The sequence below is a fragment of the Pseudoclavibacter sp. Z016 genome (assembly GCF_002931215.1).
Taxonomy (GTDB): domain Bacteria; phylum Actinomycetota; class Actinomycetes; order Actinomycetales; family Microbacteriaceae; genus Pseudoclavibacter.
Genome location: NZ_PSTU01000015.1, coordinates 57,672 through 114,242, shown reverse-complemented (window position 1 = coordinate 114,242; position 56,571 = coordinate 57,672). Strand labels below are relative to the sequence as shown.

48 protein-coding genes (2 of these 48 running past the window's edge) are annotated in these 56,571 nt (G+C 68.5%); 23 read left to right on the top strand and 25 right to left on the bottom strand.

What is annotated here, in order from left to right:
• The 3 genes from C5B99_RS13960 to C5B99_RS13950 form a co-directional block, all read right to left on the bottom strand.
• Positions 1–974, bottom strand: the 5' portion of a protein-coding gene (locus C5B99_RS13960) for a RuBisCO large subunit C-terminal-like domain-containing protein (protein WP_104243102.1). The gene continues 298 nt to the left of window position 1, outside the view; 974 of the gene's 1,272 nt are visible here — the first part of the coding sequence; it begins with the start codon at positions 972–974; its stop codon lies off the left edge, out of view.
• Positions 974–1,843: an HAD family hydrolase gene (locus C5B99_RS13955; protein WP_104341834.1), complete on the bottom strand. Its 870-nt coding sequence runs from the start codon at positions 1,841–1,843 to the stop codon at positions 974–976. Before C5B99_RS13955 ends, C5B99_RS13960 begins: the two co-directional genes overlap by 1 nt.
• 100 nt (positions 1,844–1,943) lie before the next feature.
• A complete protein-coding gene (locus C5B99_RS13950) occupies positions 1,944–2,888 on the bottom strand; it encodes a hypothetical protein (RefSeq protein ID WP_104243097.1) in 945 nt (314 codons plus the stop codon).
• A gap of 158 nt (positions 2,889–3,046) precedes the next feature.
• Between C5B99_RS13950 and C5B99_RS13945 the strand changes: the two genes are divergently transcribed.
• Together C5B99_RS13945 and C5B99_RS13940 are read left to right on the top strand one after the other, a co-directional pair.
• Positions 3,047–4,540 (top strand): glycerol kinase GlpK, encoded by a 1,494-nt coding sequence (locus C5B99_RS13945; RefSeq protein ID WP_104243095.1) that lies wholly within the window; start codon positions 3,047–3,049, stop codon positions 4,538–4,540.
• 333 nt (positions 4,541–4,873) lie between these two features.
• Positions 4,874–5,560, top strand: coding sequence for a hypothetical protein (locus C5B99_RS13940; RefSeq protein WP_146082013.1), 687 nt, complete (start codon positions 4,874–4,876; stop codon positions 5,558–5,560).
• Between the two features lie 69 nt (positions 5,561–5,629).
• On the opposite strand, the gene C5B99_RS13935 is transcribed toward C5B99_RS13940, so the two are convergent.
• The 3 genes from C5B99_RS13935 to C5B99_RS13925 form a co-directional block, all read right to left on the bottom strand.
• The gene (locus tag C5B99_RS13935) at positions 5,630–6,139 is read right to left on the bottom strand and encodes a hypothetical protein (protein WP_104243091.1); all 510 of its coding nucleotides are present in this window, start codon (positions 6,137–6,139) and stop codon (positions 5,630–5,632) included.
• 180 nt (positions 6,140–6,319) lie between these two features.
• Positions 6,320–7,261: a helix-turn-helix domain-containing protein gene (locus C5B99_RS13930; RefSeq protein ID WP_104243089.1), complete on the bottom strand. Its 942-nt coding sequence runs from the start codon at positions 7,259–7,261 to the stop codon at positions 6,320–6,322.
• Between the two features lie 181 nt (positions 7,262–7,442).
• The gene (locus tag C5B99_RS13925; protein ID WP_181065025.1) at positions 7,443–8,474 is read right to left on the bottom strand and encodes a zinc-binding dehydrogenase; all 1,032 of its coding nucleotides are present in this window, start codon (positions 8,472–8,474) and stop codon (positions 7,443–7,445) included.
• Positions 8,475–8,609: 135 nt separating this feature from the next.
• Here C5B99_RS13925 and C5B99_RS13920 point away from each other — a divergent pair, with 135 nt between their 5' ends.
• The 3 genes from C5B99_RS13920 to C5B99_RS13910 are packed head-to-tail and all read left to right on the top strand — an operon-like array spanning position 8,610 to position 12,345.
• The gene (locus tag C5B99_RS13920) at positions 8,610–10,154 is read left to right on the top strand and encodes an FGGY-family carbohydrate kinase (protein WP_104341829.1); all 1,545 of its coding nucleotides are present in this window, start codon (positions 8,610–8,612) and stop codon (positions 10,152–10,154) included.
• Positions 10,151–11,014, top strand: a complete 864-nt coding sequence (locus C5B99_RS13915; RefSeq protein WP_104243083.1) for an HAD-IIA family hydrolase — start codon at positions 10,151–10,153, stop codon at positions 11,012–11,014. The genes C5B99_RS13920 and C5B99_RS13915 overlap by 4 nt, the downstream gene beginning before the upstream one ends.
• Positions 11,011–12,345, top strand: a complete 1,335-nt coding sequence (locus C5B99_RS13910; RefSeq protein ID WP_104243081.1) for an iron-containing alcohol dehydrogenase — start codon at positions 11,011–11,013, stop codon at positions 12,343–12,345. The genes C5B99_RS13915 and C5B99_RS13910 overlap by 4 nt, the downstream gene beginning before the upstream one ends.
• Positions 12,346–12,763: 418 nt before the next feature.
• Here C5B99_RS13910 and C5B99_RS13905 read toward each other — a convergent pair whose 3' ends face one another.
• On the bottom strand, positions 12,764–14,152 hold the full coding sequence (locus C5B99_RS13905; protein WP_104243079.1) for a dihydrolipoamide acetyltransferase family protein: 1,389 nt from the start codon (positions 14,150–14,152) through the stop codon (positions 12,764–12,766).
• A 19-nt stretch (positions 14,153–14,171) separates the two neighbouring features.
• Entirely contained in the window at positions 14,172–16,340 is a 2,169-nt protein-coding gene (locus C5B99_RS13900) for a thiamine pyrophosphate-dependent enzyme (protein WP_104243077.1), read from the bottom strand.
• A gap of 194 nt (positions 16,341–16,534) precedes the next feature.
• Between C5B99_RS13900 and C5B99_RS13895 the strand changes: the two genes are divergently transcribed.
• Entirely contained in the window at positions 16,535–17,287 is a 753-nt protein-coding gene (locus C5B99_RS13895; RefSeq protein ID WP_219819519.1) for a GntR family transcriptional regulator, read from the top strand.
• Positions 17,288–17,433: 146 nt separating this feature from the next.
• On the opposite strand, the gene C5B99_RS13890 is transcribed toward C5B99_RS13895, so the two are convergent.
• From C5B99_RS13890 to C5B99_RS13845, 10 genes are all read right to left on the bottom strand, one after another.
• Positions 17,434–18,198, bottom strand: coding sequence for an HAD-IA family hydrolase (locus C5B99_RS13890; protein WP_104243072.1), 765 nt, complete (start codon positions 18,196–18,198; stop codon positions 17,434–17,436).
• On the bottom strand, positions 18,195–19,067 hold the full coding sequence (locus tag C5B99_RS13885; RefSeq protein WP_104243070.1) for a class II fructose-bisphosphate aldolase: 873 nt from the start codon (positions 19,065–19,067) through the stop codon (positions 18,195–18,197). Before C5B99_RS13885 ends, C5B99_RS13890 begins: the two co-directional genes overlap by 4 nt.
• A 108-nt stretch (positions 19,068–19,175) precedes the next feature.
• A complete protein-coding gene (gene dhaL / locus C5B99_RS13880) occupies positions 19,176–19,814 on the bottom strand; it encodes a dihydroxyacetone kinase subunit DhaL (protein ID WP_104243383.1) in 639 nt (212 codons plus the stop codon).
• Positions 19,811–20,812, bottom strand: a complete 1,002-nt coding sequence (dhaK, locus tag C5B99_RS13875; protein ID WP_104243068.1) for a dihydroxyacetone kinase subunit DhaK — start codon at positions 20,810–20,812, stop codon at positions 19,811–19,813. The genes dhaL and dhaK overlap by 4 nt, the downstream gene beginning before the upstream one ends.
• Before the next feature lie 178 nt (positions 20,813–20,990).
• Positions 20,991–22,052: a YihY/virulence factor BrkB family protein gene (locus C5B99_RS13870; RefSeq protein WP_104243066.1), complete on the bottom strand. Its 1,062-nt coding sequence runs from the start codon at positions 22,050–22,052 to the stop codon at positions 20,991–20,993.
• Positions 22,053–22,174: 122 nt separating this feature from the next.
• On the bottom strand, positions 22,175–22,936 hold the full coding sequence (locus C5B99_RS13865; RefSeq protein WP_104243064.1) for a succinate dehydrogenase iron-sulfur subunit: 762 nt from the start codon (positions 22,934–22,936) through the stop codon (positions 22,175–22,177).
• A gap of 15 nt (positions 22,937–22,951) precedes the next feature.
• Positions 22,952–24,754, bottom strand: a complete 1,803-nt coding sequence (gene sdhA, locus C5B99_RS13860) for a succinate dehydrogenase flavoprotein subunit (RefSeq protein ID WP_104243062.1) — start codon at positions 24,752–24,754, stop codon at positions 22,952–22,954.
• Between the two features lie 55 nt (positions 24,755–24,809).
• Positions 24,810–25,253 (bottom strand): succinate dehydrogenase, hydrophobic membrane anchor protein, encoded by a 444-nt coding sequence (gene sdhD / locus C5B99_RS13855; RefSeq protein ID WP_181058009.1) that lies wholly within the window; start codon positions 25,251–25,253, stop codon positions 24,810–24,812.
• Positions 25,254–25,265: 12 nt separating this feature from the next.
• A complete protein-coding gene (sdhC, locus tag C5B99_RS13850) occupies positions 25,266–25,598 on the bottom strand; it encodes a succinate dehydrogenase, cytochrome b556 subunit (protein ID WP_104252310.1) in 333 nt (110 codons plus the stop codon).
• A gap of 303 nt (positions 25,599–25,901) precedes the next feature.
• Positions 25,902–27,047 carry a glycosyltransferase family 1 protein gene (locus tag C5B99_RS13845; RefSeq protein WP_104243057.1) on the bottom strand — a complete coding sequence of 382 codons (1,146 nt, stop codon included), beginning with the start codon at positions 27,045–27,047 and terminating at the stop codon, positions 25,902–25,904.
• Positions 27,048–27,171: 124 nt separating this feature from the next.
• Here C5B99_RS13845 and C5B99_RS13840 point away from each other — a divergent pair, with 124 nt between their 5' ends.
• The 12 genes from C5B99_RS13840 to C5B99_RS13785 all read left to right on the top strand — a co-directional run bounded on the left by C5B99_RS13840 (position 27,172) and on the right by C5B99_RS13785 (position 40,874).
• Positions 27,172–28,284: a mannose-1-phosphate guanylyltransferase gene (locus C5B99_RS13840; protein ID WP_104243055.1), complete on the top strand. Its 1,113-nt coding sequence runs from the start codon at positions 27,172–27,174 to the stop codon at positions 28,282–28,284.
• A 91-nt stretch (positions 28,285–28,375) separates the two neighbouring features.
• Complete coding sequence (locus C5B99_RS13835; RefSeq protein ID WP_104243053.1) at positions 28,376–29,461, top strand: BMP family protein; 1,086 nt, start codon at positions 28,376–28,378, stop codon at positions 29,459–29,461.
• Between the two features lie 240 nt (positions 29,462–29,701).
• Positions 29,702–30,787 carry a BMP family protein gene (locus C5B99_RS13830; protein ID WP_258063371.1) on the top strand — a complete coding sequence of 362 codons (1,086 nt, stop codon included), beginning with the start codon at positions 29,702–29,704 and terminating at the stop codon, positions 30,785–30,787.
• Positions 30,788–30,972: 185 nt separating this feature from the next.
• A complete protein-coding gene (locus tag C5B99_RS13825) occupies positions 30,973–32,472 on the top strand; it encodes an ABC transporter ATP-binding protein (RefSeq protein ID WP_104243049.1) in 1,500 nt (499 codons plus the stop codon).
• Positions 32,469–33,773 carry an ABC transporter permease gene (locus C5B99_RS13820; protein ID WP_104243047.1) on the top strand — a complete coding sequence of 435 codons (1,305 nt, stop codon included), beginning with the start codon at positions 32,469–32,471 and terminating at the stop codon, positions 33,771–33,773. The genes C5B99_RS13825 and C5B99_RS13820 overlap by 4 nt, the downstream gene beginning before the upstream one ends.
• Entirely contained in the window at positions 33,770–35,080 is a 1,311-nt protein-coding gene (locus tag C5B99_RS13815) for an ABC transporter permease (RefSeq protein ID WP_104243044.1), read from the top strand. The genes C5B99_RS13820 and C5B99_RS13815 overlap by 4 nt, the downstream gene beginning before the upstream one ends.
• A 2-nt stretch (positions 35,081–35,082) precedes the next feature.
• Positions 35,083–35,502, top strand: coding sequence for a cytidine deaminase (locus C5B99_RS13810; RefSeq protein WP_104243042.1), 420 nt, complete (start codon positions 35,083–35,085; stop codon positions 35,500–35,502).
• On the top strand, positions 35,499–36,821 hold the full coding sequence (locus C5B99_RS13805) for a thymidine phosphorylase (RefSeq protein WP_104243040.1): 1,323 nt from the start codon (positions 35,499–35,501) through the stop codon (positions 36,819–36,821). Before C5B99_RS13810 ends, C5B99_RS13805 begins: the two co-directional genes overlap by 4 nt.
• A gap of 139 nt (positions 36,822–36,960) precedes the next feature.
• Positions 36,961–38,103, top strand: a complete 1,143-nt coding sequence (locus C5B99_RS13800) for an adenosine deaminase (RefSeq protein ID WP_258063370.1) — start codon at positions 36,961–36,963, stop codon at positions 38,101–38,103.
• On the top strand, positions 38,100–38,585 hold the full coding sequence (locus C5B99_RS13795) for a PTS sugar transporter subunit IIA (protein WP_104243038.1): 486 nt from the start codon (positions 38,100–38,102) through the stop codon (positions 38,583–38,585). Before C5B99_RS13800 ends, C5B99_RS13795 begins: the two co-directional genes overlap by 4 nt.
• Before the next feature lie 145 nt (positions 38,586–38,730).
• The gene (locus C5B99_RS13790; protein ID WP_104243036.1) at positions 38,731–40,350 is read left to right on the top strand and encodes a DNA-3-methyladenine glycosylase 2 family protein; all 1,620 of its coding nucleotides are present in this window, start codon (positions 38,731–38,733) and stop codon (positions 40,348–40,350) included.
• On the top strand, positions 40,347–40,874 hold the full coding sequence (locus tag C5B99_RS13785; RefSeq protein WP_104243034.1) for a methylated-DNA--[protein]-cysteine S-methyltransferase: 528 nt from the start codon (positions 40,347–40,349) through the stop codon (positions 40,872–40,874). The genes C5B99_RS13790 and C5B99_RS13785 overlap by 4 nt, the downstream gene beginning before the upstream one ends.
• Positions 40,875–41,628: 754 nt before the next feature.
• Here C5B99_RS13785 and C5B99_RS13780 read toward each other — a convergent pair.
• A complete protein-coding gene (locus C5B99_RS13780) occupies positions 41,629–43,350 on the bottom strand; it encodes a phospho-sugar mutase (RefSeq protein ID WP_104243032.1) in 1,722 nt (573 codons plus the stop codon).
• On the bottom strand, positions 43,350–44,180 hold the full coding sequence (locus tag C5B99_RS13775) for a purine-nucleoside phosphorylase (protein WP_104243030.1): 831 nt from the start codon (positions 44,178–44,180) through the stop codon (positions 43,350–43,352). Before C5B99_RS13775 ends, C5B99_RS13780 begins: the two co-directional genes overlap by 1 nt.
• Positions 44,181–44,309: 129 nt before the next feature.
• Between C5B99_RS13775 and C5B99_RS13770 the strand changes: the two genes are divergently transcribed.
• Positions 44,310–45,758 (top strand): NAD(P)H-quinone dehydrogenase, encoded by a 1,449-nt coding sequence (locus C5B99_RS13770; protein WP_104243028.1) that lies wholly within the window; start codon positions 44,310–44,312, stop codon positions 45,756–45,758.
• A gap of 218 nt (positions 45,759–45,976) precedes the next feature.
• Here C5B99_RS13770 and C5B99_RS13765 read toward each other — a convergent pair whose 3' ends face one another.
• Both C5B99_RS13765 and C5B99_RS13760 read right to left on the bottom strand, forming a co-directional pair.
• Positions 45,977–46,741, bottom strand: coding sequence for a TSUP family transporter (locus tag C5B99_RS13765; protein ID WP_104243377.1), 765 nt, complete (start codon positions 46,739–46,741; stop codon positions 45,977–45,979).
• A gap of 129 nt (positions 46,742–46,870) precedes the next feature.
• Positions 46,871–48,655, bottom strand: a complete 1,785-nt coding sequence (locus tag C5B99_RS13760; protein WP_104243026.1) for a biotin carboxylase N-terminal domain-containing protein — start codon at positions 48,653–48,655, stop codon at positions 46,871–46,873.
• Positions 48,656–49,038: 383 nt separating this feature from the next.
• Between C5B99_RS13760 and C5B99_RS13755 the strand changes: the two genes are divergently transcribed.
• Positions 49,039–50,772, top strand: coding sequence for an ABC transporter ATP-binding protein (locus C5B99_RS13755; protein WP_104243025.1), 1,734 nt, complete (start codon positions 49,039–49,041; stop codon positions 50,770–50,772).
• Positions 50,769–52,841, top strand: coding sequence for an ABC transporter ATP-binding protein (locus C5B99_RS13750; protein WP_104243023.1), 2,073 nt, complete (start codon positions 50,769–50,771; stop codon positions 52,839–52,841). The genes C5B99_RS13755 and C5B99_RS13750 overlap by 4 nt, the downstream gene beginning before the upstream one ends.
• 391 nt (positions 52,842–53,232) lie before the next feature.
• Here the strand turns inward: C5B99_RS13750 and C5B99_RS13745 are convergent, their stop codons facing one another.
• Positions 53,233–54,294, bottom strand: a complete 1,062-nt coding sequence (locus tag C5B99_RS13745) for an SDR family NAD(P)-dependent oxidoreductase (protein ID WP_104243021.1) — start codon at positions 54,292–54,294, stop codon at positions 53,233–53,235.
• A 118-nt stretch (positions 54,295–54,412) separates the two neighbouring features.
• Here C5B99_RS13745 and C5B99_RS13740 point away from each other — a divergent pair, with 118 nt between their 5' ends.
• On the top strand, positions 54,413–54,967 hold the full coding sequence (locus tag C5B99_RS13740; protein ID WP_181058006.1) for a TetR/AcrR family transcriptional regulator: 555 nt from the start codon (positions 54,413–54,415) through the stop codon (positions 54,965–54,967).
• A gap of 4 nt (positions 54,968–54,971) precedes the next feature.
• Here C5B99_RS13740 and C5B99_RS13735 read toward each other — a convergent pair whose 3' ends face one another.
• Entirely contained in the window at positions 54,972–55,427 is a 456-nt protein-coding gene (locus C5B99_RS13735; RefSeq protein WP_104243019.1) for a MarR family winged helix-turn-helix transcriptional regulator, read from the bottom strand.
• Positions 55,428–55,533: 106 nt separating this feature from the next.
• Between C5B99_RS13735 and C5B99_RS13730 the strand changes: the two genes are divergently transcribed.
• A complete protein-coding gene (locus C5B99_RS13730) occupies positions 55,534–56,109 on the top strand; it encodes a hypothetical protein (RefSeq protein ID WP_104243017.1) in 576 nt (191 codons plus the stop codon).
• 61 nt (positions 56,110–56,170) lie between these two features.
• Here C5B99_RS13730 and C5B99_RS13725 read toward each other — a convergent pair whose 3' ends face one another.
• Positions 56,171–56,571 carry the final stretch of a glucose PTS transporter subunit IIA gene (locus C5B99_RS13725; RefSeq protein ID WP_104243015.1) on the bottom strand. 1,660 nt of this gene lie beyond the right edge of the window, so only the last 401 of its 2,061 coding nucleotides appear in the window; its start codon lies beyond the right edge, outside the window; it ends in the stop codon at positions 56,171–56,173.

The window sequence follows — 56,571 nt, the reverse complement described above, 5'->3', positions numbered from 1 at the left end:
TGCAGCCGCGTGATCGGGTACCCGCCGTACGGAGTGTTCACGAGCGCGAGGTCGGCTCCCGCGAGGCGGGGGAGCAGGCCGCTCGCGATGGGCGAGGTCATGCCCGTCGTGGCGTTCTCGAAGTAGGGGGCTGAGCCGGCGAAGTGCCCGAGGATAGGCACGTCGACCGCGTCGGCGAGCGCCTCGACCGAGCCGTAGCCCACGTTGGCGTAGCAGACCATGACGGCGCGAGCTCCCGCATCCACGGCTCGTCTGGCAGTGTCGAGCATGCGGTCCGGCCGGTCGGAGACGTTCGGGATGTACATGGTGCGCCGGCCGGTGACCTGCGCGGCGCGGTCGAGCGCCTCGTTGTAGGCGATGACACGGTCGACGACGGGCGAGAAGGCGGTGTTGCCGAGCAGCTCGTCGTCTTTGATCATGTCGATGCCGCCGAGTGCCGTCTCGTATGCGATCGCGGCGCCCTCGTCGGGGGTCAGGCCCGTGCATGGCTTCAGCATGTTGAGCAGCAGGGGGCGCGACTCGACGTCGAGCACCCGCCGGAGCCCCTCGATGCCGAAGCGGGGGCCAGCGAACGCGTCGAGGCGCGCTCGCGGGAACTCGAGGTCGACGAGCTTCGCCTCGAGCGACGTGGAGGCGTCGTTGCCGATGAGCGTCGTGAGCAGCTGCGGGATCGAATCCCCGATGTTCACTGCCGGCACGCCGATCGTGGCGAAGTACCAGCTCGCGTCGTCTGGCGCCGAGGTCGTCGTGTCGGCGGCCGGGATGGGCTGGATGCGCACGATGCGCGCCTCGTGCCTGTCGCGCAGCTCGCGCGTGAGGCCGGGGACGGGAAGCCAGGTGCCGGTGGTCTGGCCGACTGCGAAGCGCTGGACGACGGCGTGCGCGTCCTGGCTCGCCGGCAGCGTGAAGACGTAGCTCGCGAGGATCAGGTCGCGCTCGAGGGCGAGGTCGGCGGGGACGAATTCGATGTCCATCAGTGGTCCTCCTGCTGCTCGGCGAGCTCCTGCTGCTTGGCGGTCGGTGCCGGGGCATCGGCGCCGATGCTCCTGGCCAGCTCCTCGAGGATCTCGGCGGCGCCGTCGTGGGCGTGGTGGCCGACGACGCCGATCGCGATGTCCTTGACCTCCTGGCGGGCGTTCTCCATCGCGAAGGGGAAGCCGATCTGGGTGAGCCAGGCGAGGTCGTTGCCGCCGTCGCCGAGGCCGAGGGTGTGCGCTGGGTCGACGCCGTGCTCCTCGAGCATGGTCTCGAGCGCATGCCACTTCGTCGCATCCGGCGCCACGAACTCGAAGAAGCAGTACATGGAGCGGGTGCCGGACGGCGCGGCGTCGAAGATGCGGTCGGCGACCTCGTCGAGTTCCGCCTCGCTGCCGAAGAGCATCACCTTGGTGATGTCGTCAGGCAGCTCGTCGGGATCGCCGACGATGATGTCCCGCTCGTTGAGCTCCCGCAGCATCCGCGAGCACTCGCCGTCCCGGTCGACGTAGATGTCGGTGACCGACCACCAGGTGCGTTCGAGCCCGAGGCGCGCGCCGAGGTCCAGGATGCGCCTGGCCTCGGCGTGCGTCATCGGCGTGATCGTCGTGTTGGTGTCCTCCACCGGGTCGAAGATGACCGCCCCGTTGTTGCTTGCGACCGTGTTGCGGATGCCCGCCTCCCGCGCCAGCTCGAGCACGTTCTGTCTCGCCCGTCCGGTGAGGAGGATCACCGGGATGCCGTGCTCGACGAGCGAGCGGAGGGCTGCTGTCGTGCGCGGGGTGAGCTGGTGGTCGGCTCCGGCGATGGTCCCGTCGACATCGAGCGCGACTGCGCGCACGGTGTCGAGGTTCACGGATGCTGGCACGAGGGGTGCTCCTTCGGGTCGGGTCGGGTCGGGTCGGATCGAGGTCAGGCGGTCGGGCGTCGAGCGGCTGCGTGGTGCGGCGGGTGCTTGGAGCTCGTCGTCAGCCGGCGGCTCCGAGGACGGCGCCGAGGCCGAGCACGATCGTCGTCGCCGGCCAGATGGCTGCTGCCGGCGGGTCGATGTGCGTGTCGCCGTGAGACTGCCACAGGCGGGCGAAGAGTTCCCCGAACCAGGCTCCCAGCACGCCGGCCGCGGCGCCGATGATGATCGCGAGGGCGGCGTTCTCGCCGACCAGGGGGTAGAAGGTCGCGGCCGCGATGGAGGCCGGCAGCGTGATGTGGTGCGTGACCGGCACTGGCTGGCCTGCGGAGAGGAGGATCAGGGAGAGCGCAGAGATGCCGAACACGAAGGTCGACGCGTTGGCGGCTTCCGGGAAGGCCTGCAGCAGCGTGATGGAGATGAAGGAGGCGAAGAGCCCCGCTCCGACGCCGAGCGCCGTGTTGATGCCGAAGCTCTCCTGGGCGCGGATCCAGGAGCCGGCGTCGTTGGGCTCGAAGGAGTCGAAGCCGCTCTTGCCTGAGTTGTTCCGGGCGAAGACCTTGGTGCGCCCGAAGAGGACGCGGGCGAGGATGGCGCTGATGACGACGGTCAGGGCGACGGAGTCGGTGATGGCGCCGAAGCCGGGGATGATCGCGATGAGCTTCTGCACGAAGTAGCCGAAGAGCCCGAAGACGGCTCCGACGGCGAGCACGTCCGGCTTGGCGAGTGCGGCGAGGGGCAGGACGATGTCCTTGCCGTTCTCCATGTAGCCGCGGCGTGCCGCGTACGCGGTCGCGGCGACACCGCCGGCGAACGCGATGTGGGGGCCGAAAGCGGGACCGAACGCGAGGCTGCTGATGATGGGTGCATCCGGGACCGCGACTTGTGCGACGAACCCGACGATGACGAGCACACCGGTGAAGACGAAGGCGTGCAGACTTCCGATCGCTGCTCCGAAGAAGCCACCTGCCAGTGCGGCGAGGATGGAGAACAGGTCGATTTCCATGGGCGAGGCCTTTCTCGACACGCGTCACCGTTGACGCGAACTCCCATGAGCATATACAAGTCTATACATGCATGTGCAAGCATTGACATGTTCGTACACCGATCGTACGCTCGGCTCTGGCGGAACACCGCCCCGTGATCACAAAGAAGTGGGACGAAATGGCAAAGTACATTCTCGGCATCGACGAGGGCACGACGAGTGCCCGCGCGTTCATCATCGATGAGGACTGCAACGTCGTGGGCTTCGCCCAGGCGGAGCTCACGCAGCTCTACCCTCGACCCGGCCTCATCGAGCACAACCCTCGCGAGATCCTCAACACCCAGCTCGAGGTGATTCGTGCCGCTCTGCGCGACGCGAACCTCGAGCCGAGCGACCTCAGCGCGGTCGGCATGACCAACCAGCGCGAGACCGGAGTGGTGTGGGACAAGGAGACGGGCGCGCCGATCTACAACGCCATCGTGTGGGCGTCCAGGCACTCGGTGGAAGTCGTCGAAGGCTGGGTCGAGCAGGGCATCGGCCCGCTCATCCAGGAGCGCACGGGCCTGATCCCGGATGCGTACTACACGGCCTCCAAGATCCGCTGGATCCTCGACCAGGTGCCGGGCGCCCAGGCCAGAGCTGAGGCGGGCGAGCTGCTCGCCGGAACGATCGACACGTGGCTCATCTGGAACCTGACGGGCCGCAAGGCCTTCGTGACCGATACCTCCAACGCCTCCCGCACCATGATGATGAACCTCGAGACGCTCCAGTGGGATGAAGAGCTGCTCGGTCACTACGGGATCCCTCGCAAGATGCTCGCCGACATCGTGCCGAGCGGCGAGATCGTCGGCGACCTCAGCGCGACGTTCGGGGCCCCAGTGCCGATCGGCGGCAACCTGGGCGACCAGCAGGCTGGCCTCTTCGGGCAGGCCGCCTTCAGGAAGGGGCTGAGCAAGATGACGTACGGCACCGCTGGCGTGCTGAACATCAACTCCGGTGACAAGCCGCAGCGCATCGAAGGGCTCACCCCGAGCGTGGCCTGGACTGTCGAGGGCAAGACCTCGTACGAGATCGAGGGCGTGCTCTTCGCCATGGGCAAGACCATGCAGTGGCTGCGCGACGACCTGCAGCTCATCCACGCCGCCCCCGACAGCGAGTGGTACGCCGGTCAGGTGGCCAGCACCGAGGGGGTGTACCTCATTCCCGCCTTCACTGGTCTCGCGGCACCGACATGGGACCCCCACGCTCGCGCGGCCATCATCGGCATGAGCAACGCGACCACCCGACTGCACATCATCCGCGCCGCCGTGGAATCGATGGTGTTCCAGACCCGCGACGTCGTCGAGGCCGCGACGCAGAGTGGCGAGATCTCCATCTCTGAGCTGCGCGTCGACGGCGGCGCCGTCAAGAACAACCTGCTCTGCCAGTTGCAGGCCGATGTGCTCGGCATTCCCGTCGTGCGTCCCAAGATCGCGGAGGCCACCATCTTCGGTGCCATGCTGCTCGGCGGGATGTCGGCCGGCATCTTCGCCGACCTCGAGGAGGTCGAGAGCAAGTGGAAGGTCGACCGGGTCTTCGAGCCGCAGCGCTCGCGGGATGAGGCCGACTCGATGTACGCCGGCTGGCGCGCTGCTCGGGAGCTCACCATGGGGTGGGCCAAGAAGGTGGCGTAGCGGCTCCCTTTCCGCGAGATCGGAGGTGCCCTCTGGAACATCCAGAGGGTACCTTTGTGCTTGATCGGAGAGGTTTTGGCGACGATTACACGGCTTCGGACCATCCAAGTCCCAGGCGGTCCCGCATAGTCTGCTGGTTGGCAGTGCCGGGCACGTGCGCCGATCAGGCGCAGTGGTGGTCATTTGGGCAAGTTTTCACGGTTCTCGAGGAGACGCCGTGCTGCAGAAGAATGCAGGGAGTTCCAGCCCGCACCCCACCCTGGGCGGCGCTGAACCCTCGCCCTCTTCGAGCGTTCGCGCGCCATCACAACCGTCAATGAAAGCGTTCCACCGTTGCCTGCATCGAATACCGGCCCTCGCGCCGGGGAAGAACTGCCCCCGAAGCTCCGGCGAGCCCTGCAGCGCAGGCCCTCTTCGTCGACGTCGCCCGTCAGCCTGGTGTCCTGGCGTCGCTACCGTGTCGGCGCGCCCGTCGGCACGGTCCTCACCTCCACGTCCAACGGTCCGCTCGATCTTCAGTTCGACGCCACAACCGACTCCAGCGTCGGTGTTCAGCAGCGGGCGACGATCACCGCGCTGAAGGGGGTCGGGAGGCATCTTGCTGTGCCGCCGGCTCGGGGGAGCAGGGCGACGCAGTTGAGTATCGCCTTCAGCCGAGCGGTGCAGGGCGTCTCGTTCTCCCTGCTGAAGATCCCGGGCGTCGATGACGAGGATGCGCGGATCGTCGTCACCTCCTCCGGTCTGACCTTCGAGCGCGAACGCGGCCTCGGGGGTGATGGCTCGGAAGCCGATCCGTTCCGCAACCTGGGGTCGCGCCAGCGCAGTCTCCGCCTCTCATGGAGGGGGCCCGTGTCGAGGCTCGTGGTGCAGCTCATCCACGGCCAGCAGGACGATGATGCCCGTGTGCTCCTCCGGCTGAGCGACCTCGTGCTGCTCGACGCCGTGGCCTCGAGCTCGGACCCAGACCCGGAAGCGGAATCGGGGCCCAGGCCGACGGCGTGGGGAAAGAGCGAGGACTGAACTCCTCGTCGAGTTCGGTCCCTCCGTCGCTCGTTCGCGGAGGGACCGAATCTCCAGGGGTGGTTCGAATCAGGTCCCGCTGCAGAGGATGAGCGTCGAGCTGACCGCGCCGCTCGGCTTCGCGGTGGACCCGGCCGTGAAGCCGGTCGGGAGCGTCGCGGTGGCGTTGAGCGTGAACGCGACGGAAATCGACAGCGTGGTGCGCAGCTCGAGCGCCGCGTTCGCGGGCAGTGCCGACGTGAGCGTGATCCGGCGCGTGTTTCCGCTGAGGACGTTGACGTTGGCGGTGGCGCCCGTGACGGAGAAGACGCCGATGTTGGCGATACCCGAGCCGACGATGTCGATCTGGGTGCCGATCGGCAGGGGCTGCGCACCCGCCGTGACCACGAACCCGGGGCCGATGAGGGCGAGGACTCCGCAGTCGCCGACCACGCGGAAGTTGCCGACGTTGACGAGCTGGGACGAGGAGGCGAAGGGTGCGGCGGTCGCCAGCGCGATGACGGGAACCGACCACGCGGCACCCTTCACGAGGTTGCGGCGATCGATGGTCTTCGGTGCTTTGGGGGAAGATTCGGTCATGGGGGGAGACCTCTCGCGAGTGACGACGTTGTTCGAGCAAGTGCTCCCCGCTATTGAATGAAGAATCGCTTTTGCGCACGGAATGAGCGCTTATCCCGTCGCGTTCTGCCGGATAGACGGCGCGAATCGTTCAGCCTGCCCGGGTCGAGGGCGAGAGTATGCAGAATGCAGCGAGAAGGGCTACGCGCTCTGGGGCGAAGCGGATACTGCGTTGAATTGATACCGCTTCAGAACGCGGTGCATGACCTGCGATGAGGAGAATCCGGAGAGCTCCGCGAGCTGGGTGACCGGCACCTGCGCGTAGCGCTCGTCGTTGAGCAGCTGGTGCGCCAGCTCGGCTCGAGCGCGTCGCAGCGCGGAGGCCGGAGCGTCCCCGTGCGTGTGGAACTCCCTCTGGAGCTGCCGCAGGGAGACACTCAGATCCCGGGCGATGGTCGACGGCGAGACGTCGGGGTCCGCGCGCCGCACGATCATGAGCTCCAGTGCGCGAGGGTAGAGGCCCTGGGTGCCGACCTGCACGTCGGCGTGGAAGCCCTCGCTGCTCAGCAGAAGAGCACCCGACTGCTCGTGGAGCAGCTGCTGGAGGAAGTAGGAGGACAGGACCGTCGGATCCTCGTCCAGCCGCGCGAGCACCTCGAGGAACGAGGTCACAGGGCGTGCGAGCGCCGTATCGGAGCGCAACACGCCGCTGTGGTTCGAGACCCGCACGCCGAGGTCGGCCGCGACCTGGGCGGGAACCGACGCGAGGATCACGGCGGAGGCTTCCTCGAATCTCATCGAGGACTGCGCTCCCGGCCCCAGGAAGAAGCCCCCGCTGGCCGTGATCGTGTGCGACGCACCCGTGGGGTCGATGGTGAGTCGTCCTTGGCGGACCAGCCCGAGGACGATGCGCTGTCGCGCTGACTCGTTCTCGATCCGCACCGGTCCCGTGCGGACCTCGGCCCGGAACACGCAGCCGTTCTCGAAGACCACGCCGGCGGCGGACAGGTGCCAGTTGCGGTCGTCGCTCGAGAACCGACCAACCCCCGTCTCCACATCCGCGCTCGCCGAGACCCCATCCACGACGGAACGTTGAGAGCTCAGGATCAGCGAGGATCGGTGAGCGCCGGGGGGAGCGGCCATGCAACAAGTGTTCTGAATCCAGAGGTTTATTGCAAGATAGGTCGCCTTCGGTGGCGTGTCGCGGGCTTCATAATGAGACTTTTTTGTGGGTGATTGCAGCTTTCAGAGGATGCAATTCAATTCACCGAATTCCCCGGGTCGATTGTCGGAGAATTCCCCAAGCTTGGTGAATGGCGTTCACTTAGTCGTGGATGCGGAAGACGACCTTGACGCCTTTCGCGACGAGATCCATCCCTGCCCGCCAGTCCTCCAGAGCGAGCTCGCGCCCGATCACGGCTTCCGTGTCGATGCGCCCCTGGCCCATGAGCCGAAGTGCCGTGCGGTAGCTTGACGGGCGCTTCCCTCGTGATCCCTTGAGGGTCAGCTCTCGGTTCACGACGGCGCCGATGTCGAAGTCCGGATTGCGCGTGTAGAACGCCACCATGATGAGCTCACCGCCCTTCGCGAGCAGCTCGAGTGCGCTCTCTGCAACCTCCGGGCTGCCGGAGCATTCGAACACGGCGGCCGCGCCGAGTCCGCCCGTGAGCGACCTCACGAGCTCGACGACCGATTCGCGCTCGCTGTCCACGACGTACGGGATCCCCATCTCCAGTGCGCGGTCGAGCGTCTCCCGGTGTCGGCTGCGCCCCACGAGGATGGGCGTCGCACCCACGGCGAGGGCGACAAGTGCTGTCAGCTGCCCGACCGCCCCAGGCCCGGTCACGACGACGACCTCGCCGGCGAGTGGTGCGGAGCGCTCGACGACGGCGTGCACGGACACGGCGAGGGGCTCTGTCAGCGCGGCCGCTCGGAGGCCCACCCCCGGTGGCAGTGCGTGCACGGCGCGTTCGGGCATCGCGATGCGGTCCGCCAGTGCGCCGTCGGTCGTCGTGCCGATGCCCGTGCGCTTCGAGCAGCGGTTGTACTGCTCGGACCTGCAGTAGGTGCACTGCATGCAGAGCACGGCATCCGTCTCGAAGGTGACCGGAGTGCCGATCTGCAGGTCGGCACGCACGACCCCGTCGCCGAGGGCGGCGATGGTGCCGGATGCTTCATGGCCCAGGATGCGCGGGGTGTGCTGGTCGCCGACGCTGTCGATCGCGTGCCGGTCGGTGCCGCAGACGGCGCCGTAGGCCACGTCGATGAGCACGGCATCGTCGGCGATGCTCGGCTCCTTCACGTCGCGCAGTTCGACAGCCCCGGCTGCTGGCGAGAACTTGAGGAGAGCTTTCATGCTCCGATCCTGGCAAGGACCGGAGCAAAGTACAAGCATGTACAAGACTGTGCATGGCTAGACAAGTTCGGTCAGGTGTATTACTGTCACGAGCGATAAGCCAGCACTGGCACCTCAATGGAGAGGAACACCCCAATGACCTCGTACCTTCTCGGCATCGACGCGGGAACATCCGTCATCAAGGCCGCCGTCTTCGACGAACGCGGCACGGAGCTCAGCAGAGGTGCCGCGAACGTGCCCATCTCGAACCCGAAGTCCTACGAGGCCGAAGAGGACATGGAGACCGTCTGGATCGCCGCCACCACGGCCATCCGCGACGCCATCACCGGCAGCGCGGTGCGGCCCCGCGAGATCATCGCGATCTCCGTCACCGGCCAAGGCGACGGCAGCTGGCTCATCGACAAGAACGGCAAGCCGGCCGGTCCCGCCATCCTCTGGACGGACGGCCGCACGGGCAGCATCATCGACGAGTGGTACACCGACGGCACCGTCACGAAGCAGTTCGACATCAGCGGCACCGGCCCATACGCCGGCACCGCCTCCGCCATCCTCCGCTGGCGCCGCGACAACCAGCGCGAGCTCCTCGAAGGCGCCACGCAGCTGTGGTGCAAGGACTGGATCGAGTACCGCCTCACCGGCGACATCTCCACCGATGCCTCCGACGCCAGCCTCTCCGGCATCGACGCACGCACCCGCCAATGGTCGGACGAGGTCCTGCGCACGTGGGGCATCGAAGACATCAAGCACGTCCTGCCCAAGATCAAGTCCTCCACCGACCTCGCTGGCGAGATCACCGAGGAGGCTGCTGGCGTCACCGGACTCATCGCGGGTACCCCCGTCTACAAGGGCCAGATGGACATCACCGCGTCCTCGCTCGGCGTCGGCGTCGCCCGCCCAGGCGACTGCATGGCCGTGATCGGCACCGCCGGCATCGTCACCGTCGCGACCGACACGCTCGAGCACGGCTTCGAGCCCGCAGACTCCGGCTGGGTCATCCCGCACAGCCCCGACACGTGGATTCGCGCCATGGGCATGAACTTCTGCACGCCCAACCTCGACTGGTTCCTCGCCGAGCTCGGCGCCGCCTTCTCGCTCGAAGCCCGCGGCAAGAACATCGACATCTTCGATTACCTCGACGAGGTCGTCACCGAGACCCCCGTCGGAGCCGAGGGCGTGCTGTACCACGGCTACCTCGCGCCGGGCGGCGAACGCGCGCCCTTCGTGAAGCCCAGCGCCCGCGGCTCCTTCAATGGCATCACTGGCTCCCACACGCGCCGCCACATGCTGCGCGCCGTCTACGAGGGTGTCGCCTACGGCATCCGCGACTGCCTCGACTCCATCCCGACCGAGGTCAAGACCGTGCGCATGGCCGGGGGCGGTGCGAACAGCGCCGTCTGGTGCCAGATCTTCGCGGACGTGCTCGGTCGGACGATCATCGTCCCGGCGGGCACCGAGTTCGGCGCCAAGGGCGCCGCCATCGTCGCGGGCGTCGGAGCCGGCGTCTTCGCGTCCTACGCCCAGGGCGCCGACGCGACCGTCAACATCGTCCGCACGTACGAGCCCAACCGCGACAACACGAAGATCTACGACCGCTTCTTCCCCGTCTACCGCAGCATCCGCACCGCGATGCTGCCCATCTGGGACGAGCTGCAGGCGGCGACCAGGGCCGACGAGCAGTGAGAGCCGACGTCCCAGACGCGTACCTCTTCGACCTCGATGGCACGATCTACCTCGGCGGTGGTCTGCTCCCCGGGGCCCGAGACACCGTCATCGAGCTCCGGGAGGCGGGAGCCACGGTGCTGTTCTGCAGCAACAACCCCACCAAGACGCCGGGCGACTACGCAGAGAAGCTCACCGCCCTCGGCATCCCCACCGACGAGCGCGACGTGTACACGAGCCTCGTGGCCACCGTCGAATGGATCACCCGTCACCGGCCGGGCGCGACGGTGTTCCCCATCGGCGAGCAGCCGCTCCTCGGCGCGCTCATCGCTGCGGGCATCACCGTGAGCGAGGACCCGGAGGCGATCGACCTCGTCGTCGCCTCCTACGATCGCCACTTCGACTACCGAAAGCTGCAGATCGCGTTCGACGCCATCTGGATGCACAAGCGCGCGGAGCTCGTGGCCACCAACCCCGACCGGTACTGCCCGTTCCCGGGCGGCAGAGGGGAGCCGGACGCGGCCTGCGTGACGGCGGCCATCGAGGCCGGCACGGGCACCCGCTGCGTCGCGGTCTTCGGGAAGCCGAGCGTCGACTTCTTCGACGTCATCGCGGGCGCTCGTGGGCTCGACCCGCAGCGCACCGTGATGGTCGGCGACCGACTCGCGACCGACATGGCGTTCGGCAGGGCTTGGGGTGCCGGCACGGCGCTCGTGCTCACCGGGGAGGCGCAGCCCGGCGATGCCGAGCTCGCGCCGGGAGCCGAACGGCCGCACGTGGTGCTGTCCGGCATCGACCAACTCGTGGACCTGCACCGCTCAGGTGCCTGGAGCAGGCTCGAGCGCGACCTGACCACAACCGAACGGGAGGCCGCCGCATGACGGCAGCACTGCAGGCATACGCATTCGAGGCCTCCGGCGGCAAGCTCCGGGTGCTGCGCTACGAAGCGGATGTGCGCCTCGCGGTCGGTCGCGTGCTGCGAGACCTCGGCGTGCCCGACGGTGCCGACGTCGCGCTGCTCGCGGACGGCGCGCAGAAGCTCACCTCGACGGGCGAGCTCGGGGAGGAGGTCACGGCCGCGCTCGCCGCGGGGGGATACCTCGTGCGCCGCCCGGCGCTGGAGATCGGCGGGCACGGGCTGGTCCTCGATGAGGCGACCGTCGCGAGCGCAGCGTCCGCAGTCGATGGAGCGCGGGCGGTGGTTACCGTCGGCTCCGGCACCGTCACCGATCTCGGCAAGGCGGTCGCCCCGGCTGGGGTGCTGCTCGTCGCAGTGCAGAGCGCGCCCTCCGTCAACGGCTTCGCCGACTCGCTCAGCGTGCTCGTGCGCGGCGGGGCGAAGTCCACGACGCCCACGAGGTGGCCGGACGCGCTCCTCATCGACGCGGATGCCCTCGACCGTTCACCGGCCCGCCTCGTGGCCGCCGGTGTCGGCGACGCGGTTGCCATCGGCTGCTCCGGCGCCGACTGGCTGCTCGCGTCCGCCCTGCAGGGCACGCGGGCAGACGCGGCGGCGCTCGTGCCGATCCGTGACGCCGTCGCTCGCCTCGCCGCTGGGGCGCACGCCCCCGGCGCCATGCCCGCGCTGGTCGACGCGCTCACCGTCGGCGGCCTCATCATCGGCGCACTCGGCACGACCGCGCCGCTCTCGGGCAACGAGCATCTCCTCAGCCACATCCTCGACATGTCCGCCATGGCACAGGACCAGCCGCACGACCTGCACGGCGCGCAGGTCGGGGTCGCGACGGTGCTCAGCGCGGCACTGTGGGATGTCGCGCTGAGCGAGGGGCTCGTGCGCCTCGCACCCGGCTCCGTGTATCCCGACGACCTCGAGGAGCGGGTGAGCGAGGTCTGGTCGCGGGTCGATGCGAGCGGCCGCCTGGGCGCCACGTGCGCCGCCAACGTCGAGCGCAAGCGCGCGCTCTGGCAGGGCGGCGACGGGCTCGCACCAGGCGTGCTCGCCGAGGTGCGGGCGCAGCTCGTCACGCCGGAGGCGGTCGTCGGCACGCTGCGCGCATGGGGTGCGCCGACTCGACTCCGCGAGCTGACGCCGCCCGTCGACGCCGAGACGGCGAGGTGGGCGCTGTCCGCGCTGCCGTTCATGCGCGATCGGCTGACGCTGGCAGACCTCCTCGTCGTCGGCGGAGCCTGGACCGACGAGTTCCTGGACAAGGTCATCGACAGGGCAGACGCGGCCGGCGGCGGGCTGTAGAGACTCCGCGCCGACTTTCTCGAGGGAAAGGGCCACGCGGCGCGTAGGGACGAAGGGCCGGACATCCCACGGTGTCCGGCCCTTCTTCGCGCCCCGGTGGCACATCCCGGGCATCAGCCTGCCGCTCGGGTGAGGTCCAGGGTGAGCTCGATCAACACTGGCCAACATCAGTGCAGGAACCCGGCGTCGGGCGCGGCGGAGGCTCGGCAGGCACGATTCCTGCACTCATGTTGGTCAGAAGATCGCTGGGGGCTGGCCAGGGGCGCTGAGCGTGGAAGGCGGCGGGGCGGGTCGACAGGACCCGTCGCCCACGAGGGTGCGCGCACAGCAGGAGGGGCGGACACCGCGTGGTGTCCGCCCCTCCTGTTCGGCCGGTTCCCTGGCGGGGTGTGGCCTCGCCCGGGGAAGGAGCCCCGGGCTAGATGAGGAGACCCAGCGGCTTCTCGATGAGCTCGCGGAGCCTGGCCAGCCACCTGGCCGCGATGATGCCGTCGACGGGCCTGTGGTCGACGGACAGCGTCACGGTGACGACGGTGCCGACTCCGAGCGTGTCGTCGTCGAGCACAACCGGCACCTTGCGCGCCGCGCCCACGGCGAGGATCGCGGAGTGCGGCGGATTGATGATGGCCGAGAACGCGTCGACGCCGTACATGCCGAGGTTGGTCACCGAGATGGCGCCGCCCTGCAGCTCGCTCTGCTGGAGCCGGCCCTCGTTGGCGCGCGCCACCGCGTCCTTCACCTTCGCCGCGAGGGCCCCGATGCTGAGCGCCCCGGCGTTCGCGATGACGGGCGTCACGAGGCCGCGCTCGCTGGCCACCGCGACCGCCACATCCTGGGTCGCGAAGGACACCACGGCGTCCGGCGTCCAGATCACGTTGAGCTCGGGCACGTCCCGGAGTGCGAGGGCGGCGGCCTTCACGAAGAGGTCGTTGACGGAGATTCGGACCTCGCTCGCCTCGTTGAGCTGTGTGCGCAGGGCAAGCAGCTCGTCGACGCGCAGCGTCGCCTCGAGGTAGAAGTGCGGGGCGTCGCGCTTCGAGGTCTGGAGGCGGTTCGCGATGAGCCTGCGCAGCTTGCTGTGCGGCGTCGCCTCCCCTCCCTCCGGGAGGTCGACGTCGGCAGCCGGGGTGGGTGCCGGCTGTGCGGCAGCGGGCTGGAGTGCGGGAGCGGCTGCGGCCGGGGTGGCGGCGGACGCGCGTGCCCGTTCGACGTCGTCGCGCACGATCCGCCCGTTCGGCCCCGTGCCGTCGAGGTCCTCGATCGACAGCCCGTACTCCTTCGCGAGGCGACGAGCGAGGGGGCTCGCGAAGATGCGACCGCCCTTCGGCCCCGGGTCGCACGACCTGCCGGTCGAGCCGGTGGCGCACGACGCGTCGGCGGTTGAGCCCGTGGAGGCATCGTCCTGCGCCGCCTCGGCCGACACCGGCTCCGGGTTCACGGGGGCGGCCTCGTCTTCGGCGACGGACGCAGACGCTGCGGTTGCAGCCGGCGCGCTCGGCACGACCTCGGCGCTGGCCGGGGTTCCGCTGAGCTGGGCGGCGAGCTCGGCGGCTGCCGAGGGGTCTTCGCCGACGGCGAGCACGATCGCGATGGGGTCCCCGACGGGAACCATGTCGCCGACCTCGGCGAGGAGCGTGTGCACGACGCCGTCGAGCTCTGCGACGATGTCGACGACCGCCTTCTCCGTCTCCACGGCGGCGACGGCTTCGCCCTTCTTGACCGAGGCGCCGGCTGCGACGAGCCAGTTCTCGAGTGCGGCCTCATCGGAGTCGGCGGAGACTCCGGGCATCCTGAGGAATGTTGCCATGTCAGGTTCTCTCTCTCGCTCAGAAGGCTTTGAGGGCCGCGACGATGTCGGCCGTCGTGGCGTTCGCGGCCTCTTCGAGCGCCTTGGAAATGCTCGGGGATGCCTCGCCGCCGTGGACTCGCGCGACGGGGGCGTCGAGCCAGTCGAAGAGGCGCTGCTGGATGGCGTCTGCGAGCCAAGCGCCGTAGGAGGTGCCCTGCGCGCCCTGCTCGACGATGACGACGCGGTTCGTCTTCTTGATGGAGGCCTCGAGCGTGTCCCAGTCGATGCTGGCGCGGTCGAGCCAGCGGAGGTCGATGACCTCGCCGTCGACGCCGGACTCCTCGACGGCGTCCAGCGCGCGCTTCACCATCGAGAGGTACGAGATGACCGTCACGCCGGAGCCCTCGCGCCGCACAGCGGCCTTGCCGAGGGGGAGCTCGTAGTCGAGATCCTTCGGCGCGAGGCCCTCCGTCTTGTACAGGTCGGCGTCGTGCTCGAGCACGGCGACCGGGTCCTTCGTGCGCATGGCCGTGTTCAGGAGGCCGACGTAGTCGACGGCCGTGGATGGGGCGATGATGCGCCAGCCGACGGAAGTGGCGAGGATGCCCGCCGGGTCCATGGAGTGCTGCGAGCCGTATCCGGTCGACGTGCCGATCTTGATGCGCAGGATGAGCGGCATGTCGTGCTCGCCGCCGAACATGTGGCGGGCCTTGCCGATCTGGTTGAAGAGCTGGTCTGCGGCCACCCAGAGGAAGTCGGCGTACATGAGCTCGATGACGGGGTAGTAGCGGCCGTCGAGCGCGATGCCCCCGCCGAGGCCAGTGAACGCGGCCTCGCTGATCGGGGTGCCGAGCACGCGGCCCGGGTACTTCTCCGCGAGCCCCTTCGTAGCGCCGCGGGAACCGCCGCTGAGCTTGTGCACGTCCTCGCCGAGCACGATGACGCTGTCGTCCGTCTCCATGCGGCGATCCATGACGGCCGCGACGACGTCGACGAACTTGCGCTTCTCGAGCTCGTCATCGGCGAAGTCGCCCCACTCCTTGACGTCGCCCGTGAACTCCGGGGCCTCGCCGCGGATGCCGATGTCGATGAAGTCCGTCGACGGCCACAGGCTCTGCTTGATCTGCAGCTTGCCCGGGCGCCCGGAGGCGTCGGGTTCGACGATGCGCGAGCCCACCTCGGTCATGACCTCCTTGATGCGGCCGGCCAGGTTGTCGAGCTGTTCACGCGTCGCGATGCCCCGCCGCTCGAGGTGCGCCTCGACGAGCGCGATGGGGTCGCGGTCGCGCCAGCCCTGCTCCTCGTCTTTCGAGCGGTAGCCGAACGCGCTGCCCGGGAATGGGCCGTTCTGGTGGAAGTACCGGTAGGTGTCCGCTTCGATGATCGCGGGGCCCTCGCCTGCTCGCATGTGCTCGAGGGCCTGCTGCGTGGCGAGGTAGACGGCGAGCGTGTCCTGTCCGTCGACGCGCCAGCTGCGGATGCCGAACCCCTGGCCGCGGCCGGAGAGTCTGGATTCGCCTGTCGCTTCCTCGACGGTCGTCGAGACCGCGTACTGGTTGTTCTCGATGAAGAAGAGCGTCGGCAGCTTCCAGGCGGCGGCGAGGTTGAACGCCTCCAGCACTGAGCCGATGTTCGCCGCGCCGTCGCCGAAGTACGTGACGGCGGCCGCGTCGGTTCCGGCGTGCTTGTCGGCCCACGCGAAGCCGGTCGCGAAGGGCACCGCGCCGCCGACGATGGCGTTCGTGCCCATAGCGCCGGCTTCCTTCCACTGCAGGTGCATGGAGCCACCGCGGCCCTTGCAGTAGCCGTCCTTGAGGCCGGCGATCTCCGCGAGGCTGCGGTAGAGCACGTCGACCACTTCGGGGCTCAGCTCGTCGTCGACGGAGAAGCCCGTCGGCTGCACGTACCCGAAGACCTTGGCGAGGAACTGGTGGTGGCCTCGGTGCGAGCCGTTGACCTGGTCGGCGGGGGTGAGGGGGACGCAGGAGCCGACGGCGCCGCCTTCCTGGCCGATCGAGGAGTGGGCGGGGCCGTTGATGAGCTTCTGGCCGGCGAGGTTGAGGACTTCCTCCTCGAAGGCCCGCACGAGGTGCAGCTGCACCGCGAAGTTCTGCAGGAGCTCCGGGGCTGCGTCGTCCCAGTCCTCCTGGGTGGTCTCCAGCTGGACCCAACTCACGTTCGGCTTGAGGTTCTTGATGGTAGACATCGAGTGTGTGATCCTCCGCTCGTGAGCTCCCTGGTGGGGAGCTCATCTGTCTGGGCGACAGCGCTGCACTGCGCTTCCCAGTTGTCTGTACATGCACGGTCCTGGCTTCACATAGGATTGGCCGGGCGAGCCATGAACAGAGCCTACTGTACATGGCTAGACATGTATATGCATCTAAGGACGTTGGTGAAACCGTGGCCGATCAAGGACTCAGCGGAGAGACGCTCGACAGAAATGCGGCAGTCCCGCTCTACGTGCAGCTCGCTGACGTGCTGCGCTCGAAGATCCAGAGCGGAGAATGGAAGCCTGATCAGCGCATTCCCTCCGAGAACGAGCTGAACCAGATCTACGGCATCAGCCGGATGACGGCGCGCAACGTGCTCTCCAAGCTCGTCGACGAGGGGCTCCTGTTCAGGGTCCACGGCAAGGGCACGTTCGTCGCCCACCAGAAGATCAGCACGAAGTCGCCGTCGTATCAGGGCATCCGCGAGCAGCTCGAGCAGCAGGGATTCGCGACCCGCACCGAGATGCTCGAGCTCGAGCGCATCGCTGGGGGAGGCCGCATCGGCCAGATCCTCGGCATCGGCGAGACCGAGAGCCTCTTCATGGTCCGCAGGCTCCGCTACGCGGAAGACGAGCCCATCAGCATCCACGAGTCATACGTGCCAGAGCGACTCGCGCCCAAGCTGCTCGAAGCCGACCTCGTCACCCGCCAGCTGTGCACGGTGCTGGAGGAGAATCACCAGCTGCGGATGGCGAACGTCATCGAGACCCTCGAGTCGTCGGTGCCGTCGAAGTCCACACTCACGACCCTCAAGGCGCGAACCGGCACCCCGGTGCTCCTGCTTGAGCAGCGCATCTCGAACGACGACGGCACGCCCTTCGAATTCACGCGCATCCTGTTCCGCGGCGACAAGGTCCGGCTGGAGTTCTCCTACTCGCTCTGACGCAGCGGATACGGCAGCCGCGAGCGACACGAACGGGCCCCGACCGGGGAGGAGCATCCATCCTCGGTCGGGGCCCGTTCTTCTTCGTGCGGGTCTCTGCGGGCACCGCCTGTCGGAGAGTCAGGTCTCGTGCACCTCGCACGGCATCACGCCGCCAGCGCTGCCTCCAGCGAGGCGACGGTGATGGTTCCATCAGCGCGAGTGAGGTCAGCGCCGCGCAGCGTGGTCGACGGGGCGCCGGCCTCGCCGAGATGGGAGACGACGCTCGTCGCGGCGGGGAAGTCGTCGTCCGCCGTGAAGTGGCTGACCGTGACGATGTGCGCCAGGCCCGCAGCGGCGGCAGCCTGCGCGCCGCCCCACGAGTCCTCGATGACGACCGCCTCGTCCTTCGCGAGCCCGAGCGTGTCGAGCGTGAGGAGGTAGATGTCCGGGGCCGGCTTCTTTGCGGGCACGACGTCGCCGGCGAAGACTCCGGCAAGACGGGACCGCAGGTCCGCACCGATCACGGTGTCGAGCACGGCCTCCACGCTGCCGAGTGCCGACGTGGACGCGACGGCGACGACCCAGCCGGCGTCCAGCGCCTCCGCGATGAGGCGGCGAACGCCGGGGCGGCCAGGCACCCTGCCTGAGCCCATGATCTCCACGTACGCCGCCGACTTCCGCTGGTGCACGTCCGCGACGAGTGCGTCCAGCTCGGCCGAATCAGCGGGGGCGAACTCGGGATGCTCACCCAGGTAGGCCTTGAAGCGCTCCTTGCCCCCACCCACCCGCAGCAGCTCGCCGTACTCGTCGGCGCTCCACTGGAAGCCCAGCCCGAGCTCGTCGAAGACCCGGTTGAAGGCGACGAGGTGACCGTCGAGCTCCGTGTCGGCCAGGACTCCATCGCAGTCGAGGATCAGTGCGCGCGTCATGCCGCTGCCCCGTTCGCAGTGTCGCGGCTTCCGAAGAGGTCGATGTGCTCGGTGACGGTCGCCGTGACTGCCTCGACCTGTTCCGCGAAGAGCTTCACCGGCTCCCATTTCCCGCTTGCCTCTGCGGCGACGAGGTGGCGGTGCGCCGAGTGCAGGTAGGCGAGCTTGAGCGCCGTGGAGATGTTGATCTTCGAGGTGCCGGAGGCGATGAAGCGCGCGAAGTCCTCTGCCGAGAGGCCGGTGCCGCCGTGCAGGACGATCGGGATATCGGTGCGGCTCGAGAACTCGGCCGCCCGGTCGAAGAGCAGCGTCGGGTTCGCGGTGTAGAGGCCGTGCGCCGTGCCCAGCTGCGGGGCCAACAGGTCCGTGCCCGTGTCGTTCGCCACCTCGAGCAGGGTGTCGACCGAGTAGGCGTGCGTGGCCTCGTCCGAGCCGACGCCGTCTTCCACGCCGACGATGTTCTCGATCTCCGACTCGACGTCGACTCCTGCTGCGTGCGCCTCCTGGACGACCTCGCGGGTCTCTGCCCACGCCTGGTCGAGACCCCGGTCGGAGGCGTCGAAGAGCACGGAGCTCCAGCCCTGCGCGATCGCCTCGGTGATGACGGCACGGTCGGGGCAGTGGTCGAGGTGCAGTGCGACCGGCACGTCGACGGCATCAGCGGCGATGCGCGCGGCGGCGGCGAGCTGCGCGGCGCCGACGACCTTGAGGGTCTTGACGGACGTCTGCAGGATGATCGGCGAGTTCGCGGCCTGCGCCGCGGCGACGGTGGCCTGCAGCGACAGCTGGTCGACGATGTTGACGGCGGGGATCGCATACCCGCCAGCCCGGGCGGCGGCAGCGAGCCGCCGCGTGCTTGCGAAGGTCATGGTGTTCTCCTACGTGGTTGGGTCGGCGCGTGAAGCCGCTGGGTTCGGTCGTGGAGCGGGTGGATGCGGAAGGTCACGGGTGAGGGGCCTGCGTTGGTCCGTCACTCGTCAGCTCCTGGATGCCGCCGTGCTGGCGGCGGTCGCGAGGATGATCGCCGTGGACTGGGCGCCGGGGTCTCGGTGCCCTCGCGAGCGCTCGCCCAGGTAGCTGGCACGCCCCTTCGTCGCGATGAGCGGCTCCGTGGCGACCGCGCCTGCTGCGGCTGCCTCCGCGGCGGCCGCCAGCGTCTCCGCCGGGCCCGCACCTGCGGCGGCGGCCGCCTTCGCCGCCTCGACCGCCGGGGTCCAGGCGTCGACCATCGTCTTCTCGCCGGCGTGCGCCTTGCCGCGTTTCATGAGGCTCTCGAGCGCGCTCTCGAGCATCGTCGCGACCCCGGCGCCGTCGAGTGGGAGCGTCGAGCACTTCGCCGCTCCGATGAAGACCGAGCCGTACAGGGGGCCGGATGCGCCGCCGACCGTCGACATGAGCGTCTTGGCGGTGACGGCGAACACCTCCTTGACGCTGATGGGGGTGCCTTCCCCGACGGCTGTCGCCGCGGCTGCGAGACCCCGACTCAGATTCTCGCCGTGGTCGCCGTCGCCGATGGCCCTGTCGAGCTCGATGAGCTCCGTGCGTGCCGTCAGGACGTCGGCGGCCGCTGCCTGCACCCAGGCGATCGCCCAGCCGGTGTCGAGTTCGTCGGTCATGCGCCCGCCCGCCATCCGCTCGTGTGGACGGGGGCATCGAACAGCTCGGTGAGTTCGTCGTCGAGGCGCAGGAGGGTGATGGAGGCGCCCTTCATCTCGAGCGAGGTGAAGTAGTTGCCCACCAGGCTGCGCTCGATGGTCACCCCAAGGTCGTCGAGGACATCGGCGGCGTGGTTGAAGAGGATGAACTGCTCTGAGAGGGGGGTCCCGCCGAGGCCGTTCACGAACAGCAGGACCCGGTCTCCCGAGGTGATCTCGAGGTCGCCGATCACACGCTCGAGGAGGATGTCGGTGATCTCGTCGGCCGTCGTCATCTCGCCGCGTCGAACCCCGGGCTCACCGTGCACGCCGATGCCGATCTCGATCTCGTTGGGCCCGAGATCGAACGAAGGCCTGCCGACGGTGGGGACGGTGCACGCTTCGAGCGCGAGGCCCATCGTGCCCATGTTCGTGTTGGCCTTCTTGGCGATGCGGACCACATCGGCGAGGTCGTCACCGCGTTCGGCTGCGGCACCGGCCAGCTTCATCGTGACGATCGTGCCAGCGACGCCGCGGCGCCCTGCCGTGTAGGTCGAGTCCTCGACCGCGACGTCATCGTCGAGCACGACCGTCTCGACCTCGATGCCCTCGAGGTCGGCGAGCTCTGCCGCGGCCTCGAAGTTGAGGATGTCACCCGTGTAGTTGAGGACGAGGTGGACGACGCCGCGGGCCTGATCGGCGGAGCTCGTCGCCGCGAGGATCTGGTCGGGGGTGGGGGAGCTGAAGAACGCTCCGGGTGCGGCTGCGTCGAGCATCCCGGCGCCGACGTAGCCTCCGCCGAGCGGCTCGTGCCCGGAACCGCCGCCCGAGATGACGCCCACCTTGGGGGAGGCGGCGGGCGCCGCCCTCGAGAAGTGCACGGGATCGGTGTGCAGCGTGACGAGCGACGAGTTGGCACGCGCGAACCCGCGCATGAACTCGTCGAGGACGGTCGCGGGTGTGTTGATCAGTTTCTTCACCGAATGCTCCTTTGCATCGTGGCGTACAGCTCGATCGTGACTACAAGTACATACAAGCATATTCAAGTATGTACATGTTGTTGATCTCGCCGGATCACGAGCTCAGCATACATGTCTATACAAGTATGTCCAACTCATGCCCGGAAGTACGCGCACGCGGTGCGCCGGAGGGTGTCGGCTACTCTGCGCGATGCCTCAGCTCGCGCCCCCGAACGACGTCCTTCTCGATCTGCTCCAGGCGCTTGGCGCTGGCCTTGGTGTCGCGCGGAGGCAGCTGGATGCTCTGCTCCGCCGCGATGCCGCCCCGCAGCTGCCGGACACGCTCGATCTCCGCATCGCACTGCGCACCGAAGAGCAGGGCGAGGTTCACGATCCACAGCCACAGGAGCCCGACGATGACACCGGCAACGCTGCCGTAGAGGCGCTCGTAGCTGCTGAAGTTCGCCACGTAGAAGAAGAAGCCAGCGCTCGCGATGCCAGTCACGAAGAGTGCGATGAACGCGCCGAGCGTCATCCACTTGAACTTCGGCAGCTTGACGTTCGGCGTGCCGTAGAACAGGACGGCGATCATCACGATCACCACGAGCAGCACGATCGGCCACCTCGCGAAGCTCCATACGGTCAGCGACGCGTCGCCCAGACCGATGATGCCGCCGATGGCCGAGGCCACCGGTCCCGAGAGGGCGAGGATGGCGAAGATCACCAGCATGAGCAGCAGGAGCACGATCGTCCACAGCATCATGGTGGGGCGCAGCTTCCAGAACGGCCGCCCCTCGTCGATCTCGTACACCGTGTTCATCGCGTGCGAGAAGCAGTTCACGTAGCCCGACGCAGACCACAGTGCGCCGAGCAGACCGACGATGAACGCCGTGCCTGCGCCCTGCGACTCGCCCAGCTGCAGCACCGTGCTCCGCAGCGTCTCCGCGAACGTCGGGTCGGCGAGGTGCGTCGACATCTCGTCGATGAAGGACACCGCCGTGTCGGTCAGCCCGAACAGGCCGATGACCGACATCAGCGCCAGGAGCGCGGGGAACAGACCGAGCAGCATGAAGAAGGTGAGCGCCGCGGCCAGGACCGTGCAGCGGTCGCGGAGGAACTCCCGGATGGCGCGCATGAGGATGTACCGCCAGGCCGGGCCGACCACGTTCCTCAGCCCGTCTGGCTTACGGGGGTCTCGCGCATCCGGAGCCGTCCGTTCCTTGACGACGCTGGTCTCATGGGCTGCCCCGGGGGTGGTCATAGAGGCAGGCTAGGCGCGCGCGATGCCCTCGGCGGGGAGGGCGCGCGCTCGGCCACCACCTCCACGCGAGAAAGGGAGCAGCCGAGTACGGCTGCTCCCTTTCGCTGGTGCTGACGTCGTGGCTAGACGCGGCCCTTCAGCATTGCCTGCTTGACCTCGGCGATCGCCTTCGTCACCTGGATGCCACGCGGGCAGGCCTCGGTGCAGTTGAAGGTCGTGCGGCAGCGCCAGACGCCCTCGCGGTCGTTGAGGATGTCGAGGCGGACCTTCGCGTCCTCGTCACGGGAGTCGAAGATGAAGCGGTGCGCGTTCACGATGGCGGCCGGGCCGAAGTACTGGCCGTCGGTCCAGAACACGGGGCACGACGTGGTGCACGCGGCGCACAGGATGCACTTGGTGGTGTCGTCGAAGCGCTCGCGGTCGGCGATCGACTGGAAGCGCTCCTTGCCCTTCTCCGGCTCGGCCTGAGCCTTCAGGAAGGGCTGCACCTCGCGGTACGCCTCGAAGAACGGCTCCATGTCGACGATGAGGTCCTTCTCGAGGGGGAGCCCCTTGATGGCCTCGACGTAGATGGGCTTCGAGATGTCGAGGTCCTTGACCAGCGTCTTGCATGCGAGGCGGTTGCGGCCGTTGATGCGCATCGCATCGGAGCCGCAGATGCCGTGTGCACAGGAGCGACGGAACGCGAGCGAGCCGTCCTGGTCCCACTTGATGCGGTGCAGGGCGTCGAGGATGCGGTCGGTCGGGTACATCTCGACATCGAACGCCTCCCAGTACGGCTCGGTGTCCGTCTCGGGGCTGTAGCGGCGCACGTTGAGCGTCACCGTGAACGGCTTGGGAGCCTCGATGGGCGCCTCGGGTGCTTCAGTCGTTGCAGCAGTCATTCTGTGAAGCCCTTCCTAGTACTTGCGCTCGGTCGGCTCGTAGCGCGTCACGCGCACGGGCTTCTTGTCGAGACGGATGTGGTCTGCGGGGTCGGGAGACTTCCGGTCGCCCGTGAGGTACGCCATGGTGTGGTGCATCCAGTTGACGTCGTCGCGCTTCGGGAAGTCGTCGCGCATGTGGCCGCCGCGGCTCTCCTCGCGGTTGAGGGCGCAGTACACGAGCACCTCGGCGAGGTCGAGCAGGAAGCCGAGCTCGATGCCCTCGAGCAGTTCCGTGTTGTAGCGCTTGCCCTTGTCGAAGACCGAGATCTCGGTGTACCGCTCGCGGAGGGAGTGGATGACCTTCGTCGCCTCGGTCAGCGTCTCCGAGGTGCGGAAGACCTGGGCGTTCTTGTCCATCGTCTCCTGGAGCTCACGACGCAGGCCGGCGACCGACTCGGTGCCGGTCGATGCCTGCAGGTCGTCGACCATGCCCTTGACGAACGCCGCTGCGTCGTCGGGCAGGGGAGCGAACTCGGCGGTCTTGACGTACTCGACGGCGTTGCGGCCGCTGCGCTTGCCGAAGACGTTGATGTCGAGCAGCGAGTTGGTGCCGAGACGGTTCGAGCCGTGCACCGAGACGCAGGCGCACTCGCCGGCCGCGTAGAGGCCGGGGATGACGGTCTCGTTGTCGGAGAGCACCTCGCCGGCGTTGTTCGTCGGGATGCCGCCCATCGCGTAGTGCGCGGTCGGGTACACGGGCACCGGCTCGGTGACGGGGTCGACGCCGAGGTAGGTGCGCGCGAACTCGGTGATGTCGGGCAGCTTCGTCTCGAGCACCTCGGCACCGAGGTGGGTGCAGTCGAGGTACACGTAGTCCTTGTGCGGGCCGGCGCCGCGGCCGTCGAGCACTTCCTGCACCATGGAACGAGCCACGATGTCGCGGGGCGCGAGGTCCTTGATGGTCGGCGCGTAGCGCTCCATGAAGCGCTCGCCCGAGGCGTTGCGGAGGATGGCGCCCTCGCCGCGCGCACCCTCGGTGAGGAGGATGCCGAGGCCGGCCAGGCCGGTGGGGTGGAACTGGTAGAACTCCATGTCCTCGAGCGGGAGGCCACGGCGCCAGACGATGCCCATGCCGTCACCCGTGAGGGTGTGCGCGTTCGAGGTTGTCTTGAAGACCTTGCCGAAGCCGCCGGTCGCGAAGATGAAGGCCTTGCCCTGGAAGACGTGCAGCTCGCCCGTCTTGAGCTCGAGTGCCACGATGGCCGCGGGGACCTCCTGGCCGTCGACCTCGGTCATGACGATGTCGAGCGCGTAGAACTCGTTGAAGAACTTGACGTTGTGCTTGACGCAGTTCTGGTAGAGCGTCTGGAGGATCATGTGACCCGTGCGGTCAGCCGCGTAGCAGGCGCGGCGAACCGGCGCCTTGCCGTGGTCGCGCGTGTGGCCGCCGAAGCGACGCTGGTCGATCTTGCCCTCCGGGGTGCGGTTGAAGGGCAGGCCCATGTTCTCGAGGTCGATGACCGCCTCGATGGCCTCCTTCGCGAGGATCTCGGCAGAGTCCTGGTCGACGATGTAGTCGCCGCCCTTGACGGTGTCGTACGTGTGCCACTCCCAGTTGTCGTCCTCGACGTTCGCGAGAGCCGCCGCCATGCCGCCCTGCGCCGCACCGGTGTGCGAGCGAGTCGGGTAGAGCTTCGTGACGACAGCCGTGTCAGCGCCCTGCGCGGCCTCGATGGCCGCGCGCATCCCGGCGCCGCCGGCGCCCACGATGACGATCTCGTGCTGGTGGTAGTGGACGCCGTCGACGGTGCGCGTCGGAGCGAGCTTCTCTGCCATATGTCTGTGGCTCTTCTTTCTGAGGTGGTGGAAGTCGTGTGGCCGAGCGGGTCGGCTAGGCCGGGCAGAAGCTCGGCAGGTTCTCGGCTGCGCCGTTCGCGGGGCACGGGTCGAACGTGTAGATCACGAGGAGGCCGAGGACGATGAGCACCGTCGTGACGAGGAACAGCGTGACCTGCAGTGCGCGACGCGTGCTCGCCTTCGACACGTAGTCGTTGATGATCGTGCGCATGCCGTTGGCGCCGTGGATGAACGCGAGGACCAGCATGAGCGTGTCCCAGACCACCCAGAAGGGGTCTGCCATCTTGCCGGCGACGAACGCGAAGTCGATGGCGGCGACGCCCTGGCCGACCATGAGGTTCGTGAAGAGGTGGCCGAAGATGAGGATGACCAGCAGCACACCGGACACGCGCATGAACGCCCAGCCGATGCGCTCCCAGTTGGTGCTGTTCTTGGCGGCAGCTGCTGAACGGGGGTACTCGATGGTTTCGATAGTCATGGCAGCTCCCTCCTAGTGGCTGAACACGTTGATGAGGTGGCGGGGCGTGAAGCCGATCATCGTGACGACGCAGAGGCCGATGACGATCCAGAACATGAGCTTCTGGTACTTCGCGCCGCCGGGCAGGAAGTCGATGAGGATGATGCGGATTCCGTTGAACGCGTGGTAGCAGATGGCTGCCACGAGTCCGACCTCGCCGATGCCCATGATGGGCGTCTGGTAGGTGTGGATGGCCGCGTTGTAGGCCTCAGGACTGACGCGCACGAGCGACGTGTCGAGCACGTGCACGATCAGGAAGAAGAAGATGGAGACGCCGGTGATGCGGTGGAGGACCCAGGACCACATGCCCTCGTTCCCCCGGTACAGCGTGCCGCCGCGTCGCGGCTTCTTCGCTGTGTTCTTTGGGGCTGTCGAGCCCGCCGGAGCTGGTGTCTGTACGGCTGACACGGGATTGCCCTTCTGTCGCGTTGCGTTCTTCCGCTCAGGACTCTTGCGCCGAGAAGGTGAAGACTGAGCGGCAGCTCCCAACCACACTGCGTTGGGCATGTTGATACCCGCCTAGACTACGCCTCCCGCCGTTTCCGGCTGGCAAGGTTAACCTTCCTTGGCGGCCTTGTCTGCGTGAGGCCGAGGCATGGACCGGGCCGTTCAGGCGAGCGGCAGCGTGACGGGGCGCCGCGCCTCGGCCAACACGTCGGCATAGTGGCTGAGCAGCTCGTCGCAGACGCTCTCCCACGAGCGCGAGAGCACTCGGCGGCGGCCGGCCTCGCCCATCCTGGCACGCAGCTCGGGAGCGTCGACGAGCTTCTCGAGCATGACCCGCAGATCGAGGTCGCCTGCTCGGTCGGGGTCGAAGTGGAATCCGTCGACGCCGTGTTCGATGAGGTCGATGGGCCCGCCCGCGTAGGGGGCGACGACGGGCAGGCCACTGGCGTGGGCCTCCTGGATCGTCTGCCCGAAGGTCTCCTCCGTCCCCGTGTGCACGAAGACGTCGAAGCTCGCGTAGGCCATGGCCAGGTCTCGGCCGCCGAGTCGCCCGGCGAAATGAACCGGGACCCCCTTGAGGGCCTTCCGGATGCTCGGCTCCGACGGCCCATCGCCCACGACGACCAGCTGCACGTCGTCGAGCCCCCTGAGCGAGGCGAGGCGCTCGACCTGCTTCTCGGGCGCGAGCCTGCCCACGTAGCCGATGATGGTGCGCGAGTCGGCGCCCAGGCGCTTGCGGCTGCTGCGCACGCTCTGCTCCTGCTTGTTGCGCGGATGGTAGGTCTCGAGGTCGACGCCTCGGCCCCAGCGGGTGGCGTTCGTGATCTTGGCGCGCCGCAGGTCGCCGAGCGCCGCGCTCGACGGCGCCAGCGTCAGGTCTGCGTTGTTGTGCAGCCAGCGGATGAACCACCAGGCGAAGCCCTCCATGGCGCTCAGCTTGTTGCGCTTCGTGTACCCGGCGACGTCGGTCTGGAAGACGGCCACGCTCGGTATGCCGCGTCGTTTCGCGGCTGCGATCGCCTGCGATCCCAGAAAGAGTGGACTCGCGGCGTGTACGACGTCTGGCGCGAACTCGGCGAGGAGCCGATCGACCCTGGGGGAGGGGAGTCCGACGGGGAACTGGCGGTAGTCGAGAGCAGGCACCTCGACGACGCGGAACCCCCTGTAGTCCTTCGGCGAGCCGGCTGCCGGAGTGACGACGATGGCCTCGTGTCCGCGCAGTGCGAGGTGGTCGAGCACCTTGCAGACGCTGTTCGTCACGCCGTTGACGGTGGGGAGGAAGCTCTCGGTGACGACCGCGATGCGCATAGGGCGAACGTAGGTGCTGGGAGTGGCACGGAGGTGAACTCGCGGCGACGCCCGCACGACGACTTCTCCACAGCTTCGTCCCGCCGAAACCAGCGCGTGACAGTGTTCCCCTAGGGTGTTGCGCATGGCAGATGCGATCGATCGGTTCTATGGCGTGATTCCAGCGGGAGGCGTCGGCTCCCGACTGTGGCCCCTCTCGCGGGCCGAAGCCCCGAAATTCCTCCACGACGTCGTCGGGAACGGCTCGACCCTCCTGCGGGCGACCTGGGACCGCCTCGCGCCGCTGTGCGCGGAGGACCGGCTCCTCGTCGTGACGGGAGAGGCGCACGCCAAGGAGGTGCGCGCGCAGCTCCCAGAGCTCATCGAGGAGAACATCGTCCTCGAGAGCGAGGGTCGCGAGTCGACGGCGGCCATCGGCCTCGCCGCGGCCATCCTGCAGCGGCGTGTGCCCGACGCCATCATCGGCTCGTTCGCCGCTGACCACCTCATCGGTGCGACCGACCGCTTCGCAGCGGCGGTGCGCGAAGCCGTCGAGGCGGCCGACGCCGGAGCCATCGTCACGATCGGCATCCAGCCCATCGAGCCGTCCACCGCCTTCGGCTACATCCGAGCGGGCAAGCCGCTGAAGATCCCCGCCGCCCCGAGTGCGCGGAAGGTCGACGCGTTCGTCGAGAAGCCCAAGGAGGCGACAGCTCGCCGCTACCTCGCCTCCGGCGAGTACCTCTGGAACGCCGGCATGTTCTTCGCCCGCGTCGACCGCCTCATGGAGGCGCTGGCCGAGTCGAACCCGCCACTGGCCGCTGGCATCAACGAGATCGCGGATGCCTGGGGCACCGATCAGCAGGCGGAGGTCACCGCTCGCGTCTGGCCGAACCTCGAGAAGATCGCCATCGACTACACCGTCGCCGAGCCGGCGGCCGCCCGCGGCGAGCTGGCCGTCATCCCCGGCTACTTCCAGTGGGACGACGTGGGGGACTTCGCGGCCGTGAGCCGGCTCCGAAAGAGCACCAACGGGAACGGCGTGACCGTGCACGGCGATGAGAGCAACGTCGTGGTCGTCGACGGCTCCGGCCTCATCGTCAACCACACCGACCGCGTCGTCGCGATCGCCGGCATCAAGGACATCGTCGTGGTCGACACCCCGGATGCGCTGCTCGTCACGACCGCGGCGAACGCGCAGAAGGTCAAGCAGCTCGTCGCCGAGATCAAGGCGTCGAAGCGGCCGGAAGTCCTCTAGCCCGCCTTCCACTCATCTGCGCGCGTGCACGGTCACAACGATCCGTGCACGCGCGTAGCGGTCTGCACCCGGCTCCCACTACTCTTCCGGCATGTCACGCTCTCGTATTCCAGGCGCCGTCGGCGCGCTCGCTGTCGCTGCCCTCGCTCTCACGGCCTGCCAGGCGCCGCCAGAGGCGCCGGGGTCGACGGGCGCAGCGGCTGCGGGAAGCGACTACCTGGCGTGCATGGTCGCGAACAGCGGCAACATCCAGGACCGCTCCTTCAACCAGGCCGTCTTCGAGTCGCTCGAGGCGGCCAAGGCGGAGTACGGCGTCGACATGCGCGAGACGGTCTCGCAGTCGCAGGCTGACTACGAGACGAACCTCGAGACCATGGTCGGCGAGGGCTGCGACTACATCGTCACGGTCGGCTGGGAGCTGGCCGACGCGACCCGCGCTTCCGCGGAGGCGAACCCGGACATCACGTACTCGATCGTCGACGAGGTCGTGGATGGTCCCAACGTCGCGTCCATCGTGCACGACACGGCCCAGGCGGCGTTCCTCGCCGGCTACCTGGCGGCGGGGGTCAGCAAGACCGGGGTCGTCGGGACGTTCGGCGGCGGCAACCAGCCGCCCGTGACGGTCTTCATGGACGGCTTCGCGGCGGGGGTCGAGCAGTACAACACGACGAAGGGCGCCTCGGTGCGGGTCGTCGGCTGGGACCCGGAGTCGCAGCAGGGGTCCTTCACCGACGACTTCACGAACACGAACGCCGCGCAGACCACGGCGCAGGGGCTCATCTCGCAGGGGGCCGACATCATCATGCCCGTCGCGGCTCAGGCGGGCGAGGGTGCTGCTGCGGCGGCACTGGCCGCGGGCGATGTCGGCATCATCTGGGTCGACTCCGACGGGTACGAGCTTCTGGGCGAGGAGTACCGGCCGCTCCTGGTCACGACGGTAGAGAAGCGGATGGAGCCGGCCATCCTCGGCGTCATCGGCTCCGACATCGCGGGAACCTTCGAGGCGGGCAACAACGTCGGCACGCTCGAGAACGACGGCGTCGGGCTCTCGTCCTTCCACGACTGGGATGCGAAGATCCCCGCCGAGCTGAAGGCGGAGGTCGAGGCGCTCAAGGCCAAGATCATCTCCGGCGAGATCGTCGTCGAGTCGCCGTCATCGCCGACGGGAGCGAACTGACGGACCCCCGGAGCGGGCATCCACACGTCCGCACCGACCGATCGGCCTGCGACGATGCGGTGCCGTGAGCGTCGCCGGGCGACGCGCCGAGAAACACACTCGTAACTGTGCAACGGTCGGGTTTCGATTCCGATTTCGGCCGAATTGTGACGCAGCGCTACGGCTATGCTCGGGCAATCACCAGCTTCGTCGTGTTCGCGTTCTGCGGCCCGACGGACATCCAACTCAGGAGGATCGAGAGTGGCTATCTCTTCGAAGCAGCGTTTCGCTGCACTTGGCACGGTGGGCGTTGCAGCCCTCGTGCTCGCCGGTTGTGCCCCCGCGCCAGAAGCAGGCGATGGGGCCGCTGAAGGCGCATCCGACTTCACCGCGTGCATGGTGTCTGACGAGGGCGGGTTCGACGACCGCTCCTTCAACCAGCTTGCGCACACGGGGCTCGAGAACGCGGAGTCCGAGCTCGGAGTCAACGTGCTCGAGGCGGAGTCGGCAACACCGGACGACTACGCGGCAAACCTGACGACCATGGTCGACCAGGGCTGCAAGATCATCGTTCCCGTCGGCTTCAAGCTAGCAGACGCGACGGCCGCAGCGGCCGAGGCGAACCCAGACGTCGACTTCGCGATCGTCGACGTCGAGGGCCTCGGCATCCCGAACGTGCTCGAGCTCAACTACGACACGGCGCAGGCCGCGTTCCTCGCGGGCTACGCCTCGGCTGCGTACTCCAAGACGGGCACCGTCGCCACCTACGGCGGCGCCGCCATCCCGACCGTCACGATCTTCATGGACGGCTTCGCCAACGGCGTCAAGCACTTCAACGAGGTCAAGGGCAAGGACGTCAAGGTCATCGGCTGGGACGTCGACTCGCAGCAGGGCTCGTTCGTGGACGACTTCACGAACGTCTCCCGCGCCAAGGAGATCTCCACCGGCTTCCTCAGCCAGGGTGCAGACGTCATCCTCCCCGTCGGCGGCCCCCTCTACCAGGGTGCAGCTGAGGCGATCCGCGAAGGCGGCCAGGACGCCGTCATCCTCGGCGTCGACTCCGACCTCGCGGTCGCAGACGAGCAGTACGCGGACATCATCCTCGTGTCGATCATGAAGGGCCTCGACGTCACGGTTCTCGACGCGATCTCCCAGAGCGTCGACGGCACCTTCGAGGGTGGCACGACCTACACGGGCGTCCTCGAGAACGAGGGCGTCGGCCTCTCCGGCTTCGGCGCCTTCGAGTCCGAGCTGCCCTCCGGCACGCTCGACGAGATCGACACCCTGAAGCAGGAAGTCATCGACGGCAAGTACCCGGAACTGTCGCCTTCCTCACCCAAGGTCTGATCCTCTGCTGTCCAGATTGACGTCTGGGCACAACATGATGCGGGGCCGTCGCGCAAACTCGCGGCGGCCCCGTAGCATGCCTACGCATGCATCTCGAGCTGGCGGCGGTCACCACCGCGACCGGCTCGCTTATCACCGGCCCACCAGGCCGTATTCCGCACTACTGCACAGCGAAGTGGACCGCTATGAAACTCGAGCTTCGAGGCATCACCAAGCGATTTGGTGCCTTCACGGCCAACGACAACATCAACCTCACGATCGAGGAGGGCGAGATCCATGCGCTCCTCGGCGAGAACGGTGCTGGCAAGTCGACCCTGATGAACGTGCTCTACGGCCTCTACCAGGCCGATGAGGGCGAGATCCTGCTGGACGACGACGTCCGGCACTTCTCCGGTCCTGGCGATGCCATGGCCGCCGGCATCGGAATGGTCCACCAGCACTTCATGCTCATCCCCGTCTTCACCGTGGCGGAGAACCTCATGCTCGGGCACGAGCCGGCCAGTGGGCTCGGCGTGCTCGACATCGACAGCGCGCGCCAGAAGGTGCGCGACCTGTCGGCGCAGTTCGGCTTCAACATCGACCCCGATGCGCTGGTCGAGCACCTGCCCGTCGGCGCGCAGCAGCGCGTCGAGATCATCAAGGCCCTCTCGCGCGACGCGAAGATCCTGGTCCTGGACGAGCCCACCGCCGTGCTCACGCCCCAGGAGACCGACGAGCTCATCGTCATCATGGATCAGCTGCGCAAGGCCGGCACCTCCATCGTCTTCATCACGCACAAGCTGCGAGAGGTCCGCAAGGTGGCGGACCGCATCACGGTCATCCGGCGAGGCAAGGTCGTCGGCACGGCGCTCCCGAGCGAGTCCAACGAAGAGCTCGCGGCGAAGATGGTGGGCCGAGCGGTCGACCTCGACGTCGACAAGGAGGCCCCGAAGCTGGGCGAGACGACGTTCGTCGTCTCCGAGCTGACGGTCTTCGACGAAGTCGGCGCCAAGCAGGTCGACGAGCTGAGCTTCGAGGTGCGCGAGGGCGAGATCCTCGTGATCGCCGGCGTGCAGGGCAACGGCCAGACCGAGCTCACGGAGGCCATCCTCGGCCTCCATAAGAAGGCGCTCGGCTCGATCAGCCTCGACGGCAACGAGCTCATCGGGCAGTCGGTCAAGAAGACGCTGGATGCGGGACTCGGCTTCGTGCCGGAAGACCGCACCGAAGACGGCATCGTCGGCGACTTCACGATCGCGGAGAACCTCGTGCTCGACCGGGCGGACCGCCCGCCGTTCTCGAACGGCATCGCGCTCAACCTGCGGGAGATCACCGCCTTCGCGGAGAAGAACGTCAAGGACTTCGACGTCCGGGCACCGTCCATCGAGACGGCCGTGGGTCGTCTCTCCGGCGGAAACCAGCAGAAGGTCGTCCTCGCGCGCGAGCTCGGCCGCGACCTGCGGATGTTCATCGCCTCGCAGCCGACCCGAGGTCTCGACGTCGGATCGATCGAGTTCGTGCACGAGCAGATCGTGCGCGTCCGCGACTCGGGCATCCCGGTCATCATCGTGTCGACGGAGCTCGACGAAGTCGTCCAGCTGGCAGATCGGATCATGGTCATGTACCAGGGCAAGAGCATGGGAATCGTTGGACCGGAGACGTCGCGAGACGTGCTCGGCCAGATGATGGCGGGGGTAGAGGTATGAGCCAGCTGCAGAACGTGACGGCGGAGACCCCGCCGCCACCCGGCACCCAGGTGCCGGCCGCCGCGAGCGAGCAGTCGCCGTGGCACGGCCTCTGGCGCGACATCCTCGGCGGAGGGCCGCTGCGCTCGATCCTCGCGATCGTGCTGGCGCTGCTCATCGGCTCCCTCCTCGTCGTCTTCACGAGCGACGACGTGCTCGAGACCACCGGCTACTTCTTCTCGCGGCCGATGGACCTCTTCACGGCGGCGGGCGGCGTCATCGGCGGTGCGTTCCGCGCGCTGTGGGAAGGCGCGATCTACTCGCCCCGCAACGGCTTCGTGCCGCTGACCAACACGCTCATGTGGGCGACCCCGCTCATCACGGCGGGCCTCGGCGTCGCGTTCGCGTTCCGTGCCGGCCTCTTCAACATCGGTGGTCAGGGCCAGATCCTCATCGCCGCGCTCTTCACGGGCTTCATCGGCGCGAGCCTGCAGCTGCCGTTCGTCGTGCACGTCCTCGTGGCGGCGTTCGCCGGCATCGTCGGCGGCTCGCTCTGGGCCGGCATCGCCGGCTGGCTGAAGGCGCAGACCGGCGCCCACGAGGTGATCGTCACGATCATGCTCAACTGGATCGCCTTCTGGGGCATCACCTACCTGCTGAAGACCCCGGTCTTCCAGGCCGAGGGTGCTGGCGGCAACGCCAAGGCCAAGCCCATCGTCGAGTCCGCGCAGCTGCCTGACCTCGTCGGTGCCGCCGACTGGGGCTTCATCCTCGCCATCGCCGCCGCATTCGTCTACTGGTGGATCATGGAGCGCACCACGGTCGGCTTCAAGGTGCGCGCGGTCGGCCTCAACCCGAGCGCCGCTCGAACGGCCGGCATCAACGTCGCCTTCATCACCTTCCTCACGATGGCCATCGCCGGCGCCTTCATCGGCCTCGCCGGTGCCACGCAGGTGCTCGGTCGCGCGACAGCGGGCTACGACCCCGGAGTGCACGCGGGTATCGGCTTCGATGCCATCACCGTCGCGCTGCTCGGTGCCGGCCACCCGGTCGGCATCATCCTCGCCGGCCTCCTCTTCGGAGCGCTCAAGGCGGGCTCCTTCCCCATGCAGGTCGTCGAGGGCATCCCCATCGACATCGTCGCCGTCATCCAGGGCCTCATCGTGCTCTTCATCGCAGCGCCGCCGCTCATCCGGGCGATCTTCCGCCTCCCGCGGCCGTCCGGCATCCGCCTCCTCGACCGCATCCGCGCGTCGCGCGAGGGCCGGGAAGACAGCAGCGACAAGGGCAGCAACGGCAAGAAGAACGAGGTGAACGCATGACCGCAGTGACGCCGAGCACCGAGGAGCAGATCCCGGTAGGGGCAAGCACCAAGGCCGAGGTCCGCTCGACCCGCAGCTGGAAGGCGCCGATCGCGTACGCGTTCTTCAGCGCGCTCGTCCTCATCGTCTTCGGGCTGCTCGCACCTGCGGGCGCCTCGAGCACGATCGACCTGAACTCGGATGGCGTCCCCATCAAGTTCGCCCCCCTGGTCCTGCCGACCATGATGACGAACCTCATCATCGGCGTGATCCTCGCCGGAATCACCGTCGTCGCCTTCCTCCGCACAGCGGCGGGCGAGAAGCTGCCCATGTGGGTCATGGTCGTCTTCGGCATCCTCTGGGTGTGGGCGCTCATCGTCTTCATCGGCGCCAACGCCAACGTCCCGCTCACCTGGCTCCTCACCGGAACGCTCGCCATCTCGACCCCGCTGATCTTCGGATCCATGGCGGGACTCGTCTCGGAGCGCGTCGGCGTCGTGAACATCGCCATCGAGGGCCAGCTCCTCGCCGGCGCGTTCACCTCGGCGCTCATCGGCTCCATGACGGGCAACCCGTTCCTCGGCCTCCTCGGCGCGATCCTCGCGGGCATGCTGGTCTCGCTCATCCTCGCGGTCTTCTCGATCCGCTACCTCGTCGAGCAGGTGGTCGTCGGCGTGGTCATCAACATGCTGGTCATCGGCCTGACGAACTTCCTCTACTCGGGCGTCATGACCCGCGACAGCGGGTTCCTCAACACGATCGCGCAGAACGAGAAGTACCCGCGCTTCGCGATCCCACTGCTGAGCGACATCCCCGTCATCGGGCCGCTGCTCTTCGACAACACCTTCATCGTGTACCTCATGTTCCTCACGGTGCCGGCGCTCACCTTCGCGCTCTTCAAGACCCGCTGGGGCCTGCGCCTCCGCGCCGTCGGCGAGCACCCGAAGGCTGCCGACACGGTCGGGATCAAGGTCAACAAGACCCGGTTCTGGAACGTCCTCCTCTCGGGTGCCATCGCCGGCGCGGGCGGGAGCTTCTTCACGCTCGGCAGCGTCGGCTCGTTCAGCCAGGAGATGACAAGCGGCCAGGGCTACATCGCCCTCGCCGCACTGATCTTCGGGCGCTGGCACCCCGTCTACGCCACCCTCGCGGCGCTGCTCTTCGGCTTCGCCTCGAACCTGAAGACCCTCGTGAGCCAGGTCGGCGCGAACATCCCACCCGAGTTCATGGCGATGATCCCCTACATCGTCACGATCCTCGCCGTGGCCGGATTCGTCGGCCAGTCGCGCGGACCCGCCGCGGCGGGCAAACCCTACGTGAAGGCATAGCGATGACAGCACCGGACACCGAAGCGCTCGCACCCGACTGGGAAGCCCTGCGTCAGGCCGCACGCGACATCATGGCGAAGGCCTACGCGCCGTACTCGAACTACTCGGTCGGCGCCGCCGCGCTCGTCGACGACGGACGCATCGTCGTCGGCTGCAACGTCGAGAACGCCAGCTACGGAGTCGGCCTGTGCGCCGAGTGCGGGCTCGTGTCGGCGCTCCAGGCGAGCGGCGGCGGCAAGCTCGTCGCGTTCTCCTGCTGCAACGGCGCCGGCGACATCATCATGCCGTGCGGCCGCTGCCGTCAGCTGCTGTACGAGTTCTCAGCACCAGGGATGCTCCTCGACACCGTCTCGGGCATCCGCACCATCGACCAGGTACTGCCGGATGCGTTCGGCCCCAGAGATCTCGAAGGGATCGCATGAGCTCCACCCCCGCCCTCTCCGCAATCGAGGCGTTCGACGCCGTCGACCTCATCAAGGCGAAGCGCGACGGGCGATCCCTGTCGACGCCGGAGATCGACTGGCTCATATCGCGGTACGCGAACGGCTTCGTGGGCGACGAGCAGATGGCCGCGATGGCGATGGCGATCTTCCTCAACGGCATGGAGCGCACCGAGATCCGCGACATGACCCTCGCGATGATCGCATCCGGTGAGCGGATGAACTTCGACGGGCTCGGCAAGGTCACGGTCGACAAGCACTCCACCGGGGGCGTCGGCGACAAGATCACGCTTCCGCTCATGCCGCTCGTCGCCTCCTTCGGTGTCGCGGTGCCGCAGCTCTCCGGCCGCGGGCTCGGCCACACGGGAGGAACCCTCGACAAGCTCGAGGCCATCCCCGGCTGGCGGGCCGACCTCAGCAACGAGGAGATGTTCCGCCTCCTCAAGGAGATCGGCGGCGTCATCTGCGCCGCTGGAGCCGGCCTGGCGCCAGCCGACAAGAAGCTGTACGCGCTCCGCGACATCACCGGCACGGTCGAGTGCATCCCGCTCATCGCGTCGAGCATCATGTCGAAGAAGATCGCGGAGGGCACCGACTCGCTCGTGCTCGACGTGAAGTTCGGCTCCGGATCCTTCATGGGCGACATCGAGCGCTCCCGCGCGCTCGCCGAGACCATGGTGGCGCTCGGCGAAGACGCCGGCGTGCGCACGTCGGCGCTGCTCACGAACATGAACGTCCCGCTCGGGCTCGCGATCGGCAACGCCAACGAGGTTCGCGAGTCGGTCGAGGTGCTCGCTGGTGGGGGGCCGGCCGACGTCGTCGAGCTCACGGTCGAGCTCGCCCGCGAGATGCTCCGTCTGGCGGGCCAGCCGGACGCCGACGTCGAGGGTGCGCTGAAGAACGGCGCGGCGATGGACGTGTGGCGGCGCTGGGTCGCGGCGCAGGACGGAGACCCGGACGGCGCGCTGCCTGTGGCGAACGAGACGCACGAGGTGCGGGCAGACCGCGACGGCGTGCTCACCCGCCAGGAGGCGCTGCCCTTCGGCATCGCCGCGTGGCGCCTCGGAGCTGGGCGCGCGCGCAAGCAGGATCCGGTCATCCACGCAGCCGGGATCGACCTGGTTGCGAAGCCGGGCGACACCGTCAAGAAGGGCGACGTGCTCTTCACGCTCTCTGCCGAGGACGACGCTCGTTTCCCGCGTGCGCTCGAGGCGCTCGAGGGCGCGTACGAGGTCGGGGACGCCGGGTCGGAGGTCCTCACCGGCGGCCCGCTCATCGCAGGACGCATCGGGGCCGAATAGTGCAGGCAGGCGGTGTCGAGAAGGGAAACCTTCTCCACACCGCCGCGCCGCCTCGCGCGCCGGTTGTCTCCGCCCGATAGAATCAGGGCTCTGGACGGCCGCACTTGTTGGTTCGCGGCCACATTCGAAGGGGAACACCGTGTCTGTGCAGAGCTCCGCGCCATACGACGAGGGCGATTTCACGCTACGAGACGGCACCAGCATCCGAGCGCTGCCGAAGGTGTCGCTGCATGACCACCTCGACGGTGGGCTGCGGGCGCAGACCATCATCGAGCTCGCCGACGAGATCGGTCTGGAGCTCCCCGCGACGAGCGCGCCCGAACTGTCGAACTGGTTCTCCGACCAGTCCGACTCCGGCTCGCTCGTCGAGTACCTCAAGACCTTCGACGTCACCACGGCCGTCATGCAGACCACACACGGTCTGCGGCGCGTCGCTCGCGACTTCGTCAACGACCTCGGCGCCGACGGGGTCGTCTACGGCGAAGTCCGCTGGGCGCCAGAGCAGCACCTCAAGCGTGGCCTGAGCCTCGACGACGCCGTGAACGCGGTCCAGGCCGGCATCAATGAGGGCATCGACGACGTCCGATCCCACGGCAAGCGCATCCGCGTCGGCCAGCTCGTGAGCGCCATGCGCCACGCTGGCAACGGACTCGAGATCGCGAAGCTCGCCGTGCGCCACCGCGAGGCAGGTGTCGTCGGCTTCGACATCGCCGGCCCGGAAGACGGGTTCCCGCCCACGAACCTCCAGGAAGCCTTCGACTACCTCATGTCGGAACGGTTCCCCGCCACGGTCCACGCCGGGGAAGCCGCAGGCCTCGACTCCATCGAGAGCGCCCTCTTCGACGCCCACGCGCTGCGCCTCGGCCACGGCGTGCGCATCGCAGAAGACATCGACCTCGAGGGCGAAGACGACGACGGCACCTACGTGTCGCTCGGCCGGCTGGCCCAGTGGGTGCGCGACCGCCGCATCCCGCTCGAGCTCAGCCCATCCTCGAACCTGCAGACCGGCGCCATCGCCGCCTGGGGAGACAGCATCGAAGACCATCCCTTCGATCTGCTCTACCAGCTCGGCTTCACGGTGACCGTCAACACCGACAACCGCCTCATGAGCGCGACCAGCATCTCCCGAGAGCTGACGCTGCTCGCCGACGCCTTCGACTACGACCTCGCCGACCTGGAGACGTTCCAGCTGAACGCCGCCGAGGGCGCGTTCCTGCCGATCGAAGACCGGGAAGAGCTGGCTGAGATCGTGAGCGAAGGGTTCGACGAGGCAGGAGCATGAACGCGCAGGCCACACCTGAGCTTCAGTTCGACGCAAGCAGCGTGCGCCTCGCCGAGCAGGCGCTCGACTGGCGGCAGGCCGTCGGTCAGATGGGCGAGCTGCTCGCCGAGCGCGGCTACGCGAAGCGCGGCTACACCAGCAACATGGTCCGCGTCATCGAACGTTTCGGGCCGTATGTCGTCGTCGGTCCGGGCGTCGCGCTCGTGCACGCGCGTCCCGGTGAGGAGACCATCGAGAACGGTCTGGCCGTCATCACCTACCCGGAAGGCGTCGGCTTCGGCCATGCTCGCTACGACCCCGTGCGCATCGTCGTCGGCATGACGGCGACCAGCGCGTCGGAGCACCTCAAGCTCATCGCCGCGCTGGCGAAGACGTTCGACAACGACGCGGTGCTCGGCGAGCTCGTCGCCGCAGCCACGCCGGAGAAGTTCGTCGAGCTCCTCAAGCCGAGGCTCGTCGCAGCGGGGCTGCTCATCGCCTGACCGGGCTTCTCGTCTCATCGGCACGACACTGCGCAGGAGCGCGCCGCCGCTCGGTGCGCAGAAAGTGCCGCAGGGCGGGGGATCACCCCACCGTCGTGTCCGATTTCCGCGAGCTCTGGCGGGGTCAACCTGCCAGACTCGTCGCATGGCAAGCATCACCCTCACCGGCGACGAGCGGTACCGCGCGATCCTCGCCAAGGATCGACGCTTCGACGGGCAGTTCATCACCGCCGTCGGGTCGACCGGCATCTACTGCAGACCGAGCTGCCCCGCCCGCACACCCAAGCGGGAGAACGTCACGTTCTACCCGACGAGCGCCGCCGCCCACGAGGCCGGGTACCGGGCCTGCAAGCGCTGCCTGCCGGACGCGGCACCCGGTGACCCAGCCTGGAACCTCCGCGGCGACGTCGCCGGCAGGGCCATGCGGCTCATCAGCGACGGGGTTGTGGAACGTGAAGGGGTCCCTGGCCTCGCTGCCCGACTCGGCTACTCATCCAGGCACCTCGCGAGGGTACTCACCGCAGAACTGGGCGCGGGCCCGCTTGCGCTTGCACGTGCGCAGCGGGCACGCACGGCGGCGACGCTGCTCGGCGCCACGGACCTGCCCTTCGGCGAGGTGGCCTTCGCGGCCGGCTTCGCGAGTGTCAGAGCGTTCAACGAGACCATCCAGGAGGTCTTCCAACTGACGCCGACCCTCGTGCGCGAGCGATCGCGAAGACGAGCCGTGGCGGCCGCGTCGCGAGTCACGGACGGGGGTCTCGGGAGCTTCGGCGCTGGCCTGGCGCTGAGCACCGGAGCCGCCCCGCTGACGCTGTCGCTCGCGTACCGGGAGCCGTACGACGCCGTGGGCGTCTTCGCCTGGCTCCGGGAGCGCGCCATCGACGGGGTCGAGGTCGCGACCGACGATCGGTACGAGCGCAGTCTCCTCCTCCCGGGAGGCCCCGCATGGTTCGGCGTGGACGCTGGCGGCCCGCAGCCCGCGTCGCTGCGACTCCGCGCGCGCCTCACCGACCTCAGCGACCTGCAGGCCCTCGTCACGCGTGTGCGCCGGCTCTTCGACCTGGATGCGGACCCGGCGGCCGTCGACGGAGCGCTCTCCGTGCATCCGGCGATCGCGGAGCGCGTGCGCCTTCGCCCGGGTCGCCGCCTGCCCGGTGCCGTGGACCCCGACGAGATGCTGTTTCGCGCGATCATCGGTCAGCAGATCACCGTCTCGGCGGCACGGACGGCTCTTGGTCGCCTCGCCGCGCGGGCGGGGGCCTCGCTCGAGCAGAACGGCGACAACGAGGAACACGCGACCGAGCTCGGCGTGAACCGCCTCTTCCCGAGCGCAGCCGCCATCGCGGAGCTCGGCGAGGAGTCCTTCGCCGGCCCCAGGGCACGGTCGGCGACCATCACACGCGTCGCCGAGGCGATCGCGGACGGCCGACTGCGGCTCTCGCCGGGTGACGACATCGCCGAGCAGCACGAGGCGCTGACGGCGTTCAAGGGCATCGGCGACTGGACGGCCGGCTACGTGAGCATGCGGGTGCTTGGCAACCCAGACGTGCTGCTCACGGGAGACGTCGCCCTGCGAAGCGGAGCCAGAGCGCTCGGCCTTCCACCTGAGCCCAGAGCCCTCACGGACGTCGCGGAGCAGTTCAGGCCGTGGCGAAGCTACCTGTCCCTCCACCTCTGGGGAGCTGTCCCGCCCAGGGCACGACCCGGCACCAAGATCCGCGCCACCGCGCAGACACCGCCCACCACCACGGAGACACCAGCATGAGCACGCAGACCAGCAGTGAAGCTCGGGCCGTCATCGAGACGCTCGACACCCCAGACGGGCCGTTCACGATCATCGCCCGCGACCGTGACGGGGCGGTGCTCGCCTCAGGCTGGAGCGACGACGAGCAGCGTGTCCTGGAGCGCATCACGGCGCAGGCCAGGCCGAACGCCGTCGTGCGGGGTCGCGCTGCCGCCTCTGATGCCGTGCGTGCGTACTACGACGGTGATCTCCGCGCCATCGACGACGTGCTGGTCGCCCAGTTCGGCGCGACGTTCCGGATGCAGGGGTGGCTCGGTCTGCGGGCCATCGAGGCAGGGCATCCGCTCACCTACACGGAGTTCGCGACGGCTCTCGGACGGCCGACGGCCGTGCGCGCGGCAGCGAGCATCTGCGCCAGCAACGCGCCTGCGCTCTTCGTGCCCTGCCACCGGGTACTGCGCTCGGACGGCACGCTCGGCGGATTCGCGTGGGGTATCGACGTCAAGCGCTCCCTCCTGCAGCGCGAGCTCGCCCACGCCAGCTGACGAGCCGGGCGACCTCGTCTGCCGTCTCGCGATGAGTTTGGCGCTTGCGGATGGGTTGCAAGCCATCGCGAGGCGTGAAAGCCATCCCGAAGCCGGGGGTGGATCCTGAAGCGGGCGTGGATCGCGAGGCCGGGGTGATCGCGAAGCGGGCGTGGATCGCGTGGCGGGGGTGATCGCGAAGCGGGCGTGCGAGTCATCCCGAGACAGGAACGTCTGCCGCTCGTCTGTTTCGGGGTGGGTTTGGCGCTTGCGGATGGGTTGCAAGCCATCGCGAGGCGTGCAAGCCATCCCGAAGTCGGGGGTGGATCCTGAAGCGGGCGAGGAAGCCATCCCGCGACAGGAACGTCTGCCGCTCGTCTGTTTCGGGGTGGGTTTGGCGCTTGCGGATGGGGTGCAAGCCATCGCGAGGCGTGCAAGCCATCCCGAAGCCGGGGGCGGATCCTGAAGCGGTCGTGGATCGCGAGGCTGGGGTGGATCGCGAAGCGGGCGTGGATCGCGAGGCCGGGGTGATCGCGAAGCGGGCGAGGAAGCCATCCCGAGACAGGAACGTCTGCCGCTCGTCTGTTTCGGGGTGGGTTTGGCGCTTGCGGATGGGTTGCAAGCCAGCGCGAGGCGTGAAAGCCATCCCGAAACCTTGGCAGATCGCGAAGCCGGGGTGCAGCGCGAAGCCAGCGCGGAACGTGGTGCTGCGACGAGAGCCTCCCCTGAGCGGACGCTGGTCCGTCAGGAGAGGCTCTCGTGTGGAGTCCTCCGCCTACGCGGTGGTGAGGGTGACTCGCAGGGCCTCGCCGGCCCTGGCTGCCTTCGCCTCGGCGTCTGCCGCGCGCTCGGCTGGTGTGCCGTCCTCGCTGGATGCGTCGACGTACACCTTGATCTTCGGCTCCGTGCCCGAGGGCCGAACCATGACGCGTGTGCCGTCGGCGAGCTGGTAGCGCAGCAGGTCGATGGGCACCTCGTCGCCGGACAGGTCGCCGGTCTCGAGCACTGCGACGCCGCCGACCTCGGTGGGCGTGTGGCCGCGCAGGACCGCCATTACGCGGGGGATCTGGGCGATGTCGTCGAAGCGCACCGAGACCTGCGTCGACACGAACGTGCCGAAGCGCTCGGCGAAGGCGTCGTCGTGGTCGATGAGCGTGCGCCCCTCGGCCTGGAGCCCCATGATGAGCTCGAGGATCGCGACCGACGCGGAGATGCCGTCCTTGTCGTGCACCGTCTCCGGGTTGACGAGGTAGCCGAGAGCCTCCTCGTAGCCGTAGAGGATGTTCCGGGCGCGGGAGATCCACTTGAATCCCGTGGGCGTCTCGGCGTAGTCGAGCCCGTACTCGTGGGCGATGCGCCCGAGGGCTGGGGCGGAGACGACGGAGGTCGCGAGCGTGCCGTGCACGCCGTCGGCCTTCGCCTGCTCTGCGGCGCGCCAGCCGAGGATCTTCCCGATGTCATTGCCGCCGAAGCGCCGCCAGCCGGACGCGCTCTTGACGGCGACGGCGAGTCGGTCGGCGTCGGGATCGTGCGCGATGACGAGGTCGATTCCCGCAGCATCCGCCGTCTCGTAGGCGAGGTCGAGTGCGCCCGGCTCCTCGGGGTTCGGGAAGTCGAGCGTCGGGAACGCGCCGTCCGGCTCGACCTGCTGCGCGACGACGACCGGCTCGGCGATGCCGAGCTCTGCGACGACAGCGCGGAACGTCTCCCAGCCGACACCGTGCAGGGGCGTGTAGACGAAGCGCACGTCGCTCGGCGTTCCGCGCAGGAGGGCCGCGGTCGCGGACACGTAGTCGGTGACGATGGACTCGTCGGCCGTCGCGTACTCCGCGGATCGTGTGAGCTCCGGCACCTTCCGGCCGGCCGCGACCTTGCCGATCGCCTCGGCGATCTCGGCATCGACGGGCGCGACGATCTGCGAGCCGTCGTCGGCCCCGCCGAGGTACACCTTGTAGCCGTTGTCCCACTTCGGGTTGTGCGAGGCGGTGACCATGACGCCAGCGGATGCGCCGAGTCGGCGGACGGCGAATGCGAGCACGGGCGTCGGGAGCTGCCTCGGCAGGATCGTGGCGGCGACGCCCGCGGCCTGCATGATCTCCGCAGTGTCCTGCGCGAAGCGCTGCGAGTTGTTGCGGGCGTCGTAGCCGATGACGATCGACGGGGACTCCTCTCGCGCGAGCAGGAAGTCGGCGAAGCCTCGAGCGGCTTGGGCGACGAGGACCCGGTTCATGCGGTTCGGGCCAGCGCCGAGGCGGCCGCGGAGGCCGGCGGTTCCGAACGCGAGGCGGGCGCAGAAGCGGTCCTGCAGCTCGCGCCAGGCCGCGGCGCGCTCGCTGGTGTCAGCGTCTTCGATGATGGCGAGCTCGGGCGACACGTCGCCGGCGGCGTCGAGCAGCTGCTGCAGCTCGGCGCGCGTCACCTCGTCGGGGTCCTGCTCGAGCCAGGACACCGCGTTGTGCCGGAGCGCGACCTGCAGCGACCGTGCGATGCCGCTCATCAGAGCTTGACCACGATCTGGGAGAGCAGCTCGGCGAGATCGGCTTCCGCCGCCTTGCCTGCCTCGAGGACCTCCGCGTGGCTCAGCGGGTTGGGCGAGACGCCGGCCGCCGGGTTCGTGATGAGTGACATGCCGAGCACCTCCATGCCGGCCTCGCGAGCCGCGATGGCTTCGAGCGCCGTCGACATGCCGACGATGTCGCCGCCGATCGTGCGCGCCATCCTGACCTCGGCGGGGGTCTCGTAGTGCGGGCCGCGGAACTGCACGTACACGCCTTCGTCGAGGTCGCGCACTGTCAGCGCGAGCTCGCGCAGGCGCGCCGAGTACAGGTCGGTGAGGTCGATGAAGGTCGCTCCCTCGAGGGGCGAGTCGGCCGTGAGGTTGATGTGATCCGAGATCAGCACGGGCGTGCCAGGGCCCCACTCGGGGCGCACGCCGCCAGCGCCGTTGGTGAGGATCATGACCGAGGCGCCGGCCGCCGCGGCGGTGCGCACGGAGTGCACGACGCGGCGCACACCCTTGCCCTCGTAGTAGTGCGTGCGCGCTGCGATGACCAGCGCGTGCTTGCCGTTCGCGAGGCGAATCGAGCGCAGCGTCCCGGAGTGGCCTGGGATGTCGGACTTCGCGAATCCGGGCACCTCGTCGGCTGGGATGGTCGCGATCGTCTCGCCGAGCAGCTCGGCCGTCTGCCCCCATCCGCTGCCGAGCGTGAGCGCGATGTCGTGGCGTTCGACACCCGTCTTCTCGGCGATGACCGCGGCAGCTGCCTGCGCGAACTCGAAGGGTGAGGTGGCTGGATCGTCGATCGACTCTGACTCGTGCGTTGACATGCACCCCAGCGTAGCGACCGGGGCGGGACCTGCGTGGAGCACAAGCGGATGATGTCCCGCCCCGTCTCGGAACGGCGCGGAAACCTCTCCGGTTTGGCGGGTTCATGCGGGAGGAGGACAATAGCGGGTATGGCCACGCCCTTTGATCGCAAGCACCGCATCGTCGTCGTCGGCGGGGGGCCAGGCGGGTACGAAGCCGCGCTCTCGGCCGCCCGCCTCGGCGCAGAAGTCACCCTCATCGAACGCGTCGGCGTCGGCGGCTCCGCCGTCCTCACCGACGTGGTTCCCTCCAAGACCCTCATCGCCAGCGCAGAGGCGGCGACGGCGATCCGCGAGTCCGGCGAACTCGGCGTGCAGTTCTTCGCGAAGGGCGACACGGGGAAGCCGCTGAAGCCCGAGGTCGCGGTGAATCTCTCGAAGCTGAACAAGCGGCTGCTGCGCCTCGCGCAGAACCAGTCGGACGACATGCAGCGCACGCTCGAGGCTGCCGGGGTCAACGTCATCCAGGGCGAGGGCAAGCTCGACGGCAACTCGGCCGTCACGGTCGGCACCGGCTCGGGTGGGCAGGACTTCGACCGCATCGAGTTCGACTCGGCTGTGATCTCGGTCGGTGCTCGTCCTCGCACGCTCGACTCGTGCAAGCCCGACGGGGAGCGCATCCTCACCTGGACCCAGCTCTACAACCTCAAGGAGATGCCGAGCCACCTCATCGTCGTCGGCTCTGGCGTGACCGGGGCCGAGTTCGCGTCGGCCTACTCGGCGCTCGGCTCGAAGGTCACGCTCGTCTCGAGCCGCGACCGCGTGCTCCCGAACGAGGACGCTGATGCCGCGGATGTCATCGAGGACGTCTTCAAGCGCGGCGGCATGACCGTGCTGTCGAAGTCCCGTGCGGCGACCGTGGTCCGCGACGGCAACGAGGTCGTGGCGACCCTCGACGACGGGCGCGAGGTGCGTGGCTCGCACTGCCTCATCGCGGTCGGCTCGATCCCGAACACCTCCGGCATCGGGCTCGAGGAGGCCGGTGTCGAGGTCTCGCCGTCCGGGCACATCCGCGTCAACCGCGTCGCGCGCACCTCGGTGCCGAACATCTACGCGGCCGGCGACTGCACGGAGTTCTTCCCGCTCGCATCCGTCGCCTCCACGCAGGGGCGCACAGCGGTGTTCCACGCGCTCGGCGACGAGGTGCGGCCCATCAACCTGCGCAATGTCGCCTCGAACATCTTCACGTACCCGGAGATCGCGACGGTCGGCTGGCAGCAGCGTTCCATTGAGGACGGCACCCGCGAGGGTCGCGTCTACAAGCTGCCGCTCGGCGAGAACCCGCGTGCCAAGATGCAGGGCGTGCGCGACGGCTTCGTGAAGCTCATCGCCGGCAACGACCTGGGCACCGTCATCGGCGGCGTGATCGTCGCACCTCGTGCCTCGGAGCTCGTGCTGCCGCTGTCGATCGCCATCGAGCAGCGCCTCACGGTCGACCAGGTTGCGCGTGCCTGGGCGGTCTACCCGTCGCTCGCGAGCAGCATCTCGGATGCCGCCCGTGCCATGCACATGCCGTACGAGGAGCAGACGAAGGCCTAGCTCGTGTCTGACAATGCCTCGCCGACTCCGCTCGTCCTGGTCGCGCGATCTGCTGCGTTGGAGAACTCGCGCAATGCTCCGCATTGGGCTTCGTTCTCCGCCTTGCAGCTCACACGACCAGGCTGTGCTCGCTGCGGCGATCCACTGTCAGACACTCCCTAGCTCGGCTGTCTCGGTGCTGGAACGGCGCCTGGCGGCGTTCCGCGCCGTGAGGCCGATCAGGTCGCGACGTACTCGTTCCAGATGTCGATGGCGAGCTTGATGAAGAGCACGCTGACGACGATGAGGAAGACCCAGCGGATGAGCTTGCTCCCGCCGCGGATGGCGGTGCGGGCGCCGAGGTAGCCGCCGGCGACGTTGGAGACGGCGAGCACGGCGCCGAGCCCCCAGAGCACGTAGCCCTGCGGGGCGAAGAAGAGGAGCGCGCCGAGGTTGGTGCCGAGGTTCACGATCTTGGCTTTCGCGCTGGCCTGCAGGAACGAGTAGCCGAGCAGGGACACGAGGGCGATGACGAGGAAGGACCCGGTCCCCGGCCCGAGGAGGCCGTCGTAGACGCCGATCGCGAAGCCGATGAGGCCCGCGACGACGTGGTGCTTGCGTCCCTCGTACTTGAGCTTGTCGAGCTGCCCGACGCTCGGTTTGAAGGCGGTGAAGATGCCGATGCCGAGGATCGCGATGGCGATGATGGGCTTGAAGGCTGCGGCGGGGATGCTGGAGGCGAGGATCGCGCCGCCGTAGGCGCCGAAGAGCGCGATGGCGGCCATGGGCAGCGCGGTTCGCAGGTCGGGTTTGACGCGTCGGAAGTAGGTGATGGAGCTGGTCGCGGTGCCGGCGATGCTGCCGAACTTGTTGGTCGCGAGTGCCTGCACGGGCGAGACGCCCGGCAGCGTGAGCAGCATCGTGAGCTGGATCAGCCCGCCGCCGCCGACGACCGCATCCACCCAGCCGGCCGCGAAGCCGCCCACGATGACGAGCGCGAGCAGCCAGCCGTTGAACCCCTCGAGCCCCGTGAACGACTCGAGCCAGCTCGCGTCGTTCGTCGTGAGCGCGGCGTCGAGGGGCGACGAGAGCAGCGTGGAGGTCAGGAGGGAGGCGTCGATCACCTACCGAGGCTACTCGGCGTCGGCGAGCTCGAGCAGCTTCGTGCCGCTCGAGACCGTCTCGCCGGCGGCACCGGAGATGGATGCGACGATGCCGTCGCGGGGAGCCTGGATGGGCTGCTCCATCTTCATGGCCTCGAGGACGACGAGGAGGTCGCCCTTGACGACCTTCTGCCCCTCCTCGACGGCGAACTTCACGATCGTCGCCTGCATGGGGGCGACGACGTCACCGCTCGAGTGGGTCTCGACGTTGGTGTGCGAGCGACGCTTCGGGGCGTGTCCCGCCATGGTCCGACCCGCACCGCCGTGGCCGACACCGGTGGCGGCGAGCAGGCGCTCGGGGAGCGACACCTCGAGGCGCTTGTCGTTGACCTCGACGACCACGTTGCGGCGCGCGATCGGCTCGTTGACGTCGCCGGCCTCGCCACCCCACGGCTCGATCGTGTTGCTGTATTCGGTCTCGATCCAGCTCGTGTAGACCCCGAACTCGCCGTTCTCGGCGGTGAAGGCGGGGTCGCGGACGACGGAGCGATGGAAGGGCAGGACGGTCGGCATGCCGTTCAGCTCGAAGTCCTCGAGGGCGCGGCGGGAGCGCTCGAGCGCCTCCTCGCGCGTGGCGCCCGTGACGATGAGCTTCGCGAGCAGTGAGTCGAAGGCGCCGGAGACGATGTCGCCCTCGCGGACGCCGGAGTCGACGCGCACGCCGGGGCCCCCGGGAACGCGGAAGGTCGTGACGGTACCAGGGGCTGGGAAGAATCCGCGGCCCGGGTCCTCGCCGTTGATGCGGAACTCGAACGAGTGGCCGGTGACCGTCGGGTCGTCGTAGCCGAGCGCCTCACCCTGGGCGATGCGGAACTGCTCGCGGACAAGGTCGATTCCGGTGACCTCCTCGGAGACCGGGTGCTCGACCTGGAGGCGCGTGTTGACCTCGAGGAACGCGACCGTGCCGTCGGCGGCGAGCAGGAACTCGCAGGTTCCAGCGCCGACGTAGCCGACCTCCTTGAGGATCGCCTTGGATGCGCGACGCATCTCGGCTTCCTGCTCGGCGGTGATGAAGGGCGCTGGCGCCTCCTCGACGAGCTTCTGGTGGCGTCGCTGCAGCGAGCAGTCGCGCGTGGACACGACGACGACGTTGCCGTGGGAGTCGGCGAGGCACTGCGTCTCGACGTGGCGGGGCTTGTCGAGGTACTTCTCGACGAAGCACTCGCCGCGTCCGAACGCGGTGATGGCCTCGCGGGTTGCGGACTCGAACAGCTCGGCGACCTCTTCGCGCTCGCGTGCGACCTTGAGCCCGCGCCCGCCGCCGCCGAACGCGGCCTTGATGGCGACCGGCAGTCCGTGGATGTCGATGAAGTCGAGGACCTCGCTCGGGCCTTCGACGGGGTTGAGCGTGCCGGGGGCCAGCGGTGCGCCGACCTTCTCTGCGACGTGGCGCGCCGTGACCTTGTCGCCGAGCGCCTCGATGGCCTCGGGGGACGGGCCGATCCAGGTGAGTCCCTGGCGGATGACGGCGCGTGCGAACTCGGCGTTCTCGGCGAGGAAGCCGTATCCCGGGTGCACGGCGTCGGCGCCGGAGCGGCGGGCGATGGAGAGCAGCTTGTCGATCACGAGGTACGTCTCGGCGCTCGTGGCGCCTCGCAGCGCGTACGCCTCATCGGCGAGGCGGACGTGGGGTGCGTCACGGTCCTGGTCTGCGTACACGGCGACGGAGGTGATACCCGCGTCTCGAGCCGCTCGTGCAATGCGTACGGCGATTTCGCCACGGTTGGCGATGAGGAGCTTCGAGATTCGCGACATGGTTCCTAAGCCTATTGAGGTCGGTGCGGCCGGATTTGGCTCGATTCGACAAACTTATCGGGAGAAGGTTGTCAGATGCGCTCGGTTGGAGGTTCTCACCACGCCGAGCGTGTGGCAGTTGGGCGACATTGGCCGCGTTGCACATTCCCACGGAGTGGGAAGGGTGTTGCGTCATGTATTACGTCGTGTTTAGCTACAGGGCTGAGCTTTCGCTCAGTTCGTCCTGCCAGTCGGTCAGCAATGACTGCACGACCAGCAATGGTCCGGTGTGCCAGGTCCAGTCCGGGCCCGCCGAATTGCCGTCCACTCCGCGTCCCCAGCGACGCGCATCCACCACGCTAGCGGATGCGCAATGCGAGACGCCTCGTCGTTCCGGAGAATCGATGCTCGGTAAGCTCCTCGCCCGCTATCTCAGGAAGTACTGGCCGCTCCTCGCGGGCGTGCTGGTCTTCCAATTCCTTCAAGCGCTAGCGTCGCTGTACCTGCCGCGACTCAACGCCGACATCATCGACAAGGGCGTCGCCAACGCCGACACCGACTACATCTGGTCGACGGGCGCCGTCATGCTCGCGATCTCGCTCGGGCAGATCACGTGCTCGATCATCGCGACCGTCTTCGCCGCGCGCGCCGCCATGGCGCTCGGCCGTGACATCCGCGCCGACGTCTTCGCGCGAGTGAGCGGCTTCTCCGAGCGCGAGGTCTCGCGCTTCGGGGCGGGCTCGCTCATCACGCGCAACACGAACGACGTGCAGCAGGTGCAGATGCTCGCCATGATGGGCTCCACCATGCTCGTCTCGGCTCCCATGCTCGCGATCGGCGGCATCATCATGGCCCTGCAGCAGGATGTGGGCCTCTCCTGGATCATCGGCGTCGCGGCCCCCGTGCTGCTCCTGCTGGTCGGCATCATCATCAGCCGGATGGTGCCGCTGTTCCGCCAGTTCCAGGTGAAGCTCGACAACATCAACCGGATCCTGCGCGAGCAGCTCACCGGTGTGCGCGTCGTGCGCGCGTTCGTGCGCGAGCCGATCGAGGAGCAGCGGTTCGAGGTCGCGAACAACGACCTCTTCCTCCTCGGCAAGCGAGTCGGCGATCTCTTCGTCACGCTCTTCCCGCTCGCGATGCTCGTGCTGAACATCACCGTCGTCGGCGTCATCTGGTTCGGCGGAATCCAGGTCGACCAGGGCACGGTCGAGATCGGGACGCTCTTCGCGTTCATGGCCTACGTCATGCAGATCCTGATGGGCGTGCTCATGGCGAGCTTCATGACGATCATGATCCCGCGCGCGGCCGTCAGCGCCGACCGCATCTCCGAGGTGCTCGACACCGAGTCGACGCTCATCATGCCGGCCGACCCCGTCTCCGACTTCCCGGAGCCGGGCGTCATCGAGTTCGACGACGTCGAGTTCACGTACCCGGGTGCAGAGGAGCCGGTGCTCACGGGCATCTCCTTCCGCGCCGCCCCCGGTGAGACGGTCGCCGTCGTCGGCTCCACGGGAGCGGGCAAGACGACGCTCGTCTCGCTCATCCCTCGTCTCTTCGACGCGACGGGCGGTTCCGTGCGCGTCAACGGCGTCGACGTCCGCGAGGCCGACGCCGAGCTGCTGTGGGACGGCATCGGCCTGGTCCCGCAGCGTCCGTTCCTCTTCACCGGAACGATCGCCTCGAACCTGCGCTACGGCCGTGAGGCCGCGACCGACGACGACCTCTGGAAGGCCCTCGAGATCGCGCAGGCCACGGCCTTCGTGCAGGAGAAGGACAAGCAGCTCGAAGCGCGCATCGCGCAGGGCGGCACGAACGTCTCCGGCGGGCAGCGCCAGCGGCTCGCCATCGCGCGCGCGATTGTGCACGAACCGCAGGTGTTCGTCTTCGACGACTCCTTCTCCGCGCTCGACCTCACGACCGACGCCAGGCTGCGGCGGGCGCTGTGGGAGCAGCTGCCCGGCGTGACCAAGATCGTGGTCGCGCAGCGCATCTCGACGATCGTCGACGCCGACCGCATCGTCGTCCTCGACGACGGCCGCATGGTCGGTCTCGGAACGCACGACGAGCTGCTCGAGAGCTGCACGACGTACAAGGAGATCGTGGATTCCCAGCTCGCAGTGGAGGCGCAGTCATGAGCCGTGACGCAGACAACCAGAACCAGGACGCCAAGGGCGCCCGTCGGGGCAAGCGCAGGCCGAAGGAGGTCGTCGAGAAGGTCCTGACCGAGGACGAGCAGCTCGAGCTGGAGCTCGCCGAGCAGGCGAGGCAGTCGTCCGGCGACTGGGACAGCGTCGCTCCCGGCAAGGCGAAGAACTTCGGGCAGAGCTTCGGCAGGCTGCTCGGCAGGCTCCGGCCCTACCGCGCCGCGCTCATCATCGTGTCGTTCCTCGGCGCCGTCGGCGTCGTGCTCTCCGTCATCGCGCCACGAGTGCTCGGGCAGGCGACCAACCTCATCTTCGAGGGCGTCGTCTCCAGCCAGCTGCCGGCGGGCGCCTCCAAGGACCAGGTCGTCGCGGGGCTCCGCGACTCCGGCCAGACGCAGTTCGCCGACATGGTCGCCGCCATGGACATCACGCCTGGCGAGGGGGTCGACTTCGAGCGCCTCGGCATGGTGCTCCTGTCGGTGCTCGCGCTCTACGTGTTCTCGGCGCTGCTCATGTGGCTGCAGGGGTACGTCATCAACATCATCATGATGAAGGCGATGTACAAGCTGCGCGAGGACGTCGAGCGCAAGATCAACGCGCTGCCGTTGAGCTACTTCGACCGCGTGCAGCGCGGCGAGCTGCTGAGCCGCGTCACGAACGACATCGACAACATCACGCAGACGATGCAGCAGTCGCTGTCGCAGGTCGTCACGAGCGTTCTGACGGTCGTCGGAGTGCTCGTGATGATGTTCTCCATCTCCTGGCAGCTCGCGCTCGTCGCGCTCGTCACCCTGCCGCTCATGGGCGTCATCTTCGGCGTCATCGGACCGAAGTCGCAGCGGAACTTCGCCGAGCAGTGGAAGAAGACGGGACGCCTCAACGCGCGCGTCGAGGAGTCGTTCTCCGGTCACGCCCTCGTTCGCGTGTTCGGCCGCGAGAAGGATGCACGCGAGCAGTTCCAGGTCGACAACGAGCAGCTCTTCCAGGCGGCCTTCAAGGCCCAGTTCTGGGCGGGCGTCATGATGCCGGCGATGATGTTCATCGGAAACCTGTCCTACGTGGGCATCGCGGTGCTCGGTGGCCTCATGGTCGCGGGCGGCAACCTGCGCCTCGGCGACGTGCAGGCGTTCATCCAGTACTCGCAGCAGTTCACGCAGCCGCTCGCCGAGCTCGGCGGGATGGCTGCCGTGCTGCAGTCGGGTACGGCCTCGGCCGAGCGCGTGTTCGAGCTGCTCGACGAGGACGAGCAGGAGCCCGACGCGAGCGACGCGCCCAAGCCGGCGAACGGTGCGGGCGAGATCGTCTTCGACGACGTCACCTTCTCGTACACGCCGGAGCAGAAGCTCATCGAGAACCTCAACTTCTCGGTCGAACCAGGCCAGACGGTCGCGATCGTCGGGCCGACCGGTGCCGGCAAGTCGACCCTCGTGAACCTCATCATGCGCTTCTACGAGCTCGACGGCGGGCGCATCCTGCTCGACGGGCAGGACATCGCCGAGCTCAGGCGCGAGGACGTCCGCAGTCGAACCGGCATGGTGCTGCAGGATCCGTGGCTGTTCGCGGGGTCCATCCGCGAGAACATCCGCTACGGGCGTCAGGACGCGACCGACGAGGAGGTGCTCGCCGCTGCGACCGCCTGCTACGTCGACCGCTTCGTGCACTCACTGCCTGAGGGGTACGACACGGTGCTCGACGAGGACGCGTCGAACGTCTCCGCCGGCGAGCGCCAGCTCATCACCATCGCGCGCGCCTTCGTCTCCGACCCGCAGGTCCTCATCCTGGACGAGGCCACGAGCTCGGTCGACACGCGCACGGAGCTGCTCCTGCAGCAGGCGATGGCGGCGCTTCGCCAGGGCCGCACGAGCTTCGTCATCGCGCACCGTCTCTCGACGATCCGCGACGCCGACCTGATCCTCGTCATGGAGCACGGCTCCATCGTCGAGCAGGGGACGCACGATGAGCTCGTGAAGCAGGGCGGCGCGTACGCGAGGCTGTACAACTCGCAGTTCGAGCAGGCCGTCAGCGACCTGGATGCCGAGCAGAGTCAGCTCACGTCCTAGGTCCGGGCCCCTGATCGGGCGCATCTCGTGATCCGGCTCGGCCGGGTGCATCCGCTGCTGTGCGGAGGCACCGGGCCGTTTCCGTTGTGTCCCGAGCAATCGCGCGCCGGCCGCGTGCGGTCTCGAGGTGGCTTCCTCGCTTCCGGATGGGTTCTTTCCCATCCCGAAGCGAGGAAGCCATCCGGAGAACACAGAGGGGTCGGCAGGGTGGTGGGGCCGACGAGGGTGGCCAAGGCCCGGGCGCGGGACGGCATCCCAGGCGGGGGAACCGGCGCGGACCCTACGCGAGCATCTCGTAGACGCCGGAGCCGATGAAGATCAACGCGATCACGACGAGGCCGATCCAGAAGAACTTGCGTGTGCGCGTGACGGGTTTGCTCATGGGGGAAGCCTACGCGGCGGACCAGCCTCCGTCGGAGGGGAGGATGACGCCGTTGATGTTGACGCCGTCGTCGCTGAGCAGGAACGTGATGGAGGCGGCGAGCGCGGTTCCCGTGGTCGGCGTCGGCAGCAGCGCCATCGCCCGACGGACGCGCTGCCCGCCGAGCTCGGAGTCGAAGCGGGCCTCGATGTTGGTGGCGACGGGTCCCGGGGCGACGGCGTTGATGCGGAGTCCACTCGGGCCGTACATGAACGCACTCGACTTGGTGAGCCCGGCGACGGCGTGCTTCGACGCGGTGTAGGCGGCGCCTGCGGCCGACCCGCGGAGTGCGGCCTCGGAGGCGACGTTGACGATCGCGCCCGTTCCGACGGCGAGCATCGCGGGCACGACGGCGCGCATGAGCTTCATCGTGCCGGTCACATTGACGGCGAAGACGCGGTTCCAGACCTCATCGCTGACCTCGCCGACCGGTGTCATGTTGTCCATGATGCCGGCGATGTTCGCGAGGCCGTCGATGCGGGAGCCGGCCGCCTCGAGGATCCGAGCGACGCCGGCGTCGTCGGTGATGTCGGCGGTGAGGGTGACGATGTCGGCGCCGTCGTGCTCGCTGACGAGCGCGGCGAGGCGCTCTGCGGAGACGTCGACGGCAATGACGCGCCCGCCTTCGCGCGCGATGCGCGACGCGGTCGCCTTGCCGATGCCGGAGCCGGCGCCCGTGACGATGACGGTCTTGCCGTCGAAGCGGCCGCCCGTGGTGGCTTCGACCCAGGCCGCCGCCCGCGGCGCGCGAGGGGCGTCGTGGTCGACGGCGGGGCCGAACTCGCCGGGCTGTGCTGGGGCGACCTCGCCGCTGTTCGCTCGCGCGATCATCGCATCCACCATCTCCTGGGGGAACTTTCCCTGGCTCAGCTCGACGAGCTGCGCCAGGGGGAGGCCCGCGACGGGGGTGAGGGAGGAGGCGTCCTGGCCGCCCTGGGCGAGGATCTCGCGGATGACGACGCCTCCCGTCGGGTCGGTGAGCCATTCGCCGATCGTGGTGTCGCCGGTGAGGGGGTGTGCGCTCGAGGTCATGGTGGTGCCAGCTTTCTGCTCGGTCCGCCGAGCCCGCGCTCGCGGCGAGCGTGGGCTGGGGTGGCGACAGTGTCGGATCGAACGAACCGGACAACACTGTCCGGATTATGCTATCCCGGTGTCGACTCCAGCGAAAGCCAACCGAGGGCCAAGTGCTGGCCCCGAGAACCGACGTGCCCTCATCGCGGCCGCGCGGGAGGTCTTCGGCGAGGGGGGAGTGGATGCCCCGCTCAGCGCCGTCGCCAAGCGCGCTGGTGTCGGCCAGGGCAGCCTCTACCGGCATTTCCCGGATCGGGCGTCGCTTGCGCTCGCGGTGTTCGGCGACGCCATCGTCGAGCTCGAAGACCTCGCAGCCTCGCCCGAGGCTGATCTGGCAGGGCTGCTCGAGCTCATCGCCCGGCAGATGCTCGTGTCGGTCGGACTCATCCAGCTCACCCTGACCGACACCGCCGACGCGCAGGGGGCGAGTGTTCGAGACCGGATGCTCGCGGTGCTCGGCGACGTTCTCGAGCGCGAATGGGCGAGCGGTCGGGTCGACCGGGAGATCAGCGCGGACGACCTGCTCCTGCTGCTCTCGATGCTCGCCGGCGTTCTGCCGCGCACGCCCTTCGTCGAGCGCGAGGCCGTCGTTCGGCGCGCGCTCGAGCTGTTCTGGCGGTCGTTCGCCTCCTGAGGGCTCAGCTGCCCTCGGTGAGCTGACGCAGCACTCGGCGGATGCCCTGGAACCCGATGACGAGCCCCTGCAGCTCCTCGTCGCTCAGGTGTGCGGCGAACTCGTCGGTGTCAGTCCGGAGTCCGAGGAAGCGCTCGTGGAGCCGGATGGCCTTGCGGGTCGCCGTGAGGTGGCGGATGCGGCGGTCGGGCTTCCCCTCCGTGCGGGTCACGAGCCCGTGCTCGACGAGCTTGTCGATGCTGGCGGATGCGGTCGGCACCGCGACGCCGAGGTGTTCGGCGGCCTGCGAGACGGTCGTGACCGTGCCGGTGGTCACGAGGAAGACGGTCTTCAGCTGCTGGGCGGTGATGTCGAGCTCGAGGAACGGGGCCATGTGCCTCGCGGCGAGGCCCCTGGTGAGTTCGTTCCTGACGTCATTCAGCTGGGTGAGGAGTGCTTCGCGCGATTCGCCCTGCTCCATGTGAACCCTCTGAGATCGTCGAGCTTCTCACTAATAGTGAGGATATGACTAAGTATAGTTCGAGGTGGGCACCAGAGCGGATGCCGGGACAGGGACGGAGTCGACCATGACCGATCAGATCTGGTGCATCGCAGGTGGCGAGGATGGAGCAGACCGGCGGCTCGCCGACGCCCTGCTCCGTGGCGGCAGCACGGTCGCGATCGTGGGCCGCGACGTCGCGCCGTTCGCGCTGCTCGTCGACGACTACGCCGACGCGGTCATGCCCGTCGAGCTCACGGCGACGACCTCCGAGGCGCTGGCCGAGGTGCGCGAGAGCATCGAGCTGAACCTCGGCGAGGTCACGCACTTCGGGGTGCTGCTCGGCGAGATCGGCGAGGGGAGTGCCGAACAGGTCGCGGGTCGCCTCCTCCACAAGCTCGACGGCGCGGCCGCGCGCAACCGGGCCGGTCGCGGCGACGGCGAGCCTGCAGACCGCTGGCCAGTCGGGGCGCAGCTGGTGCTCGTCCGCGGCGCGGTCGGCAGCTCGAATCAGGTGTCGATCGAGGATCGGGGCGCTCAGAACTCCGACATCGAGGCGCGCATCCGGCTCGCTGGAGCGCAGTCGGCGCGGCCCATGCCCACCGTGCGGGTTCGCGAGCTTGACGATCTCCTCCACGACGCATCCGCTGACGCGGTCCGCTGACGCGACGCGGGGACGCCTGGTCGCGCTCAGCCGCCGAAACCGGTCGCCCCGCAGAAGCCAGCTACACCTCGCTGGGCGCGGGCGCCTTCGTCACCGCCTCGAGGATCGGCGTGCCGACCTCGCCGCTGCCGAGCCCGACCGCCTCGACCGACGCGAACGACCCCGCGTTCAGCACGATGACGGGCGTGATGAGCGAGAAGCCCGCGGCCTCCACGATGTCGCGGTCGAACTCGACGAGCACCGTGTCCGGCGTGACCTTGTCGCCTGCCTTCACCTTGACGTCGAAGCCCTTGCCATCGAGCTCGACCGTGTCGATGCCGACGTGGATGAGCACCTCGAGCCCGTTGTCGAGCTGCAGGCCGAACGCGTGCCCGGTCGCCTGGGCGACGGCGACCGTGCCCGTTCCCGGAGCGTAGACGACGGCGCCGCTCGGCCTGATGGCGGCGCCCGGGCCCATGATGC

What these genes read in the sequence shown, in the direction of transcription:
- C5B99_RS13890 (WP_104243072.1), bottom strand. Translation starts at nt 18,198, where the DNA reads ATGACGCGCGCACTGATCCTCGACTGCGATGGAGTCCTGGCCGACACG.
- dhaL (WP_104243383.1), bottom strand. Translation starts at nt 19,814, where the DNA reads ATGACCGACGAACTCGACACCGGCTGGGCGATCGCCTGGGTGCAGGCA.
- C5B99_RS13950 (WP_104243097.1), bottom strand. Translation starts at nt 2,888, where the DNA reads ATGGAAATCGACCTGTTCTCCATCCTCGCCGCACTGGCAGGTGGCTTC.
- C5B99_RS13805 (WP_104243040.1), top strand. Translation starts at nt 35,499, where the DNA reads ATGAGCTCCACCCCCGCCCTCTCCGCAATCGAGGCGTTCGACGCCGTC.
- C5B99_RS13865 (WP_104243064.1), bottom strand. Translation starts at nt 22,936, where the DNA reads ATGACTGCTGCAACGACTGAAGCACCCGAGGCGCCCATCGAGGCTCCC.
- C5B99_RS13735 (WP_104243019.1), bottom strand. Translation starts at nt 55,427, where the DNA reads ATGGAGCAGGGCGAATCGCGCGAAGCACTCCTCACCCAGCTGAATGAC.
- C5B99_RS13770 (WP_104243028.1), top strand. Translation starts at nt 44,310, where the DNA reads ATGGCCACGCCCTTTGATCGCAAGCACCGCATCGTCGTCGTCGGCGGG.
- C5B99_RS13780 (WP_104243032.1), bottom strand. Translation starts at nt 43,350, where the DNA reads ATGAGCGGCATCGCACGGTCGCTGCAGGTCGCGCTCCGGCACAACGCG.
- C5B99_RS13935 (WP_104243091.1), bottom strand. Translation starts at nt 6,139, where the DNA reads ATGACCGAATCTTCCCCCAAAGCACCGAAGACCATCGATCGCCGCAAC.
- C5B99_RS13840 (WP_104243055.1), top strand. Translation starts at nt 27,172, where the DNA reads ATGGCAGATGCGATCGATCGGTTCTATGGCGTGATTCCAGCGGGAGGC.
- C5B99_RS13760 (WP_104243026.1), bottom strand. Translation starts at nt 48,655, where the DNA reads ATGTCGCGAATCTCGAAGCTCCTCATCGCCAACCGTGGCGAAATCGCC.
- C5B99_RS13730 (WP_104243017.1), top strand. Translation starts at nt 55,534, where the DNA reads ATGACCGATCAGATCTGGTGCATCGCAGGTGGCGAGGATGGAGCAGAC.
- C5B99_RS13755 (WP_104243025.1), top strand. Translation starts at nt 49,039, where the DNA reads ATGCTCGGTAAGCTCCTCGCCCGCTATCTCAGGAAGTACTGGCCGCTC.
- C5B99_RS13815 (WP_104243044.1), top strand. Translation starts at nt 33,770, where the DNA reads ATGACCGCAGTGACGCCGAGCACCGAGGAGCAGATCCCGGTAGGGGCA.
- C5B99_RS13785 (WP_104243034.1), top strand. Translation starts at nt 40,347, where the DNA reads ATGAGCACGCAGACCAGCAGTGAAGCTCGGGCCGTCATCGAGACGCTC.
- C5B99_RS13810 (WP_104243042.1), top strand. Translation starts at nt 35,083, where the DNA reads ATGACAGCACCGGACACCGAAGCGCTCGCACCCGACTGGGAAGCCCTG.
- C5B99_RS13790 (WP_104243036.1), top strand. Translation starts at nt 38,731, where the DNA reads ATGGCAAGCATCACCCTCACCGGCGACGAGCGGTACCGCGCGATCCTC.
- C5B99_RS13910 (WP_104243081.1), top strand. Translation starts at nt 11,011, where the DNA reads ATGACGGCAGCACTGCAGGCATACGCATTCGAGGCCTCCGGCGGCAAG.
- C5B99_RS13945 (WP_104243095.1), top strand. Translation starts at nt 3,047, where the DNA reads ATGGCAAAGTACATTCTCGGCATCGACGAGGGCACGACGAGTGCCCGC.
- C5B99_RS13820 (WP_104243047.1), top strand. Translation starts at nt 32,469, where the DNA reads ATGAGCCAGCTGCAGAACGTGACGGCGGAGACCCCGCCGCCACCCGGC.
- C5B99_RS13775 (WP_104243030.1), bottom strand. Translation starts at nt 44,180, where the DNA reads ATGTCAACGCACGAGTCAGAGTCGATCGACGATCCAGCCACCTCACCC.
- C5B99_RS13930 (WP_104243089.1), bottom strand. Translation starts at nt 7,261, where the DNA reads ATGGCCGCTCCCCCCGGCGCTCACCGATCCTCGCTGATCCTGAGCTCT.
- sdhD (WP_181058009.1), bottom strand. Translation starts at nt 25,253, where the DNA reads ATGACTATCGAAACCATCGAGTACCCCCGTTCAGCAGCTGCCGCCAAG.
- C5B99_RS13835 (WP_104243053.1), top strand. Translation starts at nt 28,376, where the DNA reads ATGTCACGCTCTCGTATTCCAGGCGCCGTCGGCGCGCTCGCTGTCGCT.
- C5B99_RS13900 (WP_104243077.1), bottom strand. Translation starts at nt 16,340, where the DNA reads ATGTCTACCATCAAGAACCTCAAGCCGAACGTGAGTTGGGTCCAGCTG.
- C5B99_RS13920 (WP_104341829.1), top strand. Translation starts at nt 8,610, where the DNA reads ATGACCTCGTACCTTCTCGGCATCGACGCGGGAACATCCGTCATCAAG.
- sdhC (WP_104252310.1), bottom strand. Translation starts at nt 25,598, where the DNA reads ATGTGGTCCTGGGTCCTCCACCGCATCACCGGCGTCTCCATCTTCTTC.
- C5B99_RS13885 (WP_104243070.1), bottom strand. Translation starts at nt 19,067, where the DNA reads ATGACCTTCGCAAGCACGCGGCGGCTCGCTGCCGCCGCCCGGGCTGGC.
- C5B99_RS13745 (WP_104243021.1), bottom strand. Translation starts at nt 54,294, where the DNA reads ATGACCTCGAGCGCACACCCCCTCACCGGCGACACCACGATCGGCGAA.
- C5B99_RS13845 (WP_104243057.1), bottom strand. Translation starts at nt 27,047, where the DNA reads ATGCGCATCGCGGTCGTCACCGAGAGCTTCCTCCCCACCGTCAACGGC.
- C5B99_RS13905 (WP_104243079.1), bottom strand. Translation starts at nt 14,152, where the DNA reads ATGGCAACATTCCTCAGGATGCCCGGAGTCTCCGCCGACTCCGATGAG.
- C5B99_RS13925 (WP_181065025.1), bottom strand. Translation starts at nt 8,474, where the DNA reads ATGAAAGCTCTCCTCAAGTTCTCGCCAGCAGCCGGGGCTGTCGAACTG.
- C5B99_RS13825 (WP_104243049.1), top strand. Translation starts at nt 30,973, where the DNA reads ATGAAACTCGAGCTTCGAGGCATCACCAAGCGATTTGGTGCCTTCACG.
- C5B99_RS13750 (WP_104243023.1), top strand. Translation starts at nt 50,769, where the DNA reads ATGAGCCGTGACGCAGACAACCAGAACCAGGACGCCAAGGGCGCCCGT.
- C5B99_RS13795 (WP_104243038.1), top strand. Translation starts at nt 38,100, where the DNA reads ATGAACGCGCAGGCCACACCTGAGCTTCAGTTCGACGCAAGCAGCGTG.
- C5B99_RS13870 (WP_104243066.1), bottom strand. Translation starts at nt 22,052, where the DNA reads ATGACCACCCCCGGGGCAGCCCATGAGACCAGCGTCGTCAAGGAACGG.
- sdhA (WP_104243062.1), bottom strand. Translation starts at nt 24,754, where the DNA reads ATGGCAGAGAAGCTCGCTCCGACGCGCACCGTCGACGGCGTCCACTAC.